55 protein-coding genes and 1 pseudogene (2 of these 56 running past the window's edge) are annotated in these 53,952 nt (G+C 68.5%); 28 read left to right on the top strand and 28 right to left on the bottom strand.

What is annotated here, in order from left to right; translation table 11 throughout:
* The 3 genes from JSE7799_RS17435 to JSE7799_RS17425 all read left to right on the top strand — a co-directional run.
* Positions 1-44, top strand: partial view of a hypothetical protein gene (locus JSE7799_RS17435; RefSeq protein ID WP_055664738.1) — the 3' portion only. It extends 211 nt beyond the left edge of the window; the window shows 44 of its 255 coding nt (coding positions 212-255); its start codon lies beyond the left edge, outside the window; its stop codon occupies positions 42-44.
* A gap of 67 nt (positions 45-111) precedes the next feature.
* On the top strand, positions 112-1,134 hold the full coding sequence (locus JSE7799_RS17430; RefSeq protein WP_055664737.1) for an aspartate-semialdehyde dehydrogenase: 1,023 nt from the start codon (positions 112-114) through the stop codon (positions 1,132-1,134).
* 59 nt (positions 1,135-1,193) lie between these two features.
* The gene (locus tag JSE7799_RS17425; protein WP_055664736.1) at positions 1,194-2,828 is read left to right on the top strand and encodes a DUF4139 domain-containing protein; all 1,635 of its coding nucleotides are present in this window, start codon (positions 1,194-1,196) and stop codon (positions 2,826-2,828) included.
* A 4-nt stretch (positions 2,829-2,832) separates the two neighbouring features.
* Here the strand turns inward: JSE7799_RS17425 and JSE7799_RS17420 are convergent, their stop codons facing one another.
* The gene (locus JSE7799_RS17420; protein ID WP_055664735.1) at positions 2,833-4,077 is read right to left on the bottom strand and encodes a cytochrome P450; all 1,245 of its coding nucleotides are present in this window, start codon (positions 4,075-4,077) and stop codon (positions 2,833-2,835) included.
* 60 nt (positions 4,078-4,137) lie between these two features.
* Positions 4,138-4,788 carry a carbonic anhydrase gene (locus JSE7799_RS17415; protein WP_055664734.1) on the bottom strand — a complete coding sequence of 217 codons (651 nt, stop codon included), beginning with the start codon at positions 4,786-4,788 and terminating at the stop codon, positions 4,138-4,140.
* Between the two features lie 165 nt (positions 4,789-4,953).
* Between JSE7799_RS17415 and JSE7799_RS17410 the strand changes: the two genes are divergently transcribed.
* The 3 genes from JSE7799_RS17410 to JSE7799_RS17400 all read left to right on the top strand — a co-directional run bounded on the left by JSE7799_RS17410 (position 4,954) and on the right by JSE7799_RS17400 (position 7,776).
* Positions 4,954-5,400, top strand: coding sequence for a hypothetical protein (locus JSE7799_RS17410; RefSeq protein ID WP_144431780.1), 447 nt, complete (start codon positions 4,954-4,956; stop codon positions 5,398-5,400).
* Between the two features lie 124 nt (positions 5,401-5,524).
* Positions 5,525-6,931, top strand: a complete 1,407-nt coding sequence (locus JSE7799_RS17405; RefSeq protein WP_055664732.1) for a leucyl aminopeptidase family protein — start codon at positions 5,525-5,527, stop codon at positions 6,929-6,931.
* Positions 6,928-7,776: a C40 family peptidase gene (locus JSE7799_RS17400; protein WP_055664731.1), complete on the top strand. Its 849-nt coding sequence runs from the start codon at positions 6,928-6,930 to the stop codon at positions 7,774-7,776. Before JSE7799_RS17405 ends, JSE7799_RS17400 begins: the two co-directional genes overlap by 4 nt.
* 9 nt (positions 7,777-7,785) lie before the next feature.
* Here JSE7799_RS17400 and JSE7799_RS17395 read toward each other — a convergent pair whose 3' ends face one another.
* Both JSE7799_RS17395 and JSE7799_RS17390 read right to left on the bottom strand, forming a co-directional pair.
* Positions 7,786-8,109 carry a DUF2794 domain-containing protein gene (locus tag JSE7799_RS17395; RefSeq protein ID WP_055664752.1) on the bottom strand — a complete coding sequence of 108 codons (324 nt, stop codon included), beginning with the start codon at positions 8,107-8,109 and terminating at the stop codon, positions 7,786-7,788.
* A gap of 380 nt (positions 8,110-8,489) precedes the next feature.
* Positions 8,490-9,359 carry a branched-chain amino acid aminotransferase gene (locus JSE7799_RS17390; protein WP_055664751.1) on the bottom strand — a complete coding sequence of 290 codons (870 nt, stop codon included), beginning with the start codon at positions 9,357-9,359 and terminating at the stop codon, positions 8,490-8,492.
* A 121-nt stretch (positions 9,360-9,480) separates the two neighbouring features.
* Between JSE7799_RS17390 and JSE7799_RS17385 the strand changes: the two genes are divergently transcribed.
* The 3 genes from JSE7799_RS17385 to JSE7799_RS17375 are packed head-to-tail and all read left to right on the top strand — an operon-like array spanning position 9,481 to position 11,621.
* Complete coding sequence (locus tag JSE7799_RS17385) at positions 9,481-9,966, top strand: MarR family winged helix-turn-helix transcriptional regulator (protein WP_055664730.1); 486 nt, start codon at positions 9,481-9,483, stop codon at positions 9,964-9,966.
* A gap of 5 nt (positions 9,967-9,971) precedes the next feature.
* A complete protein-coding gene (locus tag JSE7799_RS17380; protein ID WP_055664729.1) occupies positions 9,972-10,685 on the top strand; it encodes a response regulator in 714 nt (237 codons plus the stop codon).
* A gap of 15 nt (positions 10,686-10,700) precedes the next feature.
* Positions 10,701-11,621 carry a histone deacetylase family protein gene (locus JSE7799_RS17375; RefSeq protein ID WP_055664750.1) on the top strand — a complete coding sequence of 307 codons (921 nt, stop codon included), beginning with the start codon at positions 10,701-10,703 and terminating at the stop codon, positions 11,619-11,621.
* A gap of 64 nt (positions 11,622-11,685) precedes the next feature.
* On the opposite strand, the gene JSE7799_RS17370 is transcribed toward JSE7799_RS17375, so the two are convergent.
* A complete protein-coding gene (locus tag JSE7799_RS17370; protein WP_222101804.1) occupies positions 11,686-12,429 on the bottom strand; it encodes a hypothetical protein in 744 nt (247 codons plus the stop codon).
* A gap of 741 nt (positions 12,430-13,170) precedes the next feature.
* Here JSE7799_RS17370 and JSE7799_RS17365 point away from each other — a divergent pair.
* The 3 genes from JSE7799_RS17365 to dxs all read left to right on the top strand — a co-directional run bounded on the left by JSE7799_RS17365 (position 13,171) and on the right by dxs (position 16,268).
* Complete coding sequence (locus JSE7799_RS17365) at positions 13,171-13,410, top strand: exodeoxyribonuclease VII small subunit (protein ID WP_055664727.1); 240 nt, start codon at positions 13,171-13,173, stop codon at positions 13,408-13,410.
* 2 nt (positions 13,411-13,412) lie between these two features.
* Positions 13,413-14,276: a polyprenyl synthetase family protein gene (locus tag JSE7799_RS17360; RefSeq protein WP_055664749.1), complete on the top strand. Its 864-nt coding sequence runs from the start codon at positions 13,413-13,415 to the stop codon at positions 14,274-14,276.
* A 78-nt stretch (positions 14,277-14,354) separates the two neighbouring features.
* Positions 14,355-16,268 carry a 1-deoxy-D-xylulose-5-phosphate synthase gene (gene dxs / locus JSE7799_RS17355; RefSeq protein ID WP_055664726.1) on the top strand — a complete coding sequence of 638 codons (1,914 nt, stop codon included), beginning with the start codon at positions 14,355-14,357 and terminating at the stop codon, positions 16,266-16,268.
* A 100-nt stretch (positions 16,269-16,368) separates the two neighbouring features.
* Here dxs and JSE7799_RS17350 read toward each other — a convergent pair whose 3' ends face one another.
* From JSE7799_RS17350 to JSE7799_RS17340, 3 genes are all read right to left on the bottom strand, one after another.
* Entirely contained in the window at positions 16,369-16,677 is a 309-nt protein-coding gene (locus JSE7799_RS17350; RefSeq protein ID WP_055664725.1) for a hypothetical protein, read from the bottom strand.
* 148 nt (positions 16,678-16,825) lie between these two features.
* Positions 16,826-17,503 (bottom strand): YjbF family lipoprotein, encoded by a 678-nt coding sequence (locus tag JSE7799_RS17345; RefSeq protein WP_186201995.1) that lies wholly within the window; start codon positions 17,501-17,503, stop codon positions 16,826-16,828.
* Positions 17,500-19,644 (bottom strand): YjbH domain-containing protein, encoded by a 2,145-nt coding sequence (locus tag JSE7799_RS17340; RefSeq protein ID WP_055664723.1) that lies wholly within the window; start codon positions 19,642-19,644, stop codon positions 17,500-17,502. The genes JSE7799_RS17345 and JSE7799_RS17340 overlap by 4 nt, the downstream gene beginning before the upstream one ends.
* Before the next feature lie 160 nt (positions 19,645-19,804).
* On the opposite strand from JSE7799_RS17340, the gene JSE7799_RS17335 reads away from it, so the two are divergent.
* A complete protein-coding gene (locus JSE7799_RS17335; RefSeq protein WP_055664722.1) occupies positions 19,805-20,446 on the top strand; it encodes a sugar transferase in 642 nt (213 codons plus the stop codon).
* 6 nt (positions 20,447-20,452) lie between these two features.
* Here JSE7799_RS17335 and JSE7799_RS17330 read toward each other — a convergent pair whose 3' ends face one another.
* From JSE7799_RS17330 to hslO, 7 genes are all read right to left on the bottom strand, one after another.
* Positions 20,453-21,229: an ion transporter gene (locus JSE7799_RS17330; RefSeq protein WP_055664721.1), complete on the bottom strand. Its 777-nt coding sequence runs from the start codon at positions 21,227-21,229 to the stop codon at positions 20,453-20,455.
* Positions 21,226-22,464, bottom strand: coding sequence for a class I SAM-dependent RNA methyltransferase (locus tag JSE7799_RS17325; RefSeq protein WP_055664720.1), 1,239 nt, complete (start codon positions 22,462-22,464; stop codon positions 21,226-21,228). The genes JSE7799_RS17330 and JSE7799_RS17325 overlap by 4 nt, the downstream gene beginning before the upstream one ends.
* 165 nt (positions 22,465-22,629) lie before the next feature.
* Complete coding sequence (locus JSE7799_RS17320) at positions 22,630-24,480, bottom strand: ABC transporter ATP-binding protein (protein WP_055664719.1); 1,851 nt, start codon at positions 24,478-24,480, stop codon at positions 22,630-22,632.
* Complete coding sequence (locus tag JSE7799_RS17315; protein WP_055664718.1) at positions 24,477-26,336, bottom strand: ABC transporter ATP-binding protein; 1,860 nt, start codon at positions 26,334-26,336, stop codon at positions 24,477-24,479. The genes JSE7799_RS17320 and JSE7799_RS17315 overlap by 4 nt, the downstream gene beginning before the upstream one ends.
* A 69-nt stretch (positions 26,337-26,405) precedes the next feature.
* Positions 26,406-27,545, bottom strand: coding sequence for a CCA tRNA nucleotidyltransferase (locus JSE7799_RS17310; protein WP_055664717.1), 1,140 nt, complete (start codon positions 27,543-27,545; stop codon positions 26,406-26,408).
* Positions 27,529-28,116 (bottom strand): NUDIX hydrolase, encoded by a 588-nt coding sequence (locus JSE7799_RS17305; RefSeq protein ID WP_055664716.1) that lies wholly within the window; start codon positions 28,114-28,116, stop codon positions 27,529-27,531. Before JSE7799_RS17305 ends, JSE7799_RS17310 begins: the two co-directional genes overlap by 17 nt.
* Complete coding sequence (gene hslO / locus JSE7799_RS17300) at positions 28,113-29,111, bottom strand: Hsp33 family molecular chaperone HslO (protein WP_055664715.1); 999 nt, start codon at positions 29,109-29,111, stop codon at positions 28,113-28,115. Before hslO ends, JSE7799_RS17305 begins: the two co-directional genes overlap by 4 nt.
* A 135-nt stretch (positions 29,112-29,246) precedes the next feature.
* Between hslO and JSE7799_RS17295 the strand changes: the two genes are divergently transcribed.
* The gene (locus JSE7799_RS17295) at positions 29,247-29,720 is read left to right on the top strand and encodes an NUDIX domain-containing protein (protein ID WP_055664748.1); all 474 of its coding nucleotides are present in this window, start codon (positions 29,247-29,249) and stop codon (positions 29,718-29,720) included.
* Here the strand turns inward: JSE7799_RS17295 and JSE7799_RS17290 are convergent.
* Positions 29,697-30,983, bottom strand: a complete 1,287-nt coding sequence (locus JSE7799_RS17290) for a PP2C family protein-serine/threonine phosphatase (protein WP_055664714.1) — start codon at positions 30,981-30,983, stop codon at positions 29,697-29,699. The two genes, JSE7799_RS17295 and JSE7799_RS17290, sit on opposite strands and share 24 nt — an antisense overlap.
* 51 nt (positions 30,984-31,034) lie before the next feature.
* On the opposite strand from JSE7799_RS17290, the gene JSE7799_RS17285 reads away from it, so the two are divergent.
* Positions 31,035-31,433 carry an Hpt domain-containing protein gene (locus tag JSE7799_RS17285; RefSeq protein ID WP_055664713.1) on the top strand — a complete coding sequence of 133 codons (399 nt, stop codon included), beginning with the start codon at positions 31,035-31,037 and terminating at the stop codon, positions 31,431-31,433.
* Between the two features lie 31 nt (positions 31,434-31,464).
* On the opposite strand, the gene ilvA is transcribed toward JSE7799_RS17285, so the two are convergent.
* Entirely contained in the window at positions 31,465-32,697 is a 1,233-nt protein-coding gene (gene ilvA, locus JSE7799_RS17280; protein ID WP_055664712.1) for a threonine ammonia-lyase IlvA, read from the bottom strand.
* Positions 32,690-33,445: a hypothetical protein gene (locus JSE7799_RS17275; RefSeq protein ID WP_055664711.1), complete on the bottom strand. Its 756-nt coding sequence runs from the start codon at positions 33,443-33,445 to the stop codon at positions 32,690-32,692. The genes ilvA and JSE7799_RS17275 overlap by 8 nt, the downstream gene beginning before the upstream one ends.
* A gap of 124 nt (positions 33,446-33,569) precedes the next feature.
* Here JSE7799_RS17275 and JSE7799_RS17270 point away from each other — a divergent pair, with 124 nt between their 5' ends.
* The 4 genes and pseudogenes from JSE7799_RS17270 to msrA all read left to right on the top strand — a co-directional run bounded on the left by JSE7799_RS17270 (position 33,570) and on the right by msrA (position 37,186).
* On the top strand, positions 33,570-34,013 hold the full coding sequence (locus tag JSE7799_RS17270; RefSeq protein WP_186201993.1) for a PRC-barrel domain-containing protein: 444 nt from the start codon (positions 33,570-33,572) through the stop codon (positions 34,011-34,013).
* Positions 34,014-34,082: 69 nt separating this feature from the next.
* Positions 34,083-35,306: an argininosuccinate synthase gene (locus tag JSE7799_RS17265; RefSeq protein WP_055664747.1), complete on the top strand. Its 1,224-nt coding sequence runs from the start codon at positions 34,083-34,085 to the stop codon at positions 35,304-35,306.
* A 172-nt stretch (positions 35,307-35,478) separates the two neighbouring features.
* Positions 35,479-36,501: pseudogene (locus JSE7799_RS17260) on the top strand (AbrB family transcriptional regulator).
* Positions 36,502-36,559: 58 nt separating this feature from the next.
* Complete coding sequence (msrA, locus tag JSE7799_RS17255; protein WP_055664709.1) at positions 36,560-37,186, top strand: peptide-methionine (S)-S-oxide reductase MsrA; 627 nt, start codon at positions 36,560-36,562, stop codon at positions 37,184-37,186.
* Between the two features lie 10 nt (positions 37,187-37,196).
* On the opposite strand, the gene JSE7799_RS17250 is transcribed toward msrA, so the two are convergent.
* Positions 37,197-37,541: a hypothetical protein gene (locus JSE7799_RS17250; protein WP_055664708.1), complete on the bottom strand. Its 345-nt coding sequence runs from the start codon at positions 37,539-37,541 to the stop codon at positions 37,197-37,199.
* A 10-nt stretch (positions 37,542-37,551) separates the two neighbouring features.
* On the opposite strand from JSE7799_RS17250, the gene JSE7799_RS17245 reads away from it, so the two are divergent.
* Positions 37,552-38,745, top strand: coding sequence for a TIGR03862 family flavoprotein (locus JSE7799_RS17245; RefSeq protein ID WP_055664707.1), 1,194 nt, complete (start codon positions 37,552-37,554; stop codon positions 38,743-38,745).
* Between the two features lie 31 nt (positions 38,746-38,776).
* On the opposite strand, the gene JSE7799_RS17240 is transcribed toward JSE7799_RS17245, so the two are convergent.
* The 5 genes from JSE7799_RS17240 to JSE7799_RS17220 form a co-directional block, all read right to left on the bottom strand.
* Complete coding sequence (locus JSE7799_RS17240) at positions 38,777-39,253, bottom strand: glutathione S-transferase family protein (RefSeq protein ID WP_222101803.1); 477 nt, start codon at positions 39,251-39,253, stop codon at positions 38,777-38,779.
* A gap of 110 nt (positions 39,254-39,363) precedes the next feature.
* Positions 39,364-40,371 carry a DNA polymerase III subunit delta gene (gene holA, locus JSE7799_RS17235; protein WP_055664705.1) on the bottom strand — a complete coding sequence of 336 codons (1,008 nt, stop codon included), beginning with the start codon at positions 40,369-40,371 and terminating at the stop codon, positions 39,364-39,366.
* Positions 40,368-40,856: an LPS assembly lipoprotein LptE gene (gene lptE, locus JSE7799_RS17230; protein ID WP_055664704.1), complete on the bottom strand. Its 489-nt coding sequence runs from the start codon at positions 40,854-40,856 to the stop codon at positions 40,368-40,370. Before lptE ends, holA begins: the two co-directional genes overlap by 4 nt.
* Positions 40,857-40,860: 4 nt before the next feature.
* Positions 40,861-43,404 (bottom strand): leucine--tRNA ligase, encoded by a 2,544-nt coding sequence (gene leuS, locus JSE7799_RS17225; RefSeq protein ID WP_055664703.1) that lies wholly within the window; start codon positions 43,402-43,404, stop codon positions 40,861-40,863.
* A 49-nt stretch (positions 43,405-43,453) separates the two neighbouring features.
* A complete protein-coding gene (locus JSE7799_RS17220) occupies positions 43,454-43,939 on the bottom strand; it encodes a DUF3576 domain-containing protein (RefSeq protein WP_245624928.1) in 486 nt (161 codons plus the stop codon).
* A gap of 319 nt (positions 43,940-44,258) precedes the next feature.
* Here JSE7799_RS17220 and JSE7799_RS17215 point away from each other — a divergent pair, with 319 nt between their 5' ends.
* Complete coding sequence (locus JSE7799_RS17215) at positions 44,259-45,314, top strand: porin (protein ID WP_055664701.1); 1,056 nt, start codon at positions 44,259-44,261, stop codon at positions 45,312-45,314.
* A gap of 93 nt (positions 45,315-45,407) precedes the next feature.
* Positions 45,408-46,064, top strand: a complete 657-nt coding sequence (locus tag JSE7799_RS17210; protein WP_055664700.1) for a YggS family pyridoxal phosphate-dependent enzyme — start codon at positions 45,408-45,410, stop codon at positions 46,062-46,064.
* Positions 46,065-46,074: 10 nt separating this feature from the next.
* Here the strand turns inward: JSE7799_RS17210 and JSE7799_RS17205 are convergent, their stop codons facing one another.
* Both JSE7799_RS17205 and ribA read right to left on the bottom strand, forming a co-directional pair.
* A complete protein-coding gene (locus JSE7799_RS17205) occupies positions 46,075-46,599 on the bottom strand; it encodes a L,D-transpeptidase family protein (protein ID WP_055664699.1) in 525 nt (174 codons plus the stop codon).
* Positions 46,600-46,646: 47 nt separating this feature from the next.
* Positions 46,647-47,693, bottom strand: coding sequence for a GTP cyclohydrolase II (ribA, locus tag JSE7799_RS17200; protein WP_055664698.1), 1,047 nt, complete (start codon positions 47,691-47,693; stop codon positions 46,647-46,649).
* A gap of 170 nt (positions 47,694-47,863) precedes the next feature.
* On the opposite strand from ribA, the gene JSE7799_RS17195 reads away from it, so the two are divergent.
* The gene (locus tag JSE7799_RS17195; protein ID WP_055664697.1) at positions 47,864-48,550 is read left to right on the top strand and encodes a response regulator transcription factor; all 687 of its coding nucleotides are present in this window, start codon (positions 47,864-47,866) and stop codon (positions 48,548-48,550) included.
* 324 nt (positions 48,551-48,874) lie between these two features.
* Here the strand turns inward: JSE7799_RS17195 and JSE7799_RS17190 are convergent, their stop codons facing one another.
* Positions 48,875-49,216, bottom strand: coding sequence for a hypothetical protein (locus tag JSE7799_RS17190; RefSeq protein WP_055664696.1), 342 nt, complete (start codon positions 49,214-49,216; stop codon positions 48,875-48,877).
* Between the two features lie 328 nt (positions 49,217-49,544).
* Between JSE7799_RS17190 and JSE7799_RS17185 the strand changes: the two genes are divergently transcribed.
* The 4 genes from JSE7799_RS17185 to JSE7799_RS20695 all read left to right on the top strand — a co-directional run bounded on the left by JSE7799_RS17185 (position 49,545) and on the right by JSE7799_RS20695 (position 52,203).
* The gene (locus JSE7799_RS17185) at positions 49,545-50,333 is read left to right on the top strand and encodes an exodeoxyribonuclease III (RefSeq protein ID WP_055664695.1); all 789 of its coding nucleotides are present in this window, start codon (positions 49,545-49,547) and stop codon (positions 50,331-50,333) included.
* A gap of 58 nt (positions 50,334-50,391) precedes the next feature.
* The gene (locus tag JSE7799_RS17180; RefSeq protein WP_055664694.1) at positions 50,392-51,315 is read left to right on the top strand and encodes a tetratricopeptide repeat protein; all 924 of its coding nucleotides are present in this window, start codon (positions 50,392-50,394) and stop codon (positions 51,313-51,315) included.
* A 64-nt stretch (positions 51,316-51,379) separates the two neighbouring features.
* Positions 51,380-52,024, top strand: a complete 645-nt coding sequence (locus tag JSE7799_RS17175) for an LON peptidase substrate-binding domain-containing protein (RefSeq protein ID WP_055664693.1) — start codon at positions 51,380-51,382, stop codon at positions 52,022-52,024.
* A gap of 26 nt (positions 52,025-52,050) precedes the next feature.
* Complete coding sequence (locus tag JSE7799_RS20695; protein ID WP_144431783.1) at positions 52,051-52,203, top strand: Trm112 family protein; 153 nt, start codon at positions 52,051-52,053, stop codon at positions 52,201-52,203.
* A 51-nt stretch (positions 52,204-52,254) separates the two neighbouring features.
* On the opposite strand, the gene JSE7799_RS17170 is transcribed toward JSE7799_RS20695, so the two are convergent.
* Complete coding sequence (locus tag JSE7799_RS17170; protein ID WP_245624927.1) at positions 52,255-53,454, bottom strand: UbiH/UbiF/VisC/COQ6 family ubiquinone biosynthesis hydroxylase; 1,200 nt, start codon at positions 53,452-53,454, stop codon at positions 52,255-52,257.
* Between the two features lie 82 nt (positions 53,455-53,536).
* On the opposite strand from JSE7799_RS17170, the gene JSE7799_RS17165 reads away from it, so the two are divergent.
* On the top strand, positions 53,537-53,952 hold the 5' end (the start) of the coding sequence (locus JSE7799_RS17165; RefSeq protein ID WP_055664691.1) for an amidase. The gene runs 910 nt beyond the window's last position; 416 of the gene's 1,326 nt are visible here — the first part of the coding sequence; its start codon is at positions 53,537-53,539; its stop codon lies off the right edge, out of view.

Raw genomic sequence — 53,952 nt, 5'->3', positions numbered from 1 at the left:
TGCAGAAACGCGACCTTCTCGAGGCGCTGGCGAAGAAGGGCTGACGGGCCGCCTTTCCCTCGAGGCGCGCGTGGTCTAGGGACCGCGCGTCATCTGAGAGGGACACATCCGATGGGCTACAAGGTCGTTGTCTGCGGCGCCACGGGAAACGTGGGTCGCGAAATGCTCAACATTCTGGCGGAGCGCAGCTTCCCGGCGGACGAGGTCGCCGTGCTCGCCTCGCGCCGTTCGCTGGGAACCGAAGTCAGCTACGGCGACAAGACGCTCAAGACGAAGGACCTTGAGACCTTCGACTTCACGGGCTGGGACATCGCCTTCTTCGCCATCGGCTCGGATGCGACGAAGCAATACGCTCCGAAGGCCGCCAAGGCCGGCTGCATCGTGATCGACAACTCGTCGCTCTACCGCTACGACCGCGACGTGCCGCTCGTGGTGCCCGAGGTGAACCCCGAGGCGGTCGACGGCTATTCCAAGAAAAACATTATCGCCAATCCGAACTGCTCCACCGCGCAGATGGTGGTGGCGCTCAAGCCCCTGCACGACCGGGCGCGGATCAAGCGCGTGGTGGTCTCGACCTACCAATCCGTCTCGGGCACCGGCAAGGAGGCCATCGACGAACTCTGGGACCAGACCAAGGGCATGTACGTTCCGGGCCAGGAGCGGGAGCCGTCGGTCTATACCAAGCAGATCGCCTTCAACGTCATTCCCCATATCGACTCGTTCATGGAGGACGGATCGACCCGCGAGGAATGGAAGATGGTCGCCGAGACCAAGAAGATCGTGGACCCGAAGATCAAGGTCACGGCCACCTGCGTGCGGGTGCCGGTCTTCGTCGGCCATTCCGAGGCGATCAACATCGAGTTCGAGGATCACCTCGACGAGGAAGAGGCCCGCGATATCCTGCGCGAGGCGCCCGGCATCCTCGTCGTCGACAAGCGCGAGGATGGCGGCTACGTCACGCCGGTCGAATGCGTGGGCGATTTCGCCACCTTCGTCAGCCGCATCCGGCAGGATTCCACGATCGACAACGGCCTCAACATCTGGGTCGTGTCCGACAACCTGCGCAAGGGCGCCGCGCTGAACGCGGTGCAGATCGCCGAGACGCTGGACCAGCGGGTTCTCAAGAAGGGTTGAGGGCGCGGCCCGCACGGGCGACACTGGCCTCCTGACCATTGCCTTCAGGGGGCCGCATCATGCGCCGCGCATTCGCCGTCACGATCCTCGTCCTCGCCGCCGCGCCGGTCGCGGCGGCGGATTTCCCCCTCGCCGCCCCGGCGGAGCGGGCCACGATCTTCCTTCAGGGGGCCGAGATCGAGCGGATCGGCGCAATTGATCTGCCGGCCGGCGATCACCGCCTGCTGATCCCGGTCATGCCGAACGCACAGGGCACGCCGCGGATCGATGTGGCGGGCGCGACGCTCGGCGCGGTCGAGACGCTGCCCGAGGGCATCACCGACGGCCGCCGCCTCTTCACCCCCGAGCAGGAAGCGGCACGCGTCGTCTGGCGGACGGCGCAGGACGATCTGGCCGCGGCCGAGGATGCGCGCGACCGCGCCGCCGCCGGGGTCGAGGCCGCAACGGCCAGCCTCGCCTTCCTGCGCTCGGTCGAGGGGGGCGCGCTGGCCGGGCTGGATGCCGAGAGCGTCGCCGCCACCGCCGATGCCGTCGCGGACGGCGTGGCCGAGGCGCAGATCGCCCGGACACAGGCGCGCGACGCCCTGCGCCTCGCCGAGGACCGCGTGGAGGAGGCGCGCTTCGACCTGCGCCAGGCGCGCCGCGATCTGGACGCGACCGGCGCGGATTTCGGGCCGGTGACGCTGCGCGCGCTGTCGGTGCAGGTGGCGCAGGCGGGGCCCGTCGCCGTGACGATGCGGGAATTCGCGCCCATGGCCGGCTGGTCGATGACCTACGACGCGAATCTGACGGCGGAGGGGGTGGTCGCCCTCACCCGCAAGGCGCGCCTTCACCAGTCGAGCGGCCTGCCGCTGTCGGAGGTGGACCTGACGCTGAGCACGGCCGCCCCTTTCGCGCGCGCGGAGCCGAGCGACGTGCCACCCAACCGCGCCCAGATCGTGGCGCCGCAGGAGGGCGTCGACCTCTCCGGCACCGCTCCGGAGCTTGCGCGGGACATGGCGCCGATGAGCCGGGCCGCCGAGATGTCGCTCGCCACGCCCGACCCCGTCGTCGCGAGCGCGAATACCGACGGTCCCGTCGTCACCTATTCCTATCCCGCGCCCGTCACCCTGCCGGTGGACGGGGCGGAGGTGATCGTGTCGCTCGACCGGATCGACCTGCCCGCCCGGGTCTACAATCGGGCCGCGCCGCGCTACGACGCCACCGCGTTCCTCGTGGCCCAGACGCGCAACGACACGGACGAGCCGCTCTTGCCCGGGCCTGTCACGATCTACCGCGAGGGCGTGCAGGTCGCGGAGACGCACCTGCCGCTCCTGCCTGCGGGCGACGAGGCCGATATCGGCTTCGGCCCGCAGGAGCATCTGCGCCTCGAATACGTGCTGAAGGAGAACCGCACCGGCGACCGGGGTCTGATCTTCACCTCCGGCACCCGGCGGCAGGACATCGTGTTCCGCGTGCGCAACCTGTCGGACGCGCCCGAGACGGTCGAGACGCTCTACGCCCTGCCCTTCTCCGAGGAGGAGGATCTCGAGATCGCCCTCGACCTCGACCCGCAGCCCGATGCGCGCGGCGTGGAGGACGTGCGCGGCCTTGCGATGTGGGAACTGGAGGTACCGGCGGGCGGCGAGCGGGAGGTCGAGATCGGCGTGACGCTGGAATGGCCCGAGGGGCAGGAACTGGTCTGGCAGCCCTGACCGGCTAGCGCGCGGCGAGGCCCGTCAGCCGTAGCCCGTCTCCCGGCAGGCCCGGGGGCGTGCGCACCGACGGCCGCGCCTCCGGGTCCGACAGCCGCCAGCGGAGCCGCGTGCCCAGCCATTCCGCCGCCACCTCCATCTGCCGGATGCTGACCCATTCGCCTGCGCAGCGATGCGTCCCGAAATAGTCGCCGCCGCCCTGCGGGATCATGTCGAACGGCCCCGGTTCGCGACCGGCATGGCGGTCGGGGCGGAACGTGTCGGGCGCGTCCCACACCTGCGGATCGCGATTGGTGCCATAGAGCGACAGGATGGCGCGCGCGCCGGGCTCCAGCTTCGCCCCCTGCCATTCCATCCCCTCGCCCACGACGGCCGCGAGGATCGGGAAGAATGGATAAAGCCGCCGCACCTCGCGCACGAACATCGTGCGGGCGCCGGAATCGGTCATGTCGCCCGCCACGCCGGCATGCGTCCCGAGGGCGTGGGCCAGATGCGTGATCCAGACGGCGTTGGCCACGTTCGGGCGCAGGAAGGACAGGAAATCCGCCGCCGCCACGTCAAGCGCGAGGGGTGTGCCGTCGGCATGGGTCCAGCGCGCCGCCCGCGCGACCGGCGCATCCTTCGGCAGCGTCGTCCGGCCGTCCCGGATCTCCGCCATCAGGCCCTCGATCCAGGCCTGCGCCTGCCGGCGCGCCCGCAATCCGCGCAGTGCCTCGACCGGCGAGGCCGCGCCGGCATGGAGGAACATCGCCGCGAGCATCCGGCCCTTCGCGCCGGCCTCGTCCTGCGGAAGCGGCACGCCGGCCCAGCCGCAGACCGCGATCGTCACGACGCGGGTCATCGCAGCGAAGAGCTCGATCTCGCCCGCCGCGATCCAGCCCGGCCGCGCGGATTCGAGCCCGCTGCGCAGCCGGTTGCCCAGATCGGCCACCATGCCCCGCTCGACCATCTCCATCATCTGGCGCTTGCGGTGCAGATGCTCCGCCCCGTCCGTGCCTTGGATCACGCCGTCGGGACCGAACAGGACGCTGCGGATGACCCCCGGCACGGCACCGCCGCGCGTCATACGGGGATCGTAGAACAACTCCGCCGCCGCCCGCCCGGTCATGCCGTAGGCCTGCCGCCCGGCAAGGCGCATGCCGAACACGTCCGACCCCAGTTGGCGCGCGGAATCGGGGATGTATTCGTATGGCGAACGCAGGAGCGGAACCGTGGAATCCGGCCAATTGTCGCGCGGTAGGTCGGTCATCGGCGGCTCCGTCGTACAGGGGTCCCGCGGCAACCCGCCCGGCGGGGCGGATGTTCCGGCTTACAGGGCGACGAACCGGTCGGCGGAGGCGTCGTAGATCTCCAGCCCGCCCTGCGTGATGTCGTTCCATAGACCGTGAAGCGCGAGATCGCCCGCCTCCACGGCGGCGGCGACGAAGGGAAAGGTCATCAGGTTGTCGAGGGAGGTCAGGACGGCCTCCTTCTCCAGCGCCTCGCGCCGTTCGTCCGCATCCTCGATGCCGCGCACCTTTTCCCAGCCCGGGCGCAGCAGGTCCATCCAGCGACCCACGAAGCTGTCGGGCGATTCGAGTTCGGGCGCATGGCCCGAGCACATCGCCTCGCAGCCCTGCACCCCGCCGCACAGCGAATGTCCGAGTATCATGATCTGCGACACGCGCAGCGCCGTCACCGCATATTCGATCGCCGCCGACGTGCCGTGGCGGGCGCCGTCGGATTCGTAGGGCGGGACGAGGTTGGCGATGTTGCGATGGATGAAGAACTCGCCCTGTTCGGCCCCGAAGATGGAGGTGACGTGCACCCGGCTGTCGCAGCAGGAGATCACCATCGTGCGCGGCCGCTGCCCCTCGGTGGCGAGGCGGCGGTACCACGAGGCGTTCTCGGCGAAGGTCGTGGCTCTCCAGCCGTGGTAGCGCTGCACGAGGGATCCGGGCAGGGGCTTGGCGTTTCGCATGGGGCCTCGGAATCTGACGGTCCGGCGCCTTCCTAGGACAGGGCTTGGCGCAATTCGAGGGGTTTCTTCGCCTGCACGCCCACCGAAGGTCAAGGTTTGGCCGCGATCTGGGGACAGATCCGGCATGACGAACCTGCCGATATCCCGCTGCCCCGAGGAGAGATCATGCCCCGCGCCACATCCGCCCCCGACGACACGTTCCGACCCGTCCCCTGCACCGGGCAGGCCGGCGCGCCCGTCGCGACCCTGAAGCCGCGGGAGCGGATGATGTTCGACCATGTCCAGCTCGCCACGATCTGCGACACCTATGGCGAGCGGTCGGAGGCGTTCCTCGCCACGATGCTGACCGACGTCGAACTGCGCGCCCGCGCCGCGCGCGATGCCGCCGACGATGCCTGCGCGCTCCGCACCGCCTGCACGCAGATCGTGGAGCTTGCATCGACGATCGGGATGCTGACGATGGAGCATGCCGCGCACGGTGTCCTCGATGCGCAGGCGCGCGGGGATGCGGCCGCGCTGGCCGCCTGTCTCGCCCGGCTCCACCGCCTCGCCGCGCCGGAGACGCCGGATGGGTGGTCGATGGACGATTCCGGGCCGGAAACCGTGGCCTGAACGGCGCGACCCGGCGCCGTCGGCGGGGGGCGGAGGCGCTTTCGCTTGCGATGTGAGGGACGGTCGCTAGATTGCGCCCTGCCGCGCGACACCGCTGCGCGGGCCAGTGACGCCCGGAGACCGCATGATCTCGACCGAACCGCCCCGCTTTGCCGCACCCGATGCCCGTGCGACGCCGATCCAGATCGTCCCCAAGGCGGGGCTCAAGGACTGGCTTACCGGCCAGGATGAACCCTTGCGCGACTGGGCCGTCGCCAACGGCTTCGAGGCCAATGCCGGCGAGGTGCTGCGCGTGCCGGGGCCGGACCTGTCGGTCTCCCGGGTCCTGCTGGGCTGGGGCGGTGCGAAGGATCATGTCCGCACGCGGTTTGTCGCGGCGCGCGCGGCGTTGGCGCTGAAATCTGGTACCTATTCGCTTTCGGGCGACCTGACGGCGAATGCGTGGGAGGAAGCCGCGCTCGGCTGGCTTCTGGCCTCCTATCGCTTCACCGCCTATGCCGGCACGCCCCGAAGCGCTCCGGCCCTGCGCGTGCCGCGGGGGGTCGATGCCGCCCGGATCGAGGCCATTGCGGCCGGGGAGTTCCTGACCCGCGACCTGATCAACACACCGGCCGCCGATATGGGGCCCGGCGATCTTGAGGACACAGCCCGCGCCCTTGCCAATCGGCATGGGGCGGCGATCGAGGTCACCTCTGGCGCGGCGTTGCGCGAAGGCTTCCCCCTGATCCACACGGTGGGCCGCGCCGCCGCGACCGAGGGTCCCCGCGCACCGCGTCTGATCGACATGAGCTGGGGCGATGGCGGTCCCCTCCTGACGCTGGTGGGCAAGGGCGTCTGCTTCGACACGGGGGGGCTGAACCTCAAGCCCGGCGCGTCGATGGGCCTGATGAAGAAGGACATGGGCGGGGCGGCGACGGTTCTCGGCCTTGCGCACATGATCATGGCGACGGGCCTGCGCCTGCGCCTGCGCGTGCTGATCCCGGCGGTGGAGAATGCCGTGTCAGGCGACGCCTTCCGCCCCGGCGACATTCTGCGAGCCCGCAACGGCCTGAGCGTCGAGGTCAACAACACCGATGCGGAGGGTCGTCTGGTTCTGGCCGACGCGCTGGCCCTGGCCTCGGAGACGCCGCCGGACCTGACAATTTGCATGGCGACGCTGACGGGGGCGGCGCGCGTGGCCGTGGGCCCCGACCTCGCGCCGTACTTCACCGATGACGACGCGCTCGCGATGGCGCTGGCCCATGCGGGGCACCGGGTGCGCGATCCGCTCTGGCGGCTGCCGCTGCACCGGCCCTACGACCCCATGATCGAGCCGGGGATCGCCGATCTCGACAACGCACCGTCGGGCGGCATGGCGGGCGCGATCACCGCGGCGCTGTTTCTCGACCGGTTCGTGCGGGACACGCCGCGCTTCGTGCATTTCGACATCTATGGCTGGAATCCCCGCCCGGCCCCCGCGCGACCCAAGGGCGGTGTCGGCATGGGCGCGCGCGCGATCCTCGACGCCCTGCCCGGCGTGCTCGACCTGTGAGCGCGCATGATCCCCGGATCACGCCCGCCAACGGGCACGCCGCCGCGCACGAATTGCGCGGCGTGGTCGAGGCGACGCGTTACGTCAAGGGGACGGTCCGCACGGTGCAGCAGCCGATCGTGAACCTGTCGGACGCCCCTCGCGGCGAGCGGGCGAGCCAGCTTCTCTTCGGAGAAGCGTTCCGCGTCATCGACGAGCGCGACGGCTTTGCCTTCGGCCAGACGCTGCGCGACGGCTATTGCGGCTATGTCCTCGCGGGGGCCCTGTCGCGGCAGGAGGCGGCGACGCATTGGGTCGCGGCGCCGGCGACGCATCTCTACCCCAAGCCGCGGATCAAGGCGCCGCCCGAAGTGGCGATCTTCTTCGGCAGTCAGGTGCGCGTCACCGGGGATCACGGCGGGTTCCTGCGGATCTCGACCGGTCATTTCGTGCCCGCCACGCATCTGCAACCGCTGCGCGCGCGGTTCACCGACCCGGTCGGCGTGGCCGACATGTTCCTCGGCACCCCCTACCTCTGGGGCGGGTCGTCACGCTGGGGGATCGACTGCTCGGGGCTGGTGCAGCAGGCGATGATCGCCTGCGGCCGCGATTGTCCCCGCGACAGCGACCAGCAGCAGGCCCTCGGGCGGGAATTGCAACCGCAGGAGGCGGCCCGTCGCGGCGACCTCGTCTTCTGGGCGGGGCATGTCGGGTTCATGTCCGACGAGCAGACCCTGCTGCATGCAAATGCGCATCATATGGCGGTGGCCTACGAAGATTTCGAGCAGGCCTGCGCCCGCATCGCATCGTCGAGCGAGGCCGCAGGAAACGGCGCGGGCGACGTCGTGATGCGACGGCGGCCGTAGCCGCGCGGATCAGTCCACCGAGCGGATCAGCTTGCGTTCCAGCACGCGCAGGACCGCCCGCAGGTCGTGACCCCGCCGCAGGATGCGTCCGTCCATGCCGATCACGCAATACATCCCCTGCCGCGCCGCCATCTTCGGCCGCTTCTCGATCCTGTAGATCGGCTGTTCGGCCGTGCGGCGGAAGACGGAGAAGATGGCCACGTCGCGCAGACCGGAAATGCCGTAATCGCGCCATTCGCCGGCCGCGACCATCCGCCCGTAGAGCGACAGGATCAACGACAGTTCGGTGCGGTGGAAATTGACCGTCTCGGGGAACTGGGCGGGTGCGTTCATGATCCGAAGGTGGCGCGGCCGGGGATGCGGATCAAGAGACGGATCGGATCCAAAGCGCGGCATCGTCGCCGGTCCGGGCCTCCAGAACCCTTGGAATGCGAAAGATCGTCGCCAGATGCGTGACGACCGGCCCTCAGGCGCCTGATTGGTTCCGTTGCGTCAACGTCGCCGCCGGTCGGCCACGAAATCACCCTGCGCCCGGCCCGCCCGTTCCCGAGAATCGCCCGCAGAGATCGTCAAGTAAGGCCCGTAGGAGCGGAAACGCTCTCCCCCGGTGGCGCCTTATCGCCCCCACCCAATGCGTCATCGGGGGCCTACACCCAATGTCGTGCCTGCGGAGCGGCCTCACCCTGACCGGGCGAGGCCGCATTCGCCCGCGATCAGCTGCGGACGAGCGTCTCGTAGGCGTTCGAGATGTCGCGCGTCATCGCGCCGACCTCGAAATTGTAATCACCGATCTGCCCGACGGGCGTGACCTCGGCCGCCGTTCCCGTGAGCCAGCACTGCTCGAACCCCTCAAGCTCCTCCGGCATGATGTGGCGCTCGTGGATGCGGACCTGCCGGTCGCGCAGCATGCCCAGAACCGTCTGGCGCGTGATCCCGTTGAGGAAACAATCGGGAAGCGGCGTATGCACCTCGCCATCCTTGACGAAGAAGATATTGGCGCCCGTCGCCTCGGCGACATAGCCGCGATAGTCGAACATCATCGCATCCGAGCAGCCCTTCGCCTCGGCGGCGTGCTTGGACATGGTGCAGATCATGTAAAGGCCCGCCGCCTTGGCCTCGAACGGCGCGGTCTCGGGCGAGGGCCGCTTCCACTTGGCGATGTCGAGCTTGGCGCCGCGCGTCTTGGCATCGCCGTAATAGCTGCCCCAAGCCCAGGTCGCGACGGCCATGCGCACCGGATTGCGCGACGACGACACGCCCATATCCTCGCCCGCGCCACGCCACGCGAGAACGCGGATATAGGCATCCTCCAGCCCGTTGGCCTTCATCGTCTCGTATTTCGCGGCCTCGATCTCGTCGACCGTCCACGGGATCTCCATGTCGAGCGCGCGGCCCGAATTCAGAAGCCGCTCCGAATGCTTGCGGCTTTCGAAGATCTTGCCGCCATAGGCCCGCTCGCCCTCGAAGACGGAGCTTGCGTAATGCATCGCATGCGTCAGCAGGTGGACGTTGGCGTCCTTCCAGTCGACCAGCTTGCCATCCATCCAGATCTTGCCGTCGAGTTCCGCATAGGATCCCGCCATCGCTTCCTCCATCGCATTCGTTTCGCCAACGGGTCCACCACGGACATAATGTTGCGCAAAATCCCTTCGTGGGTACAGATCCGGCCTTGGAATGTCAACATCACTGACGTAGTTTCACGCCATGGATGATCACAGCGACTCCCTCCTGTTCCTCACCGACGAACAGCTTCGCCGCGCGATCGAGGCGATGTTCTTCGCCTATCGCGGCTTCACCGCCGATCCCGACCGGATCCTTGCCGGTTACGGATATGGCCGGGCTCATCACCGCGCGGTGCACTTCATTCATCGTACGCCCGGCACGACCGTTAACAACCTGCTGGCGATTCTCGGCGTCACCAAGCAGTCGCTGAACCGCGTATTGCGGACGCTGATCGAGGACGGCCTCGTCGAAAGCCGCGTCGGCCAGCGCGACCGGCGGGAACGGCACCTCTATCTGACCGAGGCCGGCGAGGTGCTGGAGCGGGAGCTGTCGGATGCGCAGCGGGCGCGGATGCGGGCGGCCTTCCGGGCGGCCGGGCCTCAGGCCGTGGCCGGGTTCCGGGAGGTTCTCGAACACATGATGGAGCCCGAACTTCGGCGCCATTTCGCCGCGGTCAAGGAAGGCTAGGGCGCATGGCCGATGCAGTCGATGGAGCCGGAAATCCGGCGCATGTCCTGCTCGTCGACGACGATGAGCGGATCCGCAGCCTTCTGAAGAAATTCCTCATGCGCAACGGCTACCTTATCACCGCCGCGCGCGATGCCGATCATGCGCGGCGCTTGCTGGCCGGTCTGGAATTCGACCTCGCGGTGCTCGACGTGATGATGCCGGGCGACAACGGCTACGTGCTCTGCGCCGAGATCCGCGAGACGCGGGACATGCCGATCCTCATGCTCACCGCCAAGGGCGAGACCTCCGACCGGATCACCGGACTGGAGGCCGGGGCGGACGATTACCTGTCGAAACCCTTCGAGCCGAAGGAGCTGCTCCTGCGGCTCCGGGCGATCCTGCGCCGCGCGCCTGCCGGCGGGGCCGCGACGCCCCGGATGCTGCATCTGGGGGGGGCGCGCTACGATCTCGACCGCGGCGACCTGTGGCGCGGCGAGGAGCAGGTGCGTCTGACCGCGACCGAGACCTTGCTGATGCGCAGCCTCGCCGCCACCCCGCACGAGGCGGTCAGCCGTGCCGCGCTGGTCGAGAAGCTGTCGCGCGATGGCGGGCATGCGGGAGAGCGGGCGGTGGACGTGCAGATCACGCGCCTGCGCCGCAAGCTGGAACGCGACCCGAAGCAGCCGCGCTACCTTCAGACGGTGCGCGGCGAGGGCTACATGCTCGTCCCCGATTAGGCTATGGTGCGGAACATGACGCTTCTGCTGACCCATCCCGACGCCGACCTTCACGAAACGCCGCCGGGCCATCCCGAACAGGTCGCCCGCCTGCCTGCAGTCCGCGCCGCGCTGGCCGAAATGGACCTGCTGCGCGAAACGCCCGAGGAAGCGCCGGACGAGGTGCTGCTTCGTGGCCATCCGCAGGCCTATCTCGACGCGCTTGAAGCCGCCGCGCCGTCCGAGGGTTGGGTGCAGATCGACGCCGACACCTACATGTCGCCCGGCTCCCTCCGCGCCGCGCGGCTGGCCGTGGGCGCCGCCACCCGGGCCGTCGATGCGGTGATGACGGGCGCGGCGGGCAATGCCTTTGTCGCCATGCGCCCGCCCGGGCACCATGCGGAGACGGCGAAGTCCATGGGATTTTGCCTGTTCGGGACCGTCGCGCTGGCCGCGCGGCACGCGATGGAGGTGCATGGCCTGACCCGCGTGGGCATCCTCGACTTCGACGTCCATCACGGCAACGGCACGCAGGACCTGCTCTGGGACGAGGCGCGCACGCTGTTCGTGTCGACGCATCAATCGCCGCTCTGGCCCGGCACCGGGGCGGCGGAGGAGCGCGGCGCGCATGACAACGTGATCAACGTGCCCCTGCCCCCCGGCAGCGACGGTGCGGCGTTCCGCGCCGCGATCGCGCCCGCCCTCGACCGTCTCGACGCCTTTGCGCCCGAGTTGGTCCTCGTATCCGCCGGCTTCGATGCGCATCGCGACGATCCGCTGGCAGAGCTCGAATGGGAGGTGGAGGATTTTGCCTGGATCACCGAACGGCTCTGCGATCTTGCCGACCGCCATGCCGGCGGGCGGTTGGTCTCCTGCCTCGAAGGGGGCTACGATCTCGATGCGCTGGCGGCCTCGACCGCGATCCATGTGGACGTCCTGAGAAGACGGAAAAGCTGACCGCATTGCGGGGAAAGGCACGGCCGCGCGGGGGTTCGCGGCGGCCTCGTTCCTGCTGGCGGCTTCAGCCCGACGGCTTCCGCGCCGCCCGCCACCGCTGGTCCGGGGCGGCATTTTCGGCGGTGTCGGCCTCTCGAAGACGCACGAAAAGCTCGTATGCGTAATAGGCGAACCCGCCTGCGATCACCATTTCCTTGTATTCCGTGACATCCCAGATTCGCAGGAAGGCCGCGCCGTAGGCGAGGAAGATCGCCTGCACCCAGACCAGAACCAGGATCGCCGTCACGAAGAGCCGTCTGGACGCACCGTCCGGTGTCCCGACAGCCCATGCCGCGGCGACGAACAGGGTGACGAAAGAGGAGATTTGGGCGAGGCTGACCATCCAATGGTCGTAGTCGAAAGCCGCGATCGGCAAGGCCACGGCCGCGGTGGCAGGGCTCGGCAGCAGTTTCGCGAGCCGCGGCAGGTTCGGTCGACAGGAGATGACGAACGGCACCACGATCAGCAGCACGAAGGCCGAAAAGTAATAGGAGAATTCGAAGGCATCGGTAGCGAAGTTGTGGAAGTTCGTCTCGTTCTGGATGTTTCCATCGAACGTCTCGGGCGTCTCGATGCCGAAAATACGCTGGCCCCAGGAAATCTCCTCTCCGGCGATCAGGAACAGCATGAGGGCGAGAAAGCCCACGCAGACCAAACCGGGCCAGCCGAATATCCGGCCGCTCCTGCGCAGGCTGCGAAAGAACAGGATCGAGGCGCCGAGAGCCAGAAGCGCGGAGGCAACTTCGACCGGCAGGTCCTCCCTCGCCAATCCCGAAAAGACCCACGGGCTTACCAAGAAAATCAGCGCCGAAAGAGCGGTGCCGGCAATGGACAACGTCGCGAGTGTTCTGGCGAACGGACCAAGGCTCACCCGGGGCATCGCCCCACCCGCAACGCAAGCGATGTAAATGAACGAGATGGTGGCGGAAATCAGGGAAAGGAGCACCGCCGAGCGGGTTGGCTCCGGGACGCGCTTGAGGAATGGGTCATGTCCCAGCGCGGCTCAATCGAGTATCGTGACGAGTGCGACGGCGCCGCAGAGGAGCAAAACCGGCAGACATAAATTTCTGATCATTACACGTTCACTAAAATATGACGGATTTGTGAACGCAAATATTAGGCGCACCATTCAGGTCAATGAGCGCAAATGCTCGGCCCGCGCGCCCGGCTGAAAGCGTTTGGGCGCGGAGCGGGAGACCCGGCCACGAACGTCACCACCGCGCCCCGATCCAGTCCGAGCAGCCGCGCATCGGCGCAACCCTTGCGGACAAGCCAACCGCGCGCGCCGGCGCCTGCGCAGCGGAAATGCCGGCCACCGGAGTTCAGCGGCCGGAGCGTTCGCGCGGGATCCGGCCGGAAAGACGCGGTCGGGCCGTGCGCATATCCGCCGCGATCGCGCCGCTGGAGAGGCGGTCGGGCGGCTGGTCTCCTGCCGCGAAGGGCGTTATGTGCTCGACGCGCTGGCGGCTTCGGGCCGCGATCCGTATGGATGTTCTGAGGAGGCGGGCGAATGGCGGACGACATCAGGGAGATGAGCTTCGAGCAAGCCATCGCCGAACTCGAACAGGTCGTGGGTCAGCTCGATTCCGGGGATGTGCCCCTCGAGCGGTCGATCGACCTCTATGACCGGGGCGCGAAGCTCAAGGCGCATTGCGAGGTCAAGCTGCGCGAGGCCGAGGAGAAGGTCGAGCAGATCACGCTCGACGCCAAGGGCCAGCCCACCGGCACCCGCCCCGCCGAGGGCATGTGACGCTGCGCGTCAAGCTCGACGCCGCGCGCGAGGAGATCGGAACCGCCGCCGCCGATCTTCTGTCGCCATTCGGCGGCCCCGTCGGCGACGCGATGCGTTACGCGACCGAAGGGGGCAAGCGGCTGCGCGGCTTTCTGGTCTTGGAGACGGCGCGGCTTTTCGACGTGCCCCGCGACCGTGCGTTGCGCGCCGCCGTGGCAATCGAGGCGGTCCATGCCTATTCGCTGATCCACGACGACCTGCCCTGCATGGACGACGACGATCTGCGTCGGGGCCGCCCGACCGTGCACCGCCAATGGGACGAGGCGACGGCCGTTCTCGCGGGTGACGCGCTCCAGACCCTCGCCTTCGAGATCCTCTCCGACAGCGCCACCCATCCCGACGCGACCATTCGTGCCGAACTGACGCTGACGCTCGCGCGGGCGGCGGGAGCGTCCGGCATGGTGCGGGGTCAGGCCCTCGACATCGCCGCCGAGAGCGCGGACGCCCCGCTTACCCTGAGCGAGATCACCGAGCTGCAGCGCCTCAAGACCGGCCGGCTTCTGGAATGGCCCTGCCGGGCGGGCGCGGTGCTGGCCGAGCGGGATCCCACGCCGCTCGTGGATTATGCCGCCGCGCTCGGCCTCGCCTTCCAGATCGCCGACGACCTTCTGGACGTGGAGGGCGACGCGGCGCGCGTCGGCAAGGCCGTCGGCAAGGATGCGGGCGCGGGCAAGGCGACATTCGTCTCGCTCCTCGGGGTCGCGGCCGCGCGAGAGCGGGCTGAAACGCTGGTGGCGGAGGCGCAGGCCGCACTCTCGCTCTTCGGCGCGGAGGCTGCTAGTTTGCGCAGTGTTGCGCACTACGTGGTGGCACGCGACCGCTGAGGGTCGCGCGTGACTTCGCCTCCCGACCGCCCGACAAAGAGACCGCACGATCCCGAGACCGCCCGACCGCGAGGCCCGATGACCGCTCCGAAAACTCCCCTTCTCGACCGTGTGGCCGGTCCCGCCGACCTGCGGGCCCTGTCCGACGAGGACCTGCGCCATCTGGCCGACGAGTTGCGTGCCGAGACGATCCACGCCGTGTCCCGCACCGGCGGTCACCTGGGCGCCGGCCTCGGCGTGGTCGAACTGACCGTGGCGCTGCATGCGGTGTTCGACACGCCGCGCGACAAGCTGGTCTGGGACGTGTCGCATCAATGCTATCCGCACAAGATCCTGACCGGCCGGCGCAATCAGATGGATACGCTGCGCCAGCCGGGGGGCCTGTCGGGCTTCACCAGGCGGACCGAGTCGCCCTACGACCCGTTCGGCGCGGCGCATGCCTCGACCTCGATCTCCGCCGCATTGGGCTTCGCCATGGGGCGGGAGCTGGGCGCGGGCGATGTCGGCGACGCGATCGCGGTGATCGGTGACGGCGCGATGACGGGCGGCATGGCCTTCGAGGCGCTCAACCACGCGGGCCACTTGGGCAAGCGCCTGATCGTCATCCTCAACGACAACGACATGTCCATCGCCCCGCCCGTCGGCGCGCTGTCGGGCTATCTCGGGCGGCTTTACGCTGATGCCCCGTTTTACGACCTTAGGACGGCGGCGAAGAACGCCGTGAGCCTGCTTCCGCCGCCCCTGCAGGAGGGTGCGCGGCGCGCCAAGGAGATGCTCAAGGGCATGACCATCGGCGGCACCCTCTTCGAGGAGCTGGGGTTCAGCTATGTCGGTCCTCTCGACGGGCATGACATGGACACGCTTCTGGGCGTGCTGCGCGCGGTGAAAAGCCGCGCCGACGGGCCGATCCTGATCCACGCCGTCACCAAGAAGGGCAAGGGCTTCCGCCCCGCCGAAAGCGCGCGCGACGGCGGCCACGCGACCGCGAAATTTGACGTGACTACCGGCGCGCAATCCAAGGCGCCGTCGAATGCGCCGAGCTACACCAAGGTCTTCGCCGAGGCGCTGATCCAGGAGGCCGAGACCGACGATCGCATCGTCGCGATCACCGCCGCCATGCCGGACGGGACGGGTCTCAACCTCTTCGCCGAACGCTTTCCCGCGCGATGCTTCGACGTCGGCATCGCCGAGCAGCATGGCGTCACCTTCTGCGCCGGGCTCGCCGCGTCGGGGATGAAGCCGTTCTGCGCGATCTACTCGACCTTCCTGCAACGTGGCTACGACCAGATCGTCCACGACGTCGCCCTGCAGCGTCTGCCGGTGCGGTTTGCCATCGACCGCGCCGGGCTGGTCGGCGCTGACGGGCCGACCCATGCCGGCAGCTTCGACATCGCCTACCTCTCCAACCTGCCGGGCATGGTGGTCATGGCCGCCGCCGACGAGGCGGAGCTTCGCCACATGGTCGCGACCGCCGCCGCATATGACGACGGGCCGATCGCCTTCCGCTTTCCGCGTGGCGAAGGCGTGGGCGTCGAGATGCCGGAGCGGGGCGTCCCGCTGGAGATCGGTCGCGGCCGCATCGTGCATGAGGGCGAGCAGGTCGCGATCCTGTCCTTCGGGGCGCGGCTGGCCGAGGTCGAGGCCGCGCGCGAGAAGCTGATGGCCCGCGGCATAAAGCCGACGATTGCCGATGCCCGCTTCGCCAAGCCGCTCGACCGCGATCTTATCCTGCGCCTTGCACGCGATCACGACGCGCTCCTGACGATCGAGGAGGGCGCGGTCGGCGGCTTCGGCAGCCATGTCGCGCATCTTCTGGCGGAGGAAGGCGTATTCGATACGGGCCTGCGCTACCGCTCCATGGTGCTGCCGGACACGTTCATCGATCAGGCCGGGCCGCGGCAGATGTACGCCGATGCAAAGCTGAACGCCGAGGATATCGAGGCTCGCGTGCTGTCGATGCTGGATGTCGGCATGTTGTCGAAGCGGGCCTGACGACACCCGAACGCTTCACCCCAGCTCTCGCAGCCAGGTCCAGAAACGGAAAACGGCGACCCGATGGGCCGCCGTATCCAAATCCTGCGATCAATCGCGATCAGTCGTCACCATTCTCCGCGGTGGTCGTGGTGGTGGTCGTGGTGTCGTCATCGTCATCGTCGTCGCTGTCGTCGAGCAGCGCCGCGGCGACGAGCAGGCCACCGATGCCGAGCGCAACCGCGCCGGCCGTGCCGAGGCCGCCACCGGCGACGGGAGCTTCGTCGACGATGACGATGTCGTCGCTGACGGCGGTGCCGAGGTTACCGGTCGACTTCGAGGTGAGCAGGCGAACCGATTCGTCCGCGGAAGCGGCGATCGGTGCGGCGATCAGCGCGAGGGCCGAAAGCGAGGCGAGGATCTTGGACATGGATTTTCTCCGACGTTGAAATTCTTCTCTTTGATGACCTAGACCGGTCCCGCGATCCAATCAAGCGATTGCCGATTGCCGATGTGAAACGAGGTAAAAATCCGGGCGAAGACATGCCAATAGTTGCAGGCATGCCGCAAGTGCAGCCTCAATCGGCCAAACGGTCGATGCGGAGGAACCCGATCTCGGGCGTGACGCGTTGTTTCGACCGCCGCACGACGCCCTCTTGGTCGAGCCAGTAGCGATTGACGAATTCCGCACCGCCCGGCTCGACGGGGACACAGCGTTCCTCAAGGATTCGCGTTGCGTAGCGGGTGCCGTAGAAATCGAGAACCTCGCTTCCCACCGGGGTCAGGTCGCAAAGGTAATCCTCGCGCAGGACCACGCCCTCGCCGCCGAGAACCCGCTCGATCCTCAGAAGGTCCGTGCCGCTCCCGGAGGCGAGCGCCCGGCGAAGCGGCGCGGCATCCACCGTCAGCAGATCAAAGCCGAAGCCGCGCGTACCGACGAGGATTCCGTCACGGGTCAGCAGCCCGCCGCCCTCGGCGTCGGTCCATTGCACGGTGCCGCGATTCGCGGCGACGGGCGCAAGAGTGAGGCCGCGATCCGTCCGCTCCACCACCACGAGGATCAGCGAGGCGCGCGAAGCGGCGATCTGCTCGGCCGTCAGCGTCTCGCGGACATCGACGGGCCCGGTGCCAGATATCCGCTGCGCGATGGTGCGGAAGGCCACGGTCAGCGCGCTGTCGTCGCCCCTGTCCGGTTCCGAGCTGCAGCCCGCAAGCGCCAGCGCCGCGGCAAGGCAGGCGCCCTTCCAGATGCTCATCGCCATATCCGCCCCCAATCCGAGGTGAGTTCCGGCTCCGACTGGTCGCTGACCAGATGATAGAGCCGCTTGCGCACCGAAAGCCGCGCGCCGCCATCGCGCAGGATCGGCTGGATCGTCGTGCTCAACCGCCGCCGCGACACCTCGCCGGTGAAGAAGCCGAGCGGGATCGACAGGGAAATGCCCTTGTCGAAGCTGCCCTCGCCGAACTCATCGGAGGTGACGTTGGTCTTGGTGGCATAGGCGCTGACCTGCCAGCCATTGGCGAATTCGCGCGATAGCCGGTAGGTCGCGCCCTGGTCGCCGGCAAGATACTGCCCCACGTCGAGCCGGCTGCGATAGCCGCCGCCATGGTTGTAGTAGCCGGTCACGAAGGCCGTGGTGGCATCGAGATCCCGGAAGCCCAGACCCATGTCGAAGTCCCTCTGGCGCACGCTGTTGACCTCGGCCCCGAGGGCAAAGCGCGACGCGGCCGGCATCCACAGCATTTCCGCCGAAACGCCGCCATACTGCCGCTCCAGCAGACCGGCGGTCAGACGACCGTAGAGATCGCGGCCCGGGCGGAAGAAGTAGTTGCCGGTCAAATAGGGAATGAACGGCCCGTCGGCCTGCGCAAATCGGTTGGTATCGGTCCGCACGCGAGGCAGCTCGGAGGGGCTGAACCGCGTGTCCTGGTCCCGGTTGCCGATCACCCGCTGGTTCACGGCCCCCTCGAACAACACGCCGGCACGCGGTTGAAACCCGGCCGACAAAGACACGCCCAGATCGGCGCGGATCGGATTATCGGGATCGAAGGTGCTGAGCGAGACGTAGGGGCCGATGTTCCAGTTCAGACGCGGATAGGCCTCCTCCTGCAGGACGAGGCCCGCACGGCCCAGCGTGGCGACATCGACGCTCCGGGCGCGCGCCTGGATCCGCGCGACGCCGTCGGGCGCATTCTCGAGGGCTTCGATGTCGCTGCGGCTCAGGATCACGGCGTCGCCCGCGATGCCGGTGCGGTTCAGCGGCACGAGGACCAGCGTCTCGACCGAAGGCGGCAGCGCCGCTGTCGCCGCCCGCGCGGCCCGGCCGATGGCCTGCGCCATGTCGGGATAGGTCCGGTTCACGAAGCGGATTTCGGCGCGCGCGGGCTCCAGCCGCGTCGCCACGAGGTCAAGGCCCTGCGCCTCCAGCACCTGGTCGAGCGCGGCGCGCGTGGCCTGCGGCACGCGTTCGCCCTGCGCCCAGTCGGTGCGCCACAGCTCCGGCGCCTCGGCGCGCGCGGGGCGCAGCGTCACCGGAACGGGAGCACCCTCGCGCCCGCTTCCCTGCGGGGCCCGCTTGGGATTGAGCGCGAGTTGCAGCGTCATGCCGACCTCCGCGCCGTTGAGCACGTAGGCCCCCAGCCGGGCACCGTCGTTGATCCGGTAGTCGAGCCCGAAATTCAGCGGCGTCTCCGCCTCGAAGATACCGCGCGCTTCCTCTTCCTCGTAGGCGTCCGAGGAATATTCCGCGTTCAGCGTCAGCCGGTCGTCCCAGCGGTATTGCAGCCCCCCGAACAGGGCCGCATCGCCGCGGAAGATGTTGTCGACCTGAACATTGCCGCCCCTCCCGAAATCGACCTCACCGCGGTCGTCGAAGCGGTCGTCGAGCACGCCGAGCGGGTTGTCGAAACCGCCGCGCGTGCCGAACCGGCCCCAGCCGATGCCGCCCGTCACCGTCCAGCGCGTGCCCAGCGTCTTGGTGGCGACGACGTATTCGCCGGCATAGAGGCTGGTGCCGCCGATATCCTGCACGCCCACGGTCACCGCCGGACGACGCGCCGTCTCGGTCAGGAACTGGTAACGCAGATCGAAGCTGCGGTCGTAGGTCCGGTCGAACCCGCCGCGCCCGTCGCCGAGGAAGTCGGGGATCGTGGCATAGCGGAACAGCGCCTGCAGGCGGGGCGTGAACTGGAAGGCGACCTGAACGCGGCCGGCCTCGTTCGACAGGATCGCGATGCTCGTCGTCAGCTCCGCATCGGGCTGCATCTGCGCCGAGGGCATGTCGACCAGGCCCGGCACGCCGTAGCTGTTGATCGGGCGGAATTCGGCCCCCGCCGGAGCGGCCATTCCGACGGAGAGCGCGGCGAAGGTGGCCGTGACGGTCCTGATGATCGACATGACGCCCTCTCTCGCCCCGTTTCGCCGCCTTCATGCCCGTTCCCCGCGGCGACCGAAAGGCGGAGCGTTGCGGATCGGCGACATGGGGCCGGTATGTGTCTTGAATCTGCAACGGCTTCACGGCAGGGCAGCGCGATCCGAAATCCGGACGGGTTCCGCCATGACGCCGGGAAAACGGCTCTTCGACATCCTCTTCTCGATCTACCTGATGGCGTTTCTCGCGCCTGTCATCGTTGTCGTCACGTGGAAGGTCTGGCGCCAGCAGGGGCGCCCGATCTTCTACGGGTCGGAGCGGATGCGCAGCCCGACGCAATCCTTCACCTTGTGGAAATACCGCACGATGGAGGCGGATCCCTCCGATGCCGGCGTCACCGGCGGGCACAAATCGGCGCGGATCACGCCGCTCGGGCGGGCGCTGCGGCGGCGCCGCCTCGACGAGCTGCCGCAGCTGTGGAACATCCTCAGGGGCGATGTGAGCTTCGTCGGCCCCCGTCCTCCGCTGCGCCGCTATGTCGAGATGTTCCCCGACCTCTACGGCGAGGTGCTGAAGTCGCGGCCGGGCGTCACCGGGCTGGCCAGCCTGATCTACGCGCCGCATGAGGAACGCGTGCTGTCCGCCTGCGACACCCCCGAGGAGACGGAGCGCGAATACATCCGCGTCTGCATCCCCCGCAAGGCGGCGCTGGACCTGCTCTACCAGAGGCACCGGACGTTCTGGATGGATGTCAAGCTGATCTCCTGGACGACGGCCAAGTTCTTTCCCCGACGAATCCGCCCGCGGCGGAAGGGGAAATGGGTCTGACGGGCCTCAGGGTTTCTGCTCCAGCCGCTCCTCGATCGTGCGCAGCCGCTCCAGCACCTCGTCGCGATAAGCATCCGTCGCCGCCACACTCTCCTCGGCATGGGCGTCCTGCATCGAGTTCACGATCAGACCCACCAGCAGGTTCACCACCGCGAACGTCGTCATCAGAATGAACGGCACGAAGAACGCCCAAGCATAGGGATAGACCTCCATCACCGGACGCACGATCCCCATCGACCACGATTCCAGCGTCATGATCTGGAACAGCGAATAGGCCGAGTTGCCCAGATCGCCGAACCACTGCGGAAAGGTCGCGCCGAACAGGCCGGTGGCGATGACCGCGCCGATATAGAACAGGATCGCCATCAGCAGGAACACGCTGCCCATGCCCGGCAGCGCGGTGACGAAGCCCTCGACCACCCGGCGCAGGCGCGGGAAGGCCGACACGATCCGCAGCACCCGCAGGATCCGCAGCGCCCGCAGAACCGACAGAGGCCCCGCCGCCGGGATGAACGCGATACCCACCACCGTCAGATCGAACAGGTTCCAGCCGCGCCGCCAGAAGGACAGGCCCTGCGCCACCATCTTGGCGGCGAGTTCGATCACGAAGAATGCGAGGCAGGCCAAATCGACCGCCACCAGGATCGGCCCGAACTGGGCCATCGCGGCGGGCACCGTCTCCATCCCCAGAACGACGGCGTTGACGAGGATGACCGCGATGATCGTGTTCTGCACGGCGGAACGTTCGAGAAAGGCCGCAAGGCGGGCGCGAAAGGCGGTCATGGAGAGACGTCTCGGCTACGGGTGAAGGTGGTGACGAGTTCGATATGGGGAGACCAGCGGAACTGATCCACCACCGTGACCGGCCCCATGCGCCAACCCGCCGAAACCAGCGTCGCGGCGTCGCGCGCGAAGGTGCCGGGATTGCAGGACACGAAGGCGAGACGCCCGAGCCCCGAGGCCGCGATCTGCGCGACCTGCGCCTCGGCGCCCGCGCGGGGCGGATCGATCACCGCCGCGTCGAAGGCCTCCAGTTCCGCAGGCAGGAGCGGGTTGCGGAACAGGTCGCGCGCCTCGGCGGTGATCGCCCTGAGGCTCCGCGCCTGCCGCGCGCCGCCTTCGAGCGCGGCGACGAGGGGCCGGTCCCCCTCGACCGCATGAACCGGCATCTGGGCGGCCAGCGGGAAGGTGAACGTCCCGCAGCCCGCGAACAGATCGACGACGCGCCGCGCGCCGCCGACCGCCGCCGTCACCGCGCCGACCAAGGCCGCCTCGCCCTCCGCCGTAGCCTGCAGGAACGCGCCCGGCGGCGGCGTGACCGGGGCCGCGCCCAGCCGGATCACGGGCGGCGCCTGCTGCAACGCCAACTCGCCGTTCCAGGTGATGCGCGCGAAGGAGGCCGCCAGCGGCGCGAGGGCGATGGTCTCCTGCGTGCCCATCGGCTTCGGCGTGTCGATCGCGAGGTCGAGGCCCGTCTCCGTCGCCGTCACATGCAGGGTGACGGCCACGCCGCGCGGCGCGGCGATCCGGGTGACCGCCTCCAGCACCGGCAGGGCCGCGACGATTTCGGGGCGCAGCACGCGGCATTCGGGGATCGCGACGATCTCCTCCGAGGCGCGGACGTGGAAGCCGACCTGCGCTCCCTTTTTCAGGCGCCGCCCGGCCAGAGCCGCGCGCCGGCGCGTGTTCGGGGGCGAGGTCTCGACCGATGCGATTTCCGCCGCGATCCCCGCACGGGCCAAAGCGGCGCGCACCACCTCCGCCTTCCAACCGGCGACGATGCCGTCATCCGCATGCTGCAGCGCGCAGGCCCCGCAGCGGCGGAAATGCGGGCAAGGCGGCGCAACACGGTCGGGCGACGGCGTGACGATCTTCGGGTCGGGGATGCGGTCGCCCGCGACCTCGCCGCGCACGATTTCGCCCGGCAGGGTGCGGGGGACGTAAAGCGGCCCCGCCGCAATTCCGTCGCCGCGATGGCCGAGCTGGGTGATGAGATGGCTTTCGGGCGCGTCCGGCATGCGCCGCCTCCTGCCATGCTTCGGCGCCGCTGACCATGCGCGATGACGCGGGACCTTGGGCGGGTCTTATCGGGACCCCGAAATAATGTCCCGACCATTCAGATCCTTGCGCCAATTACCCATGGGTAATCGCCTTGCAGTCTGCGAAAACGGCACGTCGGGCCCCTACTCCGCCGCCAATTCGTCGGCGCCGATGAACCCGCCCGACTGCCGGTTCCAGTAGCGGGCATAGGTGCCTTCGGCGGCGAGCAACTCGGAATGGGTGCCCTCCTCGACGATCCGCCCGTCCTCGAGCACGACGATCCGGTCCATGCGGGCGATGGTCGACAGGCGGTGCGCGATGGCGATGACGGACTTGCCTTCCATCACGCGCTCCAGCGCGATCTGGATCGACGCCTCGACCTCGGAATCGAGAGCGGCCGTCGCCTCGTCGAGCACGAGGACCGGCGCGTCCTTGAGGATGGCGCGGGCGAGGGCGATGCGCTGCCGCTGGCCGCCCGAAAGCTTTACGCCCCGCTCGCCCAGCATGGCGTCATAGCCGCGATTGCCCTTGTGGTCGCGCAGGCCGGTGATGAAGTCATGCGCCTCCGCGGCACGGGCGGCGGCCTCGACCTGCTCCTCGGTCGCGTCGGGATCGCCGTAGCGGATATTGTCGCGCGCCGAGCGGTTGAACAGGGCCGTCTCCTGCGTGACCATCCCGATCTGACGGCGCAAACTGTCCTGCGTGACATCGCGCAGATCGTGGCCGTCGACGCGGACGGCACCCGCCTCGGGGTCGTAAAGCCGCAGGATGAGCGCCACGAGCGTCGACTTGCCCGCGCCCGAAGCCCCCACGATGCCCAGCTTCTCGCCCGGCCGCACATGCAGGTCCACGCCGCGCAGACCGCCCGCATCGCGCCCATAGGTGAAGCGCACGCCGTCGAGCCGCAGATCCCCCGCGATCTTCGGCAGGGGCCGGGCATCGGGACCGTCGGTCAGGGTCCAGCGCGGGGTGAGCGTGTTCATCCCGTCCTCGACCTCGCCCACGTTGGAATAGAGCGCCATGAGCGTGAAGCTGACCCAGCCGGTCATCTGGCTGAGCCGGAAGGAGATGGCGCCGGCGGCGGCGATGTCGCCCGCGCCCGCCTCGCCCATGCGCCACAACAGCACCGTGCCCCCGATCATCAGGATCGGCAGCAGCCCCGCCACGAACATCAGCGAAAACCGGAAGGCGGTGGACATGCGCCCAAAGGCCAGCGCCTTGCCGCGCAGCCAGCCCATCGCATCGAGGGCGTTGCGATCCTCGTGGGCCGCATGGCCGAAGATCTTGACCGTCTTGATGTTGGTGATCGTGTCGACGACCTGCCCCGTCACCATGGCCCGCGCCGCCGCCCGCGCCTTGGACCGCGTGCGGATGCGCGGCATGAAGAAGCGGAACATCGCGAAATAGCCGACGAGCCAGACCGCCAGCGCCAGCGCCACCCGCCAGTCGATCGCCAGCATCAGGATGGCCGACCCGATCAGCGAGGCGAGCGCGAATGCCACGACGTTGATGAATTCGCTGGTGACGTCCGTGACGGCGCGGGCGGTCTGCATCTGCTTTGCGGCGATCCGGCCGGCGAAATCGTCGTCGAAGAACGTGACGGCCTGTCCCATGGTCCAGCGGTGCAGGCGCGACTGGACCAGCGGATAGACATTGGGCGCGACGGCAATCCCGTTGAACGCCGCCGAGGTGCCGAAGATCAGCGGCCGCACGACGAGGTAGAAGACGAGGAACAGCGCCAGCAACCCGGCATTGCGCGCAAGGTATCCGGTCGTCTCGCCCGAGACGCTGTCGACGACGGCGCCGAGGAAGAAGGCGGTGGCGACCTCGGTCGCGCCCGCGGCCGCCGAGACGCCGAACGCCACGACCAGCGGCGTCCACGCCCCGGACAGGCACCAGACGAAGAACTTGCCCAGCGTGCGCGGCGGCGGCCCCTCGGCATGCGCGAAGGGCGTAATCGCGGTGGCGAAGCGGTCGGCGGCGGCGCGGATCATTCCGCCGCCTCCGCCGCATCCGCGGCCCGCGTGTCGATGAAGCCGCCCGATTGCCGGCGCCAGAAGGAGGCGTAGAGCCCGCCCTGGGCGAGCAGATCGTCATGCGCCCCCTCCTCGATGATACGACCGTCGTCGATGACGAGGATCCGGTCCATCGCGGCGATGGTCGACAGGCGGTGCGCGATGGCGATGACGGTCTTGCCCTCCATCATGCCGTAGAGCGTATCCTGGATCGCGGCCTCGACCTCGGAATCGAGCGCCGACGTCGCCTCGTCGAGCACGAGGACCGGCGCGTCCTTGAGGATCACGCGGGCGAGGGCGATGCGCTGGCGCTGCCCGCCCGAAAGCTTCACGCCCCGCTCGCCGACCCGCGCGGCATAGCCCGCGCGGCCCTCGGCATCCGAGAGGTTCTGGATGAAATCATGCGCCTCGGCCTTCTTCGCGGCCGCGACGATCTCGGCGTCATCCGCCCCGGCGCGGCCGTAGCGGATATTCTCGGCGACCGAGCGGTGCAGGAGGCTCGAATCCTGCTGCACCATCCCGATGGCATGACGCAGGCTCTCCTGCGTGACGTGGGTGATGTCCTGGCCGTCGATCTCGATCGTGCCCTGTTCGGGATCGTAAAACCGCAGGAGCAGCTTGACGAGGGTGGACTTGCCCGCCCCGGAGCGGCCGATCAGGCCGACTTTTTCGCCCGGTTTCACGTTCAGACTGAGGGCGGTGACGCCGCCCTGCGCGCCGCCGTAATGGTGGGTCACGTCCCGGAACGCGATCCCGCCCTCGTGCAGCCTGAGCGGCTCGGCGTCGGGCGCGTCGCGCAGGCGGATGGGCTGGGCGATGGTCTCCATCCCCTCCTCCACAACGCCGAGCGAGCGAAAGAACGACGTCAGCGCCCACATGATCCAGCCGGTCATCGCGTTGAGCCGCAGCACCAGCGCCGTCGCTGCCGCCACCACGCCCACCGAGGCCGAGCCCCCGACCCACAGCGCAAGCGCCCAGCCGACCACGCCCACGATCAAAAGACCGTTCAGCAGCACCAGCGAGACGTCCATGATCGTGAAGATCCGCATCTCCTGCTGGAAGGTCTGGCGTGTCTGTTCGATCGCCTCGCGGGCATAGCCCAGCTCCTGCCCCTCATGGGCGAAGAGCTTGACCGAATGGATGTTGGTATAGGCGTCCACCACGCGGCCCGTCGTCATCGAGCGCGCGTCGCTCGCGGCCTTGGAGGCGGGGCCGACCCTGCGGACCGTCCAGCGCACGAGAAACCCGTAGAGCACCAGCCAGACCAGCAACGGCAGGACGAGGCGCGGATCGGCCCCCGCCAGCAGGAACGCCGCGCCGATGATATAGGCCAGCGCGAAGGTGATGGCGTCGAAGACCTGGAACACCGCCTCGCCGGCGGCGGGCGGGGCCTGCATGATCCGGTTGGCAATCCGGCCCGCGAAGTCATTCTCGAACCAGCCGACCGACTGGCGCAGGACGTGGTTATGCGCGCGCCACCGCATATGCGTGCCGTAATTCGGCAGGATCGCGTTGTTGAGAAGCAGCACGTCGACCGCCTGCAGCGCCGGACGGCCGAAGAGGATGAAGAGCGCGACGAGGACCAGCTCCCACCCGTGGTCGGCGAGGAAGGCGCCCGGCGTCGATGCCGACAGCAGGTCCACGAGGCGGCCCATGTAGAAGATGAGCCAGATCTCCACGACCGCAACAGTCACGGCAGCCGCGGCAGCATAGGCGAAGACCCGTTTGAACGGCCGGGAATAGTCCCTCAGGAACGGCCAGAGCCGGGAGGGGGGCGTGTCGCCCTCCGCCTGATGGGCATATGGGTCGACGAGAGACTCGAAGAAACGAAACATGAAAGGCTTCCGGGGCTGTCCCGGCCATATAGACCCGCCCGCGCGGAAAGCCACGCCGCAGGCCGCGGCTCAGGCTTTCGCGGCGGCGATCAGTTCCGCCAGCGCCACCCGCCCCTCCCGCTCGCGCCAGATCCTGCGGGCGCGGTCGAGCCCCGCGCCGAGGGCGGGCCCTGTCAGGTCGGGCATCAGGTCCGCCGCGTTCAGGGGAAACGCCGCCTCGGCCCCGGCCCGCGCCGCCGCCAAGGCATCGGGCGTCGGTGCCGCTCCGGTCAGGGCCGCACGGACCAGAAGCGCGTCGCGCGCGGCCTCCGCCCCCAGCATGTCGCCCAACGCGAAGGACGCGGTGCCATCCCGCGCCGCGCCGCCGACCTGCTCCAGCTTGCGGGCCTCCGCCTTCGACAGGCGCAGGCCCGACGGATCGCCGCCCAGAGCCGCCAGCCGCGCGATCCAGCCCTCCGCCCCCAGATGGACCAGCGGCGCGATCCCCGCCGCATCCGCCCCCGGCAGGATGCGGGCGAGGATGCCTGTCTGTGCCATCGCCGCCAAGGCGGGCGCGGGGTCGGGCGCGGCGAGCAGGCGGCGCATCTCGTGGCCGATCCGCTCCGCGCTGATCCGGGCGAGGCCGTTCTGCAATTCGGCACAGGCGGCCAGACCCTCGGCGTCGAACCCGTGCGCGGGATCGCCGTACCACGCCGAGAACCGGAAAAAGCGCAGGATGCGCAGGTAATCCTCCGCGATCCGCGCCGCGGGATCGCCGATGAAGCGGACATGCCGGGCGCGCAGGTCGGGCAGCCCGCCGAGCGGGTCGATCACGGTCCCGTCAGCCTCGGCATAAAGCGCGTTCATCGTGAAATCGCGGCGCGCCGCATCCTCGGCCACGTCGTCGGAGAAGGCCACGATCGCATGCCGGCCGTCGGTCGCCTCGTCGCGGCGAAAGGTCGTGACCTCGTGCGGGATACCGCCCGAGACGAGCGTGACCGTGCCGTGGTCGAGGCCGGTCGGCACCGCCTTCAGGCCCGCGTTCCGGGCCAGTTCCATTACCCGCTCGGGGTGGGCATCCGTGGCGATGTCGATATCGCTGACCGGGGCCCCCAGCGCGGCATTGCGCACGCAGCCGCCGACCGCCAGCGCCCGGTGCCCGGCATCGCCGAGCGCCGCGAACACGGCCTGCGTCGCCGCCGCCTCGAGCCAGTCACCCCCGATCTGCATCGATCCGATCCGCCAGCCCCCTGAGTATCCGGGCCGTCGCGCCCCAGATGTAGTAGGGACCATAGGGCACCGTGTAATAGTGCCGCCAGTTCCCTTTCCACTGCCGCCGCTCCACCGCGAAATTGCCGGGGACCAGGACGTGCGCCGCCGGAATGGTGAAGACCTCGGCGACCTCGCCCGGTTCGGGCACGGGATCGAACGGCGCGATCAGCGCGGCGACCGGCGTGACAGTAAACCCGGTGACGGTTTCGTGGCTCGGCAATTGCCCGAGGATCTCGGCGCCCGGCAGGCCCACCTCCTCCTGCGCCTCGCGCAGCGCGGCGGTCTCGGCATCCTCGCCCGGTTCGAGTTTGCCACCGGGAAAGGCGATCTGGCCGGGATGATGTTTCAGCCGGCTCGACCGCTTGGTGAGCATCATGCGCAGGCCCGATCCGGTCTCGAGAAACGGCACCAGAACCGCCGCATCGCGCAGGATGCGGCGGCCCGGCAGGATCACGTCCGGGTTCAGGTCGAAATCCGAGGACGGCGCGCCCGGGCGCGCCAGCGCCGCCCTGAGCGCATCGGCGTTCATGGCGCCTTCGTCGCCTCGAAGCCCAGCGTCGCGGGGTCGAATTCGTAGTGCGCGCCGCAGAACTGGCAATCGGCGGTGACGCGGCCCTCGTCGGTGGTCATCGTGGCGATGTCCTTGGCCGAGTAGATCGACAGGCTCTGGCGCACGCGATCAGCCGAGCAGGTGCAGCCGAAGCGGACCGGCTGCGGATCGAAGACGCGCGGCCCCTCCTCGTGGAACAGGCGCACCAGAAGGTCGGTCGGCGCGACGGACGGGCCAATCAGCTCCAGCTCGTCGGTCGTGTCGAGCAGGATGTTGGCCCGGTTCCAGTTCTCGCCGTCATCGGCGTCGAGGATGTCTTCGGCAGTCAGCAGCCCGCCCTCGCCCGACCCGCCCGTATCGCCGGAGCCGGCGGCGAAGGGGGACGCCTTGGGCATGTGCTGCAACATCACGCCGCCCGCGCGCCATTGCTCGCCCTGGCCCGCCTCGGTCGAGCGGCCATAGGCCAGCGCGAAGCGGGTCGGGATCTGCTCGGACTGGGCGAAGTAGGTTTCGGCGCAGGACGACAGCGACCCGCCGGCCAGCGGCGTGATCCCCTGATAGGGGGCCATGTCGCGGCCCTGATCGATGAGAATCGCGAAATAGCCCTGGCCCACGAGGTCGAACGGCTGCTCCGTCTCCGCCACCCGGTCGGCGTCGTAGCTGGCATAAGCGCGGATGCGGGCGGGGGCGCCATCCTCGCTCGGGCCATAGTAATCGGTCGCGATCAGGCGCGCCGGGCCGTCGCCGCGCACCTGCAGCGACAGCTTCCAGCGCAGCTTGATGGTCTGCCCGATCAGCGCCGTCAGAAGCGCCATCTCGGCCACCAGCGCCTCGATTGCGGGCGGGTAATCATGCTGGGCCAGCACCTCCTCGAGCACGCCGTCAAGGCGCGCGATCCGGCCGCGGATATCGGCGCTGTCGAGCTGGAATGGCAGAACGGTGTCGTCCCAGAGATGGGTCGTGGCGTCGGTCATGGCGGAGGTCCTTCGCTTGCCCGGCCCGGATGGCGCGGGGCTTTCGCGGCATGCGCGAGACTGGCATTACCGGGTCGATATAGGAATGGACAGCCCGCGACCAACCCCCCTGTCCCCATGCTTCGGAGGCCCGACATGATCCGCCGTTTCGGCCATCCGCCCGATCCCGCCGTGCCTTGGCGCCGCCGGCCGGGGGCCTATGCGATCCTGACGCGCGGGCCGCGCCTGCTGCTGACGGTGCAGGAAACCGACGAGGGGCCGGACGTGCAACTGCCCGGGGGCGGGATCGATCCGGGAGAGGCGGCGCTGCCGGCCCTGCTGCGTGAAATCCGGGAGGAAACCGGCCATACGGCGCAGATCATCCGCCATCTGGGCGCGTTCCGCGATTACAGGTGGATGCCGGAATACCGGATGCACGCCGAGAAGGTCTGCCACATCTATCAGGGGCGTGTCGGCCTGCGCGTCGGGCCGCCGTCGGAGCCGCATCACACGGTGATGTGGTGCAGTCCGGACGAAGCGCTCGACCGGCTTGCCAGCGCGGGCGGGCGGCACATCCTGGAGCGTTGGATGCGGGCGCGAGGCCGGTCAGGCGGTCGCAGCCTCCGGTAAACCGTCGTAGCGAAACAGGAGCATCGAGATGTCGTCTGCGAAATCGACGATGCCGGAATGGGTGCGCAGGGCGGCCTCCAACTCCTCGACCGCCGCCTCCGTATCCGGTGGAATCCGCGCGAGCAGGGCCATCAGTCCCTCCTCTTCGAGCATGTCGCCCCAGGTATCCGTGCATTCGGTCAACCCGTCGGAATAGGTCAGCAGCGAATCGCCCGGCTCAAGGTCGAAGGTCACCCGCTCGAACGTGGTGCCGGGCAGCAGCCCGACCGGCGGGCCGCCATGTCCGACCCGCTCGATCGTGCCTTCGCCCCGCCGGATGAGGGGATGGGGATGCCCCGCCTGGCACAGCCGCACCGCGCCGGTCACGATGTCGACATAGGCCAGAACGGCGGTGAAATAGATGTCGGACGTCATCTCCTGGAGCATGAAATCGTTGAGGCGGTGCATGACCTTTTCGGGCGGATGGACGCCGCGGCCATCGGAGCGGAAGGCGATGTTGCCGCGCCAGGCCTTGCCCGAGAAGAGCCCCGCCAGCCGCCCCGTCAGCAGAGCCGACGCGACGCCGTGGCCGGCGACGTCGATGGAGTAGAGCCCCACTTCGGTGTCGGAAATGGGGAAATGGCCGACGAGATCGCCGCCGACCTGCCCCGACGTGACGAGCCGGAGCGACAGCGCATAGCCCGGATTGCTCAGGTGCCGGGCAGGAATGAAGGCGCGCTGCAATCTGCGCGCCTCGGCCAGATCGCGGTCGAGCGCATCATGCAGCGCCTGCAGGTCCTCCAGAGCGGTCTTGACCTCATAATTGCGGTGCTGAAGCGCCTCCTGCATATCGAGAATGCGCTTGGCCGTGGAGATCCGGGCCCGCAACTCACCGATATTGATGGGCCGCGTGACGAAGTCGTCGGCCCCGGCCTGAAGCCCCTGCGCCTTTACGCGCCGGTCCGTCTCGCACGTCATCAGGATGAAATAGGTATAATCGTCGCGAACCAGACCCCGGAACGCCTTGCAGAAGTCGGGCCCGTCCATGATCGGCATCTGCCAGTCGCTGAGGATCAGGCGCACGGTGCAGCCCTCCTCGGTCATGCAATAATGCAGCGCCTCACCCGCACAGGACAGGGTGACCACGTCGAGATCCATCTGCCGCAGGACCACCGCGAGCAGCCGACGCTGCGCCGCGCTGCCACTGACCACAAGCGCCCGGTGCCGGGCCCGCGCTTCGGGCGGCCGCCTCGAGGCGGAAATATCCGGGTGCCTGTGATACATGTCGCCTTCCGTCTGCCGCCGCTTCAGATGGCGCCTGATTCTTAACATCGGATGAAGGCGCGAATTCGCGCCATCGCGCGGCGCGGCGTTAAGGTGCGGTTAGGGTCCGGCCGCGATGGTGCGGACATGATCGATCGCGACAGGATAGCGGAGCTTGAGAGCGAAATCGGGGCCGACGATCTCTGCCTCGTCCTCGCCATGTATTACGAGGAGGCGGCGGCCACGATCGAACGGATTGCCGTCGGCCTTCCGCCAGAGGAATGTGCCCGCGAACTGCATTCCCTGCGCAACGGGGCCCTTGATCTCGGGCTTGAAGGGCTTGTGAAGGCCGCGGGGAGATTCGAGACGGATGCGGGCGAGTCGCATGATGCCGACACGATCGCGCAGCGCCTCCGCGACCTGCTCGACCGCACCCGTGCGGAACTGTCGACCGACGAACTGGCTGCGTAGAGGCGCGCGGATCGCGACGCCGCCCAAAGCGTCAGATCAGCAGATCGGCCAGCGTCGGGTCCGCAGTCAGGTCGCGCCAGGCGAAGCCGCGCCGGTCCATCTCCGCCTCCAGCCGCGCGAAGGACTCCGGCTCGGTCGTCTCGATCCCGATCAGGACGCTGCCGAAATTGCGCGCGGATTTCTTGAGATACTCGAACCGCGCGATGTCGTCCCCGGGTCCGAGGATGTCGAGAAAGTCGCGCAGCGCGCCGGGCCGCTGCGGCATCCGCAGCACGTAGTACTTCTTCAGCCCCGCGAACCGCATCGCGCGTTCCTTCACCTCGGGCAGACGCTCGAAGTCGAAGTTGCCCCCGGTCGTCACGCATACGACGCGGCGGCCGGCGATTTCGGGAGCAAGGTCGCGCAACGCATCGACGGCCAGGGCGCCGGCCGGCTCCAGCACGATGCCTTCGGTGTTCAGGAGCTCCTGAATGGTGATGCAGATGCGGTTCTCAGGCACGCGCAGCAGGTGGTCGGGCGAGACGTCCCGCAGGATTTCGAAGGGCCGCACCCCGATCCGCGCCACCGCCGCGCCATCGACAAACCCGTCGAGCGCATCGAGCGTCACCGGCCCTCCATGGGCGAGCGCGGCGGAAAAGCTCGCGCCGCCGGCGGGCTCCACATACCGCATTTCCGGCATCTGCCCGACCGCACGCAGATAGGCGCGCATGCCCGCCGACAGGCCGCCGCCGCCCACCGGCACCACCAGCATGTCGGGCGGGCCGCCGCATTGCTCCAGCATCTCGACCGCAACGGAGGCCTGCCCCTCGATCACGCGGTCGTCGTCGAACGGCGAGAGGAAATGCGCCCCGGTTTCGGCGCAATGGGCCTGCGCGGCGGCAAGCGTGGCGTCGAAGAAATCGCCCGTCAGGACGATCTCGACATGCTCGCCGCCAAAGAGCCGGGTCTTGTCAATTTTCTGTCCGGGCGTGGTGACCGGCATGAAGATCGTGCCGGCGACGCCCAGATGCCGGCACATCCAGGCCACGCCCTGCGCGTGGTTGCCCGCACTGGCGCAGGCCACGCGCCCACCGGGCAGCTTGCGCATCGCGTTGAAGGCGCCGCGCAGCTTATAGGAGCGCACGGGCGTCAGATCCTCGCGCTTGAGCCAGATATCGGCGCCGAACCGGTCGGAGAGATAGTCGTTGCGCGCGCAGGGCGTGGGCGCGAACAGGTCGCGCATCGCCGCCGTCGCGGCCTCGGCGCCCGCGGCGAAATCAGTCATCGGAGCGGCCTTCGAAGCTTGCATAGAGCGAGGTCAGCACCCCGGCCCCGGTGATGAGGACGATCCAGCCCATGACGATCTCGTAGAGGATCGTGATCAGGCCGCGATATCCCTCGACGACCAGCGGAAGCTGCAGGCCGTAGACCAGCCCGAACGACAAGAGCGCAAGCACCGCGATCGCCGTCGCCCGCCCCTTGGTGGCGGCAAGCGCCTCGTTGAGGGACATCCGCGCATCGACCGCGAAGGCCGGCAGCAGGAGCCCCATCCGGTAGAAGAATACCACGCCCGCGAGAAACCCGCCCGCGACGACGGCCGGCATCATGCTCGGACCCCCGAGCGGGACCAGAAAGACCGAAAGCCCCACCACCACCGCCAGACCGATCAGAAGCGCGACCGCCCCCACCATCAGGGATCGCCCCAGATACCCGAGGATCCGGCCGCCATGAAACGGCGGCGCCCAGCCGGTCGGCCGCTCGCCCAGCAGGACATACCGGTGCCAGCCGACCGAGATCCACAAAAGCGCGAGGACGTTTGCACACAAATCGAGAATGACCAGCCAGGCAAATCCGGCCGGCGGCGACATCTCCATGCCGAAATCCGCCACCCCCACGAGATCGGGATAGGCCAGCCGCAGCCACACCGTCGTGGCCGCCGCCAACCCGTAGGGCAGCACGGACATGCGCAGCGCCACGTCGAGCCGCGCCAGGATCGTCGTGATCGCGTCCTTGAACAGAACCCAGCCCAGCATCGCGGTTTCTCCCTCGGGTGACGATCCGGATAGGGGTAGGTCCGACGGTCGTCAACGTCGCGGGAACGGGCGCATGCGCGGCGCGTTCACCCGGCATCGCATCTGCGAACACGGAGAGACAGACATGATCCCCACCCGAATCCTCGCCGCCGCCCTTCTCGTTGCCGCAGGCCCCGTGGCCGCGGAGACCCACGGCGACAGCCCCGCCATCGACGAGGCGCCGCAATATGGCGACACCTACCGCGCCACCACGTTGATCGGCACCGAGATTCACATCACCCCGAACGAGATGCCGACGGAGGAGCCGATTTCGCCGGACATGGTCGACGGATGGGAGGAGGTCGGCGAGATCGGCGACCTGCTGATCGGCGTCGACGGCACGCTCGAGGCGGCCGTGGTCGATGTCGGAGGCTTCCTCGGCATGGGCGAAAAGGAGGTGTCCATCGAATGGAGCGGCCTGCGCCCGGTGCGGCAGCCCGGCGACATGGATGACTGGTTCCTCGGCCTGTCGATGACGCGCGCCGAACTGGAAGCCGCCCCCGAAATGGAGCGCGAGCGGGCGGACTGATTCTGGCGGCCGCTTGCGGGGCGTGGAGCGATGGCCTACGCCCTTTGCGGGAAACTCGGAGAAAACCGCATGGATGCGCCCAAGAAAGTCGTGCTCGCCTATTCGGGCGGGTTGGACACGTCGATCATTCTCAAATGGCTGCAGACGGAATACGGCTGCGAGGTGGTGACCTTCACCGCCGATCTGGGTCAGGGAGAGGAACTGGAGCCTGCGCGCCGCAAGGCCGAGATGATGGGCGCCGCCTCGATCCATATCGAGGATCTGCGCGAGGAATTCGTCCGTGATTTCGTCTTCCCCATGTTCCGGGCCAATGCGCTTTACGAAGGGCTGTATCTTCTCGGCACCTCCATCGCGCGGCCGCTGATCTCCAAGCGCCTCGTCGAGATCGCCGCCGAGGAAGGCGCCGATGCCGTGGCCCATGGCGCGACCGGCAAGGGCAATGACCAGGTCCGGTTTGAACTGGCCGCCTATGCGCTCAACCCCGACATCCGGGTCATCGCGCCCTGGCGGGAATGGGATCTGACGTCGCGCACGCGGCTCATCGATTTCGCCGAGAAGAACCAGATCCCGATCGCCAAGGACAAGCGCGGCGAGGCTCCGTTCAGCGTCGATGCGAACCTTCTGCACACCTCTTCGGAGGGCAAGGTTCTCGAGGATCCGGCCGAAGAGGCGCCCGATTACGTGCTTCAGCGGACCGTGCGCCCCGAAGATGCGCCCGACACGCCCGAGATGGTCGAGATCACCTTCGAAAAAGGCGACGCGGTGGCGATCGATGGCGAAGCCATGTCGCCCGCCGCCATCCTGACGCGGCTCAACGAATTGGGCGGAAAACACGGTGTCGGGATCCTCGACCTTGTGGAGAACCGCTTCGTCGGCATGAAGTCGCGGGGCATCTACGAGACACCCGGCGGCACCATCCTGCTGGAGGCGCATCGCGGGATCGAGCAGATCACCTTGGATGCCGGCGCGGGCCACCTGAAGGATTCGATCATGCCCCGCTATGCGGAGCTGATCTATAACGGGTTCTGGTTCTCGCCCGAGCGCGAGATGCTGCAGGCCCTGATCGACAAGTCGCAGGAGCACGTCTCCGGCACGGTGCGCGTCAAGCTCTACAAGGGGTCGGCGCGGACGGTTGCGCGGTGGTCGGACCATTCGCTCTATTCCGAAGCGCATGTGACCTTCGAGGAGGATGCCGGTGCCTACGATCAGCGCGACGCGAAGGGGTTCATCCACCTCAACGCGCTTCGCCTGAAGCTGGTGGCGAACCGGAACCGGCGGGTGAAACAAGGCTGAGCGAAATGCGTATTGGGCCGGATCCCCTCCGGAGGAGCCGGCCCGGCTTCCCTTGCGGCGTTGCCTGCCGGACCCATTGCCAAGGGCCGACCCGGCCTGATCGCAAGGTTGCGGCGAAGCGCCGGCAAGTTCGGGGCCCGTCCGTATCCGGCGCCGCTCGCGGCCGGGGCGCGTGACCGCGCTGCTCAACCTCCTGCGCACCCTCCTCATCGGCGCGGTTGGAGTGGTGCCGTTCCGGGCTCTTGGTCTGCCGCTTCCCTTCCTTCTCGGACCGCTCTTCGCCTGCCTCGTCTGCGCGCTCGCCGGTCTGCGCCTGTCGGCCTATGCCCCGCTGACCGATGCGATGCGCGGCATCCTCGGCGTTGCGGTCGGGGCCTCGATCACGCCGGCCGTGCTGGGCCAGATACCGGCGATGGCCCTGTCGCTCACGCTCGCGCCGATCTTTTTGCTGGTCGCGGGGGCGGCGGGTTACCCGTATATGCGCCGGATCTGCGGCTTTGACCCGGCCACCGCGTTTTATGCTGCGATGCCGGGCGGATAGCAGGACATGCTCCTGTTCGGTGAGGAGGCGGGGGGCGAGCCCCGTGCGCTGTCGCTTCTGCACGCCACGCGCGTCCTGCTGATCGTCGCCATCGTCCCGACGGTCCTGACGCTGACGCAGGGGGTGAACCTCACCGGTGCACCGGGCGCGCCCGTGACCGCCCTGCCGCCGGGAGAGCTGGCCGCGATGGTCGCCGCAGGCCTTGTCGGCTGGCGCGCGGCCAAGGCGGTGGGCCGGTTCGGCGCCTCGATCCTGGGTCCGATGATCGCCGCCGCCGCGCTCAGCCTCGGCGGCGTGATCGCCCACCGTCCCCCGGCCGAGGCCATTCAGGCGGCGAAATTCTTTATCGGCATCGTGGTCGGCGTGAAATATTCCGGCATCACGCTCGCCGAAGTCCGGCGCTTCCTTCTGGCGGGGCTGGGGCACGGGGCTATCCTCGCCGTCCTCGCGGTGATCTTCGCCGAGGTCGTGCTTCTGGCCGGTCTCGCGCCGCCGCTCGACGCATTCCTCGCGTTTTCGCCCGGCGGTCAGGCCGAAATGGCGGTGATCGTAATCATGGCGGAAGCGGATGTGGCCTACATCGTCGTCCACCACGTCGCGCGGATCGTCCTCGTCATCACCTGCGCGCCTTTGGTGTTTCGGTGGCTGCGCTGACGTTGTTGTGAGGAAACGTCATTGGCGTCCGGCGCGTTTGCGAGCCAAAGGAGATCTCATGACCCGTTTTCCAAGCCTCGCCCTTCTGGCCCTCCCCCTTTTCTCCGCCACCGCGCCCGCGCAGGCCGAAACCGCGATCGTCGCGGGTGGCTGCTTCTGGTGCGTCGAAGCCGATTTCGAAAGCGTAGAGGGCGTGGGCGATGTCGTTTCCGGGTTTTCCGGCGGCACCACGCCCGATCCGGAATATGGTCGGTCCGGCGACCATATCGAAGTCGTCCGCATCCCCTTCGATGAAAGCGTGATCAGCTATCGCCAGATCGTCGACCTGTTCCTGCGCTCCGTCGATCCGCTCGATGCGGGCGGGCAATTCTGCGACCGGGGCCTCGAATACACGACCGCGATCTTCACCGACGGACCCGAGCAGCGTGCGGTCGCCGAGGCCGCCGTCGCCGCGGCCGAAGAGGAACTGGGGCAGGAGATCGTGACACCCGTCCGCGACGCCTCCGAGTTCTATCCCGTCGGCGAGTATCATCAGGATTACTACAAGTCCGACGACCGTATCGCCTTCTCGTCGGTCGGGTTCGCGGTGCCGAAATCGGTGGCCTACACGCGCTACCGCGAAGGGTGCGGCCGCGATGCGCGAGTGGTCGAAGTCTGGGGCGAGGATGCGCCGTTCGTGAAGTGACGCGCGCAGCCTAGTGCCGCTTCCACCCCCGGCGCGCGCCGGGGGTCTTGGAGTGGAAATTCGCCGGGCGTTTGCGCACCCACTTGATAAATTTCTCGAGACGCGGATGCCGCCGCAGATCTGCCGGCGTGTTCCAGATCCGTGCCAGTTCCGCCTCGGAGGCGCTGGTATGGATTTCGTTGTGACAGATCTGATGCACCAGAACGACCGGGCCGCCCTTTCCCCCGCGCAACTTGGGGATCAGGTGGTGCAGGCTCTGCTTCGCCTCCGGCGGAATCGGGCGCTCGCACAAGGCGCAAAGCGGCAGGTCCGTGTCGGGATCGATGGCGTTGCCCTCCGGGATCGTCTGCGTCATGCCCCCAAAGATGGTTTCCCGCGATGACAGAGCAACCGTCGCCGTAATCGGCGCCGGCCCCGCCGGGCTTATGGCGGCGGAGGCAGCGGCGGCGGCGGGATGCGCGGTGGACGTGTTCGACCGCATGCCGAGCCCGGCGCGCAAATTTCTGATGGCCGGGAAATCCGGCCTCAACATCTCCAGAATCGAGGAGGACTTTGCCACCGCCTATCGCTGCCGCGAACTGACCCCGATGATCAAGGTGTTTGGTCCGCAGGAGGTGCGGGCGTGGATGGATGGGCTGGACCAGCCCTCGTTCGTGGGCTCGACTGGGCGGGTCTTTCCCGAAGCAATGAAAGCCTCCCCGCTGCTGCGCGCGTGGCTTGCGCGGCTCGAGGGGCTGGGCGTTCGCCTACATCGCCGCGCGCGGTGGACGGGCTGGGACGGCGCCGCCCTAGCCTTCGAGGACGGCACGCGAATCGCCGCGGATGCGACGGTTCTGGCGCTCGGCGGGGCGTCGTGGCGGCGGCTCGGCTCCGACGGGTTATGGGCGGAATTTCCAGAGCTTTCGGCGCAGGTTGCGCCATTCGCACCGTCCAATGTGGGCTTCCGGGTCGACTGGTCCCTGCACATGGCGCGCCATTTCGGCGCGGCGGTCAAGAATACCGGGCTGATCGTCGATGGCACCACGCATCGCGGCGAATTTACGATTTCTGCGGCGGGCATCGAGGGTGGCGGGCTCTATCCCCTCACGCCGCGCCTGCGCGACGGGGCGCCGCTGGCGCTCGACCTCAAGCCGGATCTCGATGCGGGTGCGGTGCGCGAACGCCTCGCCCGGCGGGGCAAGCGCAGCCTGTCGGAGCATCTGCGCAAGGCGCTGCGCCTCGACCCGGTCCAGATCGCGCTGCTACGGGAATTCGGCGGGCCGCTGCCGGCCGATCCGACCGGGCGGATCAAGGCTCTGCCCGTCCCGCTGGCCGGTCCCCGCCCGATGGACGAGGCGATCTCGACTGCCGGGGGGCTGCGCTGGGATGCGCTCGACGGAGGCCTGATGCTGCGGCATCGCCCCGGAACGTTCGCCGCCGGAGAGATGCTGGATTGGGAGGCGCCGACGGGCGGCTATCTCCTGACCGCGTGCCTCGCCACCGGCCTCTGGGCCGGGCGGCACGCGGCCAGCTGGGCGCAGGACGCCGAGTCCCGCGCAAGGCCTCGGTCCGGGCGCTAGACACAGCACCGCCCCCGACCTCTGGCCCGCGTCACTGCGCCCCGTGGGCCAGTGCGCGGCGGAAGGCGGGACGCGCGCGCATCGCGTTCATGTGCGTCCGCAGATCGTCCGGCAGGTCCATCTTCAGCCCCGCCGCCCAGCCGCAGCAATGCGCCAGCAGAAAATCCGGAACCAACGGGTCCGCCCCCATCAGGAACGGCCCGCCCTTGTGGAGGTCGGCCATCGCCTGCGCTTGTCGCGCGAACTGCCATCTGAGGCTGTCCTTGATTTCCGGCACGCGCCGCGCCTCCGGCAGGACGAAGCTGTGCTTGGCATAGTCCCACAGGACGGCATCGAACGTCTCGAGAATGGTGTTGGTCAGCGCGTCCTGCCGCGCACGCGGATAGGTGCCCGCCGGATGGGTGAACGCTCCGTGGCGATCCGCGAGGAAGATCATCATGGCGACCGAAACGAAGAGCGACCCCTCCCCCACGATCTCCAGCACCGGAAGCCTGTCAAGCGGCGACATCGCAACAGCCTCGAGGGACCGGGGCGCGGCTTCAGGCCGGTTGAACGGCACCGCCGTGCTCCTCAAGGAGCCGCATCGCGTGGCTTCTTACCGACCGCGCAACCGGCACATCACCCGCCCTGTCCGCGCACCATCATGGCCAGCCGGATCAATGCCCGTTCCATCACCGCGACCTGCGGCGCGCGCGAGGCGGAGCGCAAGGTCAGGTCGGTCTCCATCAGCACGGCCAGCGCCGCCTCCAGCCGCCGCGTGCCCCATTCCCGCGTCTGCCGCTCCGCCGCATCGCGACGGGGGCCATAAAGCGGCGGGCGGATTGATCCGGCCCCGCCACCGACCGATGCCGCGTGAAGCTGCTGGAAATGGCGCGTGGCGAAGATGACGAGTTGCACCGCGCCGACGCCCTGTCCGCCCAGACGCTGCATCAACGGCCCGATCGCGTCGGCCCGGCCCTCGGCGGCTGCGGCGATGATCTCGTCTATATCGGCATCCACCGTCGCAGGGGCCATCGCGGCGACCGCCTCGGAGGTGACCGGCTCGCCGCCGGCATAGAGCGCGATCTTCGTCAGGGTCTGGCGGAAATCGCCGGGGTCGAGCAGCCGGGCCAGCGCCTCCACGTCGCGCCGCGCGGCCGTATCGAGAACCAGTCCTTCGGCGGCGATGGCGGCGTCGATCTCGTCGCGCCCCATCGGCTCGTCGTAAATGCCGATCGCGGCCGCCTTGGGATGCGCCTCGAACGTCTTGCGCAGCTTCGATGTCTTGCGCAACGCCCCCGCCGTCACGACCAAAGCGGCGTCGCCCGGCGCCCAGCCGTCCAGCGCGGCGATCAGGGGCGCGGCCTGCGCCTCGGTCGCGCCGTCCACGAAGACCACGCGCGGGCCGGGAAAGAACCCCACCGCCTTCAGCCCGTCAAGCACGGCGGTCGGGTCGGATTTCGCCTCCGCCGCGGACAGGCGCGTCAGGCGCATCTCCTCATCGGCGGCGGGGCCGGTGAGGTTTGCGATCAGCTCCTGGCGCTTGAGCGCCACGCGCATCGCATCGGCGCCGTAGATCAGCGCGCCGGCCGTCCCCGGGTCGGGCTTGGCGAAAAACGCATTGGCCGCCGCGCCGCGCAGGTTCATGGCGCCAGCATCGCCGCCTCGGCCAGCAGCCGCGTGACGACCGCATCGGCCAGAATCGCGGCAAGCCGGCGCTCCGCGTCCCGCTCGCTCTCCAGCGTGGAAATGGTGGAGCCGGTGGCGGAATAGGCGGTGAAGCTGACTTCCTGTCCCGTCAGGACCGGCGCATCGGCGCCTTCGGGGATCAGGGCCCAGTCGAGAACGCCTTCGATGTTGAAGCGCTCGATATTGTTCGAATCGTCGATCGCCAGCCCGGTCTCCTCGATCAGGAGCGTGTAGATCAGCGCGTAGCGCGGGTTGCCGGGCTGGCCCAGACGCTCCTCGAAGCGCCGCGTGAAGGCGAACTCGATCCGCGTATCGGGCTCGGTCACGACGATCGCGGAGCGCAGCGCCGCCGCCTCGCCGCCGGGGCCGTAGACCGGCGTGAAGCCGCAGGCCGCGAGCAGCCCGGCGAGGCAGACGCCCGCGATGCCGCGCCGCAGGGCCATCCGCCTACACCACCACGTTGACGATACGGCCGGGCACGACGATCAGCTTCTTCGGCGCGCCGCCGTCGAGGGCGCGGATGACGGCGTCGTCCGCCATCACCCGCGCCTCGATCCCGGCCTTGTCCATGTCCTTGGGCACCGTCACCTCGGAGCGCCGCTTGCCGTTGATCTGAATCGGCAGCGTGACACTGTCCTCCACCAGAAGCGCGGGATCGGCCTCGGGCCAGGGCGCGGACAGGACGAACCCCTCGCCGCCCATCATCGTCCAGATTTCCTCCGCCAGATGGGGCACCATCGGGGCCATGAGCTGCGCCAGTGTGCGCATCGCATCGCGCCGCGCCTGCGCCCCGGCATCCGACCGCGACAGCGTGTTGGTGAACTCGTAGAGCTTGGCCACCGACTTGTTGAAGGCGAAGCCGTCGATGCCCTGGGTCACCTCGGCGATGGCGCGGGCCGTGGCGCGGGCCAGTTCGGCATCGGCATCGTTCGGGGCGCGGTCGGCGCGGGCGATGTCGGTGGCCAGCCGGTGCACGCGCGTCAGATGCTTGTGCACGGCGGCCGCGCCTTCGGGCGTCCACTCGAAATCGCGCTCCGGCGGACTGTCGGACAGAACGAACCAGCGCGCCGTGTCGGCGCCGAACTGGGCGATGATGGCCTGCGGGTCGACGACGTTGAGCTTCGACTTGGACATCTTGATCGCCGGGACGATCTCAATCGCCTCGCCGGTGGCGCGCACGGTGCCGCTCGACAGGTCCACGTCTTCGGGCAGGTGGTAGATCGTCCGCCCCTTGTCGTCGCGCGTGACATAGGCCGGATGCGTCACCATGCCTTGCGTGAAGAGCGCGTCGAACGGCTCCCGCGCCTTGGCGGGCAGGTGGCCGGTCACGTTCATCGCGCGGGCGAAGAAGCGCGAATAGAGCAGGTGCAGGATCGCATGCTCCACTCCGCCGATATACTGGTCCACGTTCATCCAGTAATCGACATCCTCGGCCACGGTCGGCTTATCGGCACGCGGCGCGGTGAAGCGGGCGAAGTACCACGACGAATCGACGAAGGTGTCCATCGTGTCGGTCTCGCGCCGCGCATCCGCCCCGCATTCCGGGCAGGCGGTCGCAGCCCATGTCGGGTGCCGGTCGAGCGGATTGCCCGGCACGTCGAAGGTGACGTCGTCGGGCAGGCGCACGGGCAGGTTCTCCTTGCGCTCGGGCACCACGCCGCAATCGGGACAATGCACCACCGGGATCGGACAGCCCCAGTAGCGTTGCCGGCTGAGGCCCCAGTCGCGCAGGCGGTACTGGACGCGGCCCTCGCCGATCCCCTGCGTCTCGGCCCAGTCGATCGTCGTCTCGACCCCCTCGTGCCCGGTCGTGCGATGCACGCCGGCGGGGTTGTCGACATATTCGACCAGTTCCGTCTTCGGCGGCACATAGGCCGCCGCACCCACCTCGAAGCTCTCGGCCTCGTAAGGCTTGAAGGCCGCGACCACGGGCAGGTCGTATTTGCGGGCGAAATCAAGATCGCGCTGGTCATGCGCCGGGCAGCCGAAGATTGCGCCGGTGCCGTATTCCATCAGCACAAAATTCGCGACCCAGACCGGCAGCGTCCCACCCAGCGGGTTCTGCACCGTGAGCCCGGTATCGTAGCCGCGTTTCTCGGCCGTCTCCAAAGCCTCCTCGGTGGTGCCGCCGCGGCGGACCTCGGTGGCGAAGGCCGCAAGCTCCGCGTCGTCCTGCGCCAACGCACGCGCCAGCGGATGTTCGGGTGCGATGGCGATGAAGGAGGCGCCGCGCAGGGTGTCGGGACGGGTGGTGTAGATCTCGACCCCGTCATGGCCGTGGACCGGCGCCGAGAGCGGAAACGTCATCTGCAACCCGCGCGACCGGCCGATCCAGTTCTCCTGCATCAGCCGCACCTTGTCGGGCCAGTTTTCCAGATCACCCAGACTGTCGAGCAGATCTTCGGCCATCGACGAGATCGCGAACGCCCATTGCGTCAGCTCCCGCCGCTCGACCTCGGCGCCGGAGCGCCAGCCCTTGCCGTCGATCACCTGCTCGTTGGCGAGGACGGTCATGTCCACCGGGTCCCAGTTCACCACCGCGGGCTTGCGATAGACCAGCCCCGCATCGAGCATGTCGAGAAACAGCGCCTGCTGCTGGCCGTAATATTCCGGATCGCAGGTGGCGAATTCCCGGCTCCAGTCGATCGACAGGCCCAGCGGCTTCATCTGCCCGCGCATCGTGTCGATGTTGCGGTAGGTCCACTCCTTGGGATGCCCGCCCGACGCCATCGCGGCGTTTTCGGCCGGCATGCCGAACGCGTCCCACCCCATCGGGTGCAGAACGCTGAACCCGCAGGACATCTTGTAGCGCGCGATCACGTCGCCCATCGTGTAGTTGCGCACGTGCCCGATATGGATGCGCCCCGACGGATAGGGGAACATCTCCAGCACGTAATACTTGGGACGCGCGTCCCGGGTCGCGAGGAACAGGTCGGCCTCGGCCCAGGCGGCCTGCCATTTCGCCTCGATGGACGTCGTGTCGTAGCTCATGGAATGTCCCTCGGGCCGCGCGCCCCCGGAGGACGCCGGCGCATTGTCGTCAGAGATTGGCGTCGCGGATCCGCAGCTGGCGCGCCCGGGTCAGGATCGCGTCCTCGACAGCACGCTGCGTTTCGCGGTCCACCGCGCCGCCACGGGTCCGCAGCGACAGGTTCAGGCTGCGGGCATCGAGCGCCGGATCCTGCACCAGCACCGTCGCCTGATAGGCGCGCCCGCCGCCCGGAGGGGTGCCGTAGCCGAACTGGATCACGCCCGAAAACGGATCGGCATTGGTGACCGGCATGAAGGAGAGCACGTCGAGCGACGCCGCCCAGAGATAGCGGTTCACCTCCAGCGTGACATTCGGATCGTCGTCGCCGGCAAACAGGTCGAAGACCGTCGAGCGGCCGGCACGTTCGGCGCGCGCGATGGTGCGGGGGTTCTCCTGATTGGCGATCCGCTCCTCGGCCGACTGGCCGAACAGGGTGCCGCCGCAGCCCGACAGCCCCGCCAGCAGCGCGGCCGCCGCCACAATTCGTCCCGGCATTGCCTTGCGCATCTCATCCCCCGTCGCCTGCTTCGCGCTGCGTCTAACGCCCCGCGCGAGGGGAGGGATAGCGTGGAAAGCGATACGTGAACAAGGTGCCCCGAATCCGCGCATTGGTGTCTTCCCGACAACGCCGAATTGCCGATCTGGGCGTGAATCGGGCGGGCGAAAGCCCACTGTGACATGAAAGCACCACGGATCGGGCGAAAACCGGAGGCCCCACGGCGGTTCGCTTGCGAGGTGGGGGGGGATGATGGAAATGAACCCTACGCCCAACGCGATTCCCGTGGTGGGGACGATCTGAAACACGAGGGAAAACATGAAAAAAGTTCTCTTTGCTTCGACCGCTCTGGTTGCCTTCGCGGGCGCCGCTTCGGCCGAGGTCACCCTGTCCGGCTTCGCTGAAATGGGTGTCTTCTCCGGCAATGGCGGCGTCGCCACCACGGACGACGATGCCGAGTTCTTCACGGATATCGACGTCACCTTCACGCTGACGGGCGAAACCGATGGCGGCCTGGTCTTCGGCGGATCCGTCGACCTCGACGAAGGCGGCGACGGCTCCGACGCCAATGACAACAACCGCGAAGACGGCGGCGCGACGATCTTCGTTTCGGGTGCGTTCGGTACCCTGACGATGGGCGACACCGACGGCGCGCTCGACTGGGCCCTGACCGAAGTGGCGTTCAACGCCGGCTCGATCAACGACGACGCGACCGAGCATGCCGGCTACAATGGCAATGCCGCGCTCGACGGCACCTATGACGGCCAGATCCTGCGCTACGACTATGCGGTCGGCGACTTCGGCGTTGCCGTGTCGGCCGAGATCAACGACGAAGGCCGCGCCGGCACCCCCGGCTTCACCGATGTGGACGGCAACATCTTCCGCCCCGTCCCGGCATCCAACGACGGCGACGTCGTCTGGGGCCTCGGTGCCACCTACCAAGCCGACTTCGCCGGCTACGATCTGGGCTTCGGCCTCGGCTACCAGGAAGCCGACGACGCCGAAGCGCTGGGCTTCTCGGTCAACACGAGCGTCGCTGGCTTCCAGGTCGGCCTCAACTACACCGAGTATGACGGGAATCAGTACGACTTCGTCGTCGTCAGCAGCGGCAATCTCACGACCGAGCTTTCCGCCGACATCAAAGACCACGTCGGCGTCGGCGTCGGCTATGACTTCGCGGGCGTTCAGCTGCACGCCAACTACGGTGTGTACGACACCGAGAGCGGCAACATCGACGGCTTCGGCCTGACCGCCGGTTACGACCTCGGCGGCGGTGCGATTGTTCAGCTGGGCTACGGCGACAGCAACTTCGACAGCGGCCTGAACACGGACGACTTCGAGACCGTGTCGCTCGGCCTCGCGCTGGCGTTCTGATCCAACCGGATCACGACCAAGACGGAGAGCGGGCCTTGCGCCCGCTCTTTTCTTTTCGGCATGGTGCGGGTCCACCGCACCCGAAGGCCCGCCATGCCCCTGCCCGATATCACCGCCCGGATCACCGCCGCCTGCGAACGCGCCGACCGCTCTCCCGCAGAAGTCAGCCTCATCGCCGTCTCCAAGAAGCAACCCGATGAGCGGGTCGAGGCCGTCCTTGCCGCCGGGCACCGGGTCTTCGGCGAAAACAGGGTGCAGGAGGCGCAGGGCAAGTGGCCCGCCTGGAAGGATTCCTACAGGGGGGTGGAGCTTCACCTGATCGGGCCGCTGCAATCCAACAAGGTCCGTGCGGCGATGGAGCTGTTCGATGCGATCCACACGGTCGACAGCCTCAAGCTCGCCCGCCGAATCGCCGACATCGCCGGTCAGATCGGGCGCTGCCCCACGCTGTTCCTGCAGGTGAATACCGGCGAGGAGCCGCAGAAGGCCGGCGTCGCGCCATCCGAGGCGGACGCGCTGATCCGCGAGGTCCGGGCGCTCGACCTGCCGCTTCGCGGCCTGATGTGCATCCCCCCGCAGGACGAGGCGCCGTCATTGCATTTCGCGCTTCTGGCCAAGATCGCGGCGCGCAACGGTCTGGCCGGGCTGTCCATGGGCATGTCCGCCGATTTCGAGGAAGCGATCGAGTTGGGCGCGACGCATGTGCGCGTGGGCTCCGCCATCTTCGGCGAGCGCCCGGTTCCCGCCTGAGACGCGGGGATCAGCCTGCCAGCGCCTTCGGCACGATCAGCCGTGTGCCGAACGTGATCCGCTCCGCGATCCAGCGCAGATGCGCCGGCGCCATCGCCACGCAGCCCTCGGTCGGATAACCCGGCCGCCGCCAGCGATGCAGGAAGATGGCGCTGCCCCGCCCCGGCTCGGCATGCGGCCAGTTCCAGTCCGTCAGGATCACCAGATCATAAAGCCGGTCGCCCCGCGCCAGCCGTTCGGCAGAGGCGGAAAAGGGGGCCCGGACCATCAGGTTGTAATCTGGGTGCCGGGGCGCGTCGCACCACAGGTCGCCCGGACGGATCGGCACCGCCCAATCCGCCGGGCGCGCCATCCGGTCCGGCCGCCAGAGCATCCCGACGATCCGGTGCACGCCGGTTGGTGTCGCCCCGTCCCCCTCCCGCTTGTCCGTCCGCACGCCGCCCCGCCCGATCGTGCAGGGAAACATCCGCCCCGCAAAGCGCAGGCCCATCGGCGTCAGGACCAGATCGTCCCGGCCCGCGACACGATCGGCCATCCCGATAATTCCATCCCCTCGCAAGGGGCCCGTGTCCTGCGCGCGCGTCATTCCAGATGCCCCGACTTCATGCGTTTCACGTCGAGATAACCCGCGTTCTCCGCCCCCCGTCCGACATGAAGCGGCACGCGTTCGGCCACGCGGATGCCCTGCGCGGCCATCATCTCGATCTTGCGCGGGTTGTTGGTCATCAGCCGCACTGCATCGATCCCCAGCCGCCCCAGCAGTGCCGCGCCGAGCCGGAAATCCCGTTCGTCGTCCTCGAAACCCAGCCTGTGATTCGCCTCGACCGTGTCGAAACCCTGATCCTGCAGATCATAGGCGCGCATCTTGTTGGCCAGACCGATCCCGCGCCCCTCCTGGTTGAGATAGAGGAGAATGCCCGCGCCCGCGCCGGCCATCGCGTCCATCGCGGCATGCAGTTGCGGCCCGCAATCGCATTTGAGCGAGCCCAGCACATCGCCCGTGAAACAGGCGGAATGCAGCCGCACCAGAACCGGCCGTGACCGGTCCACCATGCCGATCTCGACCGCGTAATGCTCCTCGCCGCCATCGCCCTCGCGGAACACGTGGACGCGGCCGGCACGATGCACGGCCAGCGGCACGCGCGCCGCCGAAACCGCATGGGGCGGGGCTTCCGCCGCGACGGGCGCGGCCTCGGGAAGTACGGTGATCCCCTCGGGGGCCGCCATCTCCACCCCCACGACGGCGGGCAGAAGCTGCGCCGCCTTGGCCAGCGCGACGCCCCGCCGCCAAGGCGCCGCCCCCGCGTCGCGCAGCGTTCGCAGCGGTCCCTTCATCGGCATGCGCAAATCGTCGGCCGGATCCGCCACCGCCCGCAGCCATGCGGCGTCGGCCGTCTCCGGTACCGCGATCCGCGCCACGTCGCCGTCATAGGCCCGCGCGCGCAGGGTCTCCGCCCGGCGTCCCGTCACCGCCATGACCAGCGGCCCGGCCGCGCGCATCTGCGCCAGCCGGGCCGCGGAGACCGTCTCGACCGACGCCAGCACGACGCCGCCCACCGCAACCGGCAGGCCCACCCGCAGGTCGGCGCGCGCCCGCGCGGCCAGCTCTTCAGGCGTGGGTGACAGCATCGCCCGGTGATCTCCTGTAACAATCGGCTTCCCAGCGGGGGCCGCCGCACCCACATATGAAACAAATCCGGCCTTGGCGACACGTCGTGGTGAGTTCGCGTGCCGCCCCTTCCCTGCCTTTGCAGGGGAAGGCAGGAATTGGACAACGAAAGCACATCCGGGAGAGTCTCATGGCAAACCTCAAGAAAATTCTGCTCGTCGACGACGATGACGACCTGCGGGATGCCCTGGCCGAGCAATTGGTGATGACCGAGGAATTCGACGTCTTCGAGGCCGATTCCGGCGCCGCCGGCATGGCCCGCGCCAAGGAGCAACTCTACGACCTCGTGGTGCTCGACGTGGGCCTGCCCGATACCGACGGGCGGGAGCTTTGCCGGCTGATGCGCAAACAAGGCGTCAAATGTCCGATCGTCATGCTGACCGGCCACGACACCGATGCCGACACGATCCTCGGCCTCGATGCCGGCGCGAACGACTACATCTCCAAGCCCTTCAAGTTCCCGGTCCTTCTGGCCCGCATCCGCGCGCAGCTGCGCACCCATGAGCAATCCGAGGACGCGGTCTTCGCCCTCGGGCCCTATACGTTCCGCCCCGCCCAGAAAGTGCTCGTCACCGAAGACGACAAGAAAATCCGCCTCACGGAGAAAGAGACCAACATCCTCAAGTTCCTCTACCGCGCGGGCGAGAGCACGGTCCCGCGCGACGTCCTCCTCCACGAGGTCTGGGGCTACAATGCCGGCGTCACGACCCACACGCTCGAGACGCATATCTACCGCCTGCGCCAGAAGATCGAGGCGGAGCCGTCCAATGCGCGCCTGCTCGTGACCGAGAGCGGGGGCTATCGTTTGATGGCCTGAAACGGCGCCATCGGCGACATTGCCGCAAAGCCGCATTATTCCGCCGATGGTAAGGCAGAACTTCAAACTGCCTTTACGTCACCCGCGTCCGGTGGATAGGCTTGTAGAACCGGCGCATCTGCGGAGTCTCAGATGCATCCTCCCTGTTGGACTCGGCCGGACCTCGTGTCCGGCCTCTTTTTTTGGCGGGCCGGGGCGCGGTCACGACGTGCGGCCGTAGGGGCATGGTCCAGAACGCGACACGCCCCCGACCGGCATGGTCGGAGGCGTATCGTCACCGCGGGGAGACCGGGGATGAGACGTCCCGCAGCTATTTCGTCAAAGTCACTCGCTCTCGGCGCTCTCGCGGCGAATGCGGTCGACGATATCCACACCGACGGCAGGCGTTGCGTCGAAGGCCGTGGCACCGTTCAGACCGCGCAGATCGGCCGAGCTGTCCGCGTCACCGTTGAAGTGGTCGTAGACTGCGGCACGCACGCTCTCCGAGCGGGTGGAGACCACGGTGCCGGCGGTGCGGCCTTCCGGCAGGCGCAGGTCCTCGGAATTGGTCCGGTCGAGGTTGAAATGCGCGATGGCACCTGCGGGCCCTGCGGCGACCTGTGCGGTGGCGGGCAGACCGGCAAGGGCTGCGGCGGCGATCAGGGCGGAGGCGACGATGGTTTTCATGATGAAATTCCTTTCAGGTAGATCGGCCCCGAACCGGGCCGGTGGTCTGCGGGCGGGGCGGTCTGCCCTGCCGATGAGGGGGATATGCGGGCGGCAGACGCCAACCTCAATGCACGTGAGCGTGATAAACCTGAGATTTTTGTGCGCAAATGCACATATCGCCCGCCGTTTTGCATGGCTTCCCCGAACCGGGCGGACGGTTCCGAACCGCCTCCCGGTGGCAGCGCGGCCACGAAGCGGTATGACGCGTACAGCTTGCAAACCCGCCCGGGATCCTGTGCAGAGACCACTTGGCGAACCCTGCCCGAACCCCACGCCCGGAGACCGCATGCCCTTCACCCTCGCGACCTGGAACATCAACTCCGTCCGGCTGCGCGAGGCGCTCGTCCTGCGCCTTCTGGAGGAGGAGGCCCCCGACATCCTCTGCCTGCAGGAATGCAAGAGCCCGGTCGAGAAGATCCCCGTCGAAGGCTTCGAGAGGCTGGGCTATCGCTGGCGCGTCGCGCAGGGACAGAAGGACTATAACGGCGTGGCCATCCTGTCGAAGCGCCCGATGGAGGAGGCCGGCGCGGTCGATCACGCCGCGCTCGGCCATGCCCGCCACGTCGCGGGCCGGCTCGAGGACGGGACCGTCATCCACAATTTCTACGTCCCCGCCGGCGGCGACGTTCCCAACCGCGAAATGAACGTCAAATTCGGCCAGAAGCTCGACTACCTGCGCGACATGCGCGACGCCTTCCACGCCGAGGCGCCCGCGCGGTCGATCCTCGTCGGCGACCTGAACATCGCGCCGCGCGAGGACGACGTGTGGTCGCACAAACAGCTTCTGAAGGTCGTCAGCCACACGCCGGTCGAGGTCGCAGCCCTGGCCGAGACACAGGATTCGGGCGCCTGGGTCGACATCACCCGGCAGGACATCCCCGAGGGGCCGCTCTATTCGTGGTGGTCCTACCGCTCGCCCGATTGGGACGCGGCCGACAAGGGCCGGCGGCTCGACCACGTTTGGGCCACGCCCGACATCGCCAACGCCGCCCATTCGTCGCGCGTTCTGCGCCACGTCCGGGGGTGGGAGAAACCGTCGGATCATGCGCCGGTTCTGGCGACCTTCGACCTCTGAAACCCTTGGAAAGCGCCGCCGCGCGCCGCATATAGCCCCTCAACCAAGGAGGCCCCCCATGCTCGAACTCGGCCAGACACAGCAGCCCGCCGCACCGAACGACCTGATCCGCGACGTCACCGAAGCCACCTTCATGGCGGAGGTCGTCGAGGCGTCCATGACCGTGCCGGTGATCGTCGACTTCTGGGCCCCGTGGTGCGGGCCGTGCAAGACCCTGGGCCCGCAGCTGGAGCAGGCGGTGACCGACGCCAAGGGCCTCGTGCGCATGGCCAAGGTCGATGTGGACGGCGCCCAGCAGATCGCCCAGCAATTGCGCATCCAGTCGATCCCCACGGTCTACGCCTTCTGGCAGGGCCAGCCGGTCGACGGCTTTCAGGGCGCCATCAGCCAGGCGGAGGTCAAGGCCTTCGTCGACCGTGTCGCCGCGATGAACACGAACGGCGTGCCGGGCGATGACGGTCTGGGCGAGGCGCTCGCCGCCGCCGAGGAGATGCTGGCCGAAGGCGCGGCCATGGATGCCGGCCAGACGTTCGCCGCCATCATCGGCGAGGATCCCGAGAATGCCGCCGCGCATGGCGGGCTGATCCGCGCGCATATCGCCTTGGGCGAATTCGATCAGGCCGAGGGTCACCTGCTGCGCCTGACCGACGAGGTGGCGAAGGCCCCCGAGGTCGAGGCCGCGCGCGCGCAGCTCGCCCTCGCACAACAGGCCGCCAATGCCGGCCCCGTGGCCGAGTTGCAGGCCGCCGTCGAGGCCGATCCGGACAACCATCAGGCGCGCTTCGACCTTGCCGCCGCGCTGCAGGGTGCGGGCGATCTCGAAGGTGCGGTCGATCATCTTCTGGAACTCTTCCGCCGGGACCGGGATTGGAATGACGGGGCCGCGCGTGCGCAGCTGTTCACGCTGTTCGAGGCGGCCGGGCCGAAGGATCCGGTGGCTCAGAGAGGCCGGCGCAAGCTGTCCTCGATGATCTTCGTCTGAGACAAACGCGCACGTTTGCGCGAATGCCCTGTCATGTCCTGTGATGCGCCCTAAATCTCTGGCCATGTACCGCTCAGCCGATTTGCCCGCCAAAATCCCCGTGTTTCCACTGCCTGGTGCGCTGCTTCTGCCGCGCAGCCGGCTGCCGTTGCACATCTTCGAGCCGCGTTACCTGCAGATGATCGACGATTGCCTCAAGACCGAGCATCGCCTGATCGGCATGGTCCAGCCCCGCGCCCAGAAAACGGGCGACGGGCGCGAATTGCAGAGCATCGGCTGCGCCGGCCGCTTGACCCAGATCAGCGAGACCGAGGATCGGCGCTACATGGTCACCCTGTCGGGCGTGTCGCGGTATCGCATCACGCGCGAGGTGTCGGGATTTGAGCCCTATCTGCAGGCGGATGTGACCTGGGAAGGGTTCGAGCGCGATCTCGGCCGCCCCGAGGTGGACGAACGGTTCGACCGCCCCGCCTTCCTCGACCTGCTGCACCGCTATTTCGAGGATCAGGGCCTGTCGACCGATTGGGACAGCCTCAAGGATGCCGAGGAAGAATTGCTGATCAATTCCCTGTCGATGCTCTGTCCCTTCGAGCCAGAGGAAAAACAGGCGCTTCTGGAGGCCCCGTCCCTCGCCACGCGGCGCGAGACGGTGGTCACATTGATGGAAATCGCGCTGCGCGGCGGCACCGGAGAGGAGATGCTTCAGTGACCGACACCCCGCAACACGATCGTCGGATGCTGGAGGCGCTGGTCTGCCCGCAGACACAGGGCCTCTTGGTCTGGGATGCCGAGGCGCAGGAGTTGATCTCGAAATCGGCGGGCTTGGCCTATCCGGTGCGCGGCGGCATTCCGATCATGCTGATCGACGAGGCGCGCAAGCTGGATTGAGGGCGGGCCGCGGCGGTTACCGCCAGCGGTTCTTGCCCGGGAACGCGCCGACTAGCGCATCAGCCGGGGCAGGTCGCCGGTCAGCCCCGCCGCCTCGCGAATAAAACGGCGCCGTATCGCGGGCATCCGCGAGATCGCCCCCATCCCGAGATCGCGGCCCAGACGAAGGATTGGATTGTCGTTCGAGAACAGCCGGTTCACCGCATCCGTCGCGAACCCCATTGCCGCCGTGTCGAACCGGCGCCACCGCTCGTATCGCGCCAGAACGTCCGCCGCGCCGATATCCTCTCCCCGCGCCCGCGCCCCGCCCAGCACATCCGCAAGCGCCGCGACGTCCTTGATCCCGAGGTTCAGGCCCTGCCCCGCGATCGGATGGATCCCGTGCGCCGCATCGCCCACCAGCGCCACCCGGTCGGCGACGAAACGCTCCGCCAGACGCAGATCCAGCGGATAGGCATGGCGCGTGCCGGCAAGGGCGATATTGCCGAGAAAGCTGCCGAACCGGGGGCGGAGCACGTCCAGCCAGTTGGCCTCGTCCATCTCCATGATCCCGGCGGCGACATCGGGCGCCTCGGTCCAGACGATGCTGGAGCGGTTGCCCCGCAGCGGCAGGATCGCGAGCGGGCCGGGCGGCATGAAGAACTGGTGCGCCACACCGTCATGCGGCCGCTCATGCGCGACCACGCAGACGAGCGACGTCTGGCCGTATTCCTTCACCATGCGCCGGATGCCCGCCCGCTCCGCCACGCCGCTGCCCCGCCCGTCGCAACCCAGAAGGAGGCGCGCGGTCAGCGTGTCGCCCGCCGTGACGCGAACCTGTCCGGGCGCGGTCTCCTGCGCGGTGACGCGGGTGCCGAAGCGCATCTCGATCCGGTCGCTGGCCCGGCATGCATCGCGCAGCACCGGACGCAGGTACCGGTCCTCGACCATCTGGCCCATGAACGGCGCCCCGATCTCGGCCGCCTCAAACGCCAGATGCAGAGGTGCCGCCCCCTCGCCCGCGCGCCCGTCGCTGGCGCGAATGCCGGTGATCGGCTGCGCCTCGGCCTCCAGCGCGTCCCAAAGGCCTAGCGCCCGGAGCACGTGGACCGAGCCGAGCGCGACGGCATAGGACCGCCCGTCGAAATCGCGGCCCGCCTCCGGCTCGGGCGCGGCGTCGAGAACGACCGAGCGCAGGCCCGATTCGGCGAGGGCAAGAGCGGTGAGCGGGCCCGACAGCCCGCCGCCGACGATGATGACATCCGTATCCATAGGGCCTGATATGATCGTGCCGCCCGGCTTGTCCATCGCGGCGCCGATGCCTAGCGTACCGCGACCGGGACCGGAGGATACGATGCGAAACTGGCTTTGGATGAGCGCGGGCGATCTGGGACGGGGCATCGGCGACGGCACGATCGACCCCGAGGCCCTGTGCGACACCTATCTGGCCGCGATCGACGCGAATGCGGACCGCGACATCATCTTCGCGCGCCCGACCGAGGACCGCGCCCGCGCCGAAGCCGCGTCCGCCGCCACGCGCGCGAGGAACGGGACGCGCCGCGGCCCGCTCGACGGTGTACCCATCAGCTGGAAGGACATGTTCGACAGCGCGGGCACCGCAACCGAGGCGGGATCGGCGCTTCTGAAGGGCCGCGTCCCGGTCGACGATGCGGAGGTGCTGGCGAATGCCACGGCGGGCGGGGCGGTCTGCCTCGGCAAGACGCATATGAGCGAGCTGGCCTTTTCCGGCCTCGGCTACAACCCGGTGAC

Origin of the sequence: Jannaschia seosinensis (assembly GCF_001408515.1) — a bacterium.
In the GTDB taxonomy this organism is placed as follows: domain Bacteria; phylum Pseudomonadota; class Alphaproteobacteria; order Rhodobacterales; family Rhodobacteraceae; genus Jannaschia; species Jannaschia seosinensis.
This window is presented reverse-complemented; position numbering and strand designations above follow the sequence as displayed.

What these genes read in the sequence shown, in the direction of transcription:
- JSE7799_RS17430 (WP_055664737.1), top strand. Translation starts at nt 112, where the DNA reads ATGGGCTACAAGGTCGTTGTCTGCGGCGCCACGGGAAACGTGGGTCGC.
- JSE7799_RS17425 (WP_055664736.1), top strand. Translation starts at nt 1,194, where the DNA reads ATGCGCCGCGCATTCGCCGTCACGATCCTCGTCCTCGCCGCCGCGCCG.
- JSE7799_RS17420 (WP_055664735.1), bottom strand. Translation starts at nt 4,077, where the DNA reads ATGACCGACCTACCGCGCGACAATTGGCCGGATTCCACGGTTCCGCTC.
- JSE7799_RS17415 (WP_055664734.1), bottom strand. Translation starts at nt 4,788, where the DNA reads ATGCGAAACGCCAAGCCCCTGCCCGGATCCCTCGTGCAGCGCTACCAC.
- JSE7799_RS17410 (WP_144431780.1), top strand. Translation starts at nt 4,954, where the DNA reads ATGCCCCGCGCCACATCCGCCCCCGACGACACGTTCCGACCCGTCCCC.
- JSE7799_RS17405 (WP_055664732.1), top strand. Translation starts at nt 5,525, where the DNA reads ATGATCTCGACCGAACCGCCCCGCTTTGCCGCACCCGATGCCCGTGCG.
- JSE7799_RS17395 (WP_055664752.1), bottom strand. Translation starts at nt 8,109, where the DNA reads ATGAACGCACCCGCCCAGTTCCCCGAGACGGTCAATTTCCACCGCACC.
- JSE7799_RS17390 (WP_055664751.1), bottom strand. Translation starts at nt 9,359, where the DNA reads ATGGCGGGATCCTATGCGGAACTCGACGGCAAGATCTGGATGGATGGC.
- JSE7799_RS17385 (WP_055664730.1), top strand. Translation starts at nt 9,481, where the DNA reads ATGGATGATCACAGCGACTCCCTCCTGTTCCTCACCGACGAACAGCTT.
- JSE7799_RS17380 (WP_055664729.1), top strand. Translation starts at nt 9,972, where the DNA reads ATGGCCGATGCAGTCGATGGAGCCGGAAATCCGGCGCATGTCCTGCTC.
- JSE7799_RS17375 (WP_055664750.1), top strand. Translation starts at nt 10,701, where the DNA reads ATGACGCTTCTGCTGACCCATCCCGACGCCGACCTTCACGAAACGCCG.
- JSE7799_RS17365 (WP_055664727.1), top strand. Translation starts at nt 13,171, where the DNA reads ATGGCGGACGACATCAGGGAGATGAGCTTCGAGCAAGCCATCGCCGAA.
- dxs (WP_055664726.1), top strand. Translation starts at nt 14,355, where the DNA reads ATGACCGCTCCGAAAACTCCCCTTCTCGACCGTGTGGCCGGTCCCGCC.
- JSE7799_RS17350 (WP_055664725.1), bottom strand. Translation starts at nt 16,677, where the DNA reads ATGTCCAAGATCCTCGCCTCGCTTTCGGCCCTCGCGCTGATCGCCGCA.
- JSE7799_RS17345 (WP_186201995.1), bottom strand. Translation starts at nt 17,503, where the DNA reads ATGAGCATCTGGAAGGGCGCCTGCCTTGCCGCGGCGCTGGCGCTTGCG.
- JSE7799_RS17340 (WP_055664723.1), bottom strand. Translation starts at nt 19,644, where the DNA reads ATGTCGATCATCAGGACCGTCACGGCCACCTTCGCCGCGCTCTCCGTC.
- JSE7799_RS17335 (WP_055664722.1), top strand. Translation starts at nt 19,805, where the DNA reads ATGACGCCGGGAAAACGGCTCTTCGACATCCTCTTCTCGATCTACCTG.
- JSE7799_RS17330 (WP_055664721.1), bottom strand. Translation starts at nt 21,229, where the DNA reads ATGACCGCCTTTCGCGCCCGCCTTGCGGCCTTTCTCGAACGTTCCGCC.
- JSE7799_RS17325 (WP_055664720.1), bottom strand. Translation starts at nt 22,464, where the DNA reads ATGCCGGACGCGCCCGAAAGCCATCTCATCACCCAGCTCGGCCATCGC.
- JSE7799_RS17320 (WP_055664719.1), bottom strand. Translation starts at nt 24,480, where the DNA reads ATGATCCGCGCCGCCGCCGACCGCTTCGCCACCGCGATTACGCCCTTC.
- JSE7799_RS17315 (WP_055664718.1), bottom strand. Translation starts at nt 26,336, where the DNA reads ATGTTTCGTTTCTTCGAGTCTCTCGTCGACCCATATGCCCATCAGGCG.
- JSE7799_RS17310 (WP_055664717.1), bottom strand. Translation starts at nt 27,545, where the DNA reads ATGCAGATCGGGGGTGACTGGCTCGAGGCGGCGGCGACGCAGGCCGTG.
- JSE7799_RS17305 (WP_055664716.1), bottom strand. Translation starts at nt 28,116, where the DNA reads ATGAACGCCGATGCGCTCAGGGCGGCGCTGGCGCGCCCGGGCGCGCCG.
- hslO (WP_055664715.1), bottom strand. Translation starts at nt 29,111, where the DNA reads ATGACCGACGCCACGACCCATCTCTGGGACGACACCGTTCTGCCATTC.
- JSE7799_RS17295 (WP_055664748.1), top strand. Translation starts at nt 29,247, where the DNA reads ATGATCCGCCGTTTCGGCCATCCGCCCGATCCCGCCGTGCCTTGGCGC.
- JSE7799_RS17290 (WP_055664714.1), bottom strand. Translation starts at nt 30,983, where the DNA reads ATGTATCACAGGCACCCGGATATTTCCGCCTCGAGGCGGCCGCCCGAA.
- JSE7799_RS17285 (WP_055664713.1), top strand. Translation starts at nt 31,035, where the DNA reads ATGAAGGCGCGAATTCGCGCCATCGCGCGGCGCGGCGTTAAGGTGCGG.
- ilvA (WP_055664712.1), bottom strand. Translation starts at nt 32,697, where the DNA reads ATGACTGATTTCGCCGCGGGCGCCGAGGCCGCGACGGCGGCGATGCGC.
- JSE7799_RS17275 (WP_055664711.1), bottom strand. Translation starts at nt 33,445, where the DNA reads ATGCTGGGCTGGGTTCTGTTCAAGGACGCGATCACGACGATCCTGGCG.
- JSE7799_RS17270 (WP_186201993.1), top strand. Translation starts at nt 33,570, where the DNA reads ATGATCCCCACCCGAATCCTCGCCGCCGCCCTTCTCGTTGCCGCAGGC.
- JSE7799_RS17265 (WP_055664747.1), top strand. Translation starts at nt 34,083, where the DNA reads ATGGATGCGCCCAAGAAAGTCGTGCTCGCCTATTCGGGCGGGTTGGAC.
- msrA (WP_055664709.1), top strand. Translation starts at nt 36,560, where the DNA reads ATGACCCGTTTTCCAAGCCTCGCCCTTCTGGCCCTCCCCCTTTTCTCC.
- JSE7799_RS17250 (WP_055664708.1), bottom strand. Translation starts at nt 37,541, where the DNA reads ATGACGCAGACGATCCCGGAGGGCAACGCCATCGATCCCGACACGGAC.
- JSE7799_RS17245 (WP_055664707.1), top strand. Translation starts at nt 37,552, where the DNA reads ATGGTTTCCCGCGATGACAGAGCAACCGTCGCCGTAATCGGCGCCGGC.
- JSE7799_RS17240 (WP_222101803.1), bottom strand. Translation starts at nt 39,253, where the DNA reads ATGTCGCCGCTTGACAGGCTTCCGGTGCTGGAGATCGTGGGGGAGGGG.
- holA (WP_055664705.1), bottom strand. Translation starts at nt 40,371, where the DNA reads ATGAACCTGCGCGGCGCGGCGGCCAATGCGTTTTTCGCCAAGCCCGAC.
- lptE (WP_055664704.1), bottom strand. Translation starts at nt 40,856, where the DNA reads ATGGCCCTGCGGCGCGGCATCGCGGGCGTCTGCCTCGCCGGGCTGCTC.
- leuS (WP_055664703.1), bottom strand. Translation starts at nt 43,404, where the DNA reads ATGAGCTACGACACGACGTCCATCGAGGCGAAATGGCAGGCCGCCTGG.
- JSE7799_RS17220 (WP_245624928.1), bottom strand. Translation starts at nt 43,939, where the DNA reads ATGCCGGGACGAATTGTGGCGGCGGCCGCGCTGCTGGCGGGGCTGTCG.
- JSE7799_RS17215 (WP_055664701.1), top strand. Translation starts at nt 44,259, where the DNA reads ATGAAAAAAGTTCTCTTTGCTTCGACCGCTCTGGTTGCCTTCGCGGGC.
- JSE7799_RS17210 (WP_055664700.1), top strand. Translation starts at nt 45,408, where the DNA reads ATGCCCCTGCCCGATATCACCGCCCGGATCACCGCCGCCTGCGAACGC.
- JSE7799_RS17205 (WP_055664699.1), bottom strand. Translation starts at nt 46,599, where the DNA reads ATGGCCGATCGTGTCGCGGGCCGGGACGATCTGGTCCTGACGCCGATG.
- ribA (WP_055664698.1), bottom strand. Translation starts at nt 47,693, where the DNA reads ATGCTGTCACCCACGCCTGAAGAGCTGGCCGCGCGGGCGCGCGCCGAC.
- JSE7799_RS17195 (WP_055664697.1), top strand. Translation starts at nt 47,864, where the DNA reads ATGGCAAACCTCAAGAAAATTCTGCTCGTCGACGACGATGACGACCTG.
- JSE7799_RS17190 (WP_055664696.1), bottom strand. Translation starts at nt 49,216, where the DNA reads ATGAAAACCATCGTCGCCTCCGCCCTGATCGCCGCCGCAGCCCTTGCC.
- JSE7799_RS17185 (WP_055664695.1), top strand. Translation starts at nt 49,545, where the DNA reads ATGCCCTTCACCCTCGCGACCTGGAACATCAACTCCGTCCGGCTGCGC.
- JSE7799_RS17180 (WP_055664694.1), top strand. Translation starts at nt 50,392, where the DNA reads ATGCTCGAACTCGGCCAGACACAGCAGCCCGCCGCACCGAACGACCTG.
- JSE7799_RS17175 (WP_055664693.1), top strand. Translation starts at nt 51,380, where the DNA reads ATGTACCGCTCAGCCGATTTGCCCGCCAAAATCCCCGTGTTTCCACTG.
- JSE7799_RS20695 (WP_144431783.1), top strand. Translation starts at nt 52,051, where the DNA reads ATGCTGGAGGCGCTGGTCTGCCCGCAGACACAGGGCCTCTTGGTCTGG.
- JSE7799_RS17170 (WP_245624927.1), bottom strand. Translation starts at nt 53,454, where the DNA reads ATGGATACGGATGTCATCATCGTCGGCGGCGGGCTGTCGGGCCCGCTC.